Below are 57,671 nucleotides of genomic sequence, written 5' to 3'. Positions count from 1 at the left end.
AGACCCTCATCTAATGTAAATCGTTCACGATCATAGTCCAAAGAAAGTCCTAATTTCTTCCATTGTTTGTGAATAATATCTGCGTATTCATCTTTCCATTCCCAAACAGTTTCGATAAACTTCTCACGGCCTAAATCGTAACGAGAGATATCTTGTTCTGCTAGACGTGCTTCAACCTTGGCTTGCGTCGCAATACCTGCATGATCCATTCCAGGTAGCCACAAAGTGTCAAAACCTTGCATTCTTTTTTGACGTATAAGCATATCTTGCAAAGTAGTATCCCATGCATGTCCTAAATGTAATTTTCCAGTAACATTAGGTGGTGGAATTACAACAGAATATGGTTTTGCTTTTTTATCACCATTTGGCTTGAATACTCCCTGTTTAAGCCACTTTTCGTAGCGCCCTTTTTCAACTTGTTGTGGTTCATATTTTGTTGACATTGTTATTTCTTTTGTCATTATCCCAACTCCTTTTTTTATTTTTGTAACAAAAAAACCGTCCTAATAAATAATATAGGACGATTTTCACCGTGGTACCACCTAAGTTGGGCATTTAACCCCTCTTAATTCTATATTAACGAACCATCAGTCCGGTCAAACTTACGCATGAACAATAAAATTCACTTCAGTCCAACAGCTTACAAGCTACAATCCTGAAATAAGTTGAAGGTCTCTCAGCTAAAAACCTAGTTTCTGTGCAACTGTGTTTTCAAAATCCTCTTGTATTCGCTTATGGAGTATATCATAGCTTGGTTACATCAACTCGTCAAGCGCAATCATAAAAATTCTGCAAAACTATCACTTGTTTCTGTTAAAAATCTGTCATCACTTTTAATTTCCGTAATAGTAATTCCATCTAGCGCCCTTTTAATTAATCCTTCGATATCTAGTCGTGCCTCATATAACCGTGCCTTGTCTAGACGTGGCTTGGTTTTTGGAGCTGGCGGCGCAAAAATTGTGCAACAATCTTCAAACGGCATAATCGACAAGTTAAACGTATCAATTTTTTGCGCAATCTCAATAATTTCATTTTTATCCATTGACACAACAGGTCGTAATACAGGAAGTGTTGTCACATCATTTATCGCCACCATACTTTCAAGCGTTTGGGAAGCTACTTGTCCGAGGGCCTCTCCATTAAAAATCGCTAATCCTTCACGTTTTTTCGCAATCAATGTTGCCAATCTCAACATGAAACGTCTCTGTACAGTCATCAAATAACCTGATGGTACATCATGTTTTACAGTTTCTTGAATCTCAGTAAAGGGAACTTGAATAAATTTGATATTGCCAACAAAAGGTGCAAGTTTGGCAGTTAATTCTTTAGCTTTATTTAAGGCTTGCTCACTTGTATATGGAGGACTATAAAAATGTACCATTTCGATTGCAACTCCACGCTTCATTGCTAAGTACCCTGCAACAGGTGAATCAATTCCGCCTGACAACATTAGCATTCCTTTACCTGCAGTTCCAACTGGCAATCCTCCAGCACCTTCGATTGTTTTACTTGAAAGAAAAATTCCATTACTACGAATCTCAACACGTAAAATAACATCCGGATTCTTCATTTTTACTTTGATGTTTGGAATGTTATCGAGAATATATCCCCCAAGTAGGTCATTCATTTCATTAGTATCTAATTTAAAATCATGATCAGAACGTCTCGTGTTAATTTTAAAAGTCATTCCTTCAAAAAATTGCTCCCTCAGCAATTCAACTGCCCTTTGTTTGACAGAGTCAACATCTCGAGCAACTTTAATAGAAGGTGAAAAATTTTGAATTCCAAAGACTTGTTCTAATCTCTTCATAACGCTTGTGCTATCTTCACCATTTAATTGGATATGCATTCTATCTCTATTTGCTTTAATCACTAATTTCGAGAAAGAATGTAAACTCTCTCTAACATTAAAACCTAATCTATCAATAAAACTTTTTCGATTTTTACCTTTAGTAGATAATTCGCCATAGCGAACCATTATTTCAGTATATTGCACGTTTTATTTCCTTTCAATCTACGAATTTATTTTTTCAAACTGATGATACAATCTTTCAAAAACTGTTACAAATTTTCGTGCTTCTTCAAGGCTATTGTGTTCATCTAGGCTTACACGAATCGCTGAAGTGGCAATTTTTTCTGGAATATTCATTGCATTTAGCGTCCCTGATACAACGTGTTTTTTTGAAGAACATGCACTAGTTGTCGAAAGAAATATGTCTTGTTCCTCAAATGCATGTACGATTGTTTCACCCCGAACTCCATCAATAGTAAAGCATAAGATATGTGGTGCAAAACTAGCAGTCATTTTTGAAAACATTGTAACTTTGGGAAACTGAGTAACAAAATCAAAAATAAACTTCTTTATTTCTAACTGTTTTTTTACTTTCTCATCTTCATTGTTCAACAAAATTCTCAAAGATCTTGCCATTGCCGCTACTGCAGGAAGATTTTCTGTCCCACTTCGTAAATTTTTCTCCTGACCACCGCCACTCATTAGAGGGGCTAACTTACGTCCGCGTCTTTTATACATGAAACCAATCCCACGTGGAGCATGAAATTTATGACCTGAAAATGTTACAAAGTCCACACGATCATTCATTATACTCTGTTGAATTCCTTTGCCAATTCCTTGTACAGCATCAATATGAAAATGAATTTTAGGATACTCCTTTAAAACATCTGCAATCTCATCAATTGGTTGAATCGCTCCAATTTCATTATTCACAGCCATTATTGAAACTAAAATTGTGTCAGGTCTGATTGCTTCTTTTAGACTGCTAACAGACACCTGACCATTCTCATTGACTGGTAGATAAGTTACTTCAAATCCTAACTTTTCAAGTTGTGCCATTGAATTTAAAATTGCTGGATGTTCAACACTTGAAGTGATTAGATGTTTGCCATATATGTGTTTTTCAATAGCTGTTCCCTTAACTACCCAATTATCCCCTTCTGTACCGCCACTAGTAAAATAAATTTCATCTTGTTCCACGCCCATCAAATTTGCAATTTGCAAGCGTGATTGTTCAAGAAGTCCAAATGCCTTTTCACCCAACTCATGTAAAGAAGACGGGTTACCCCAAATCTGACTGCTAACCTTAGAATAGGTTTCTAATGATTCAGGCGCTATTTTTGTAGTTGCACTATTATCAAAATATATCATATTTACCCTTCTTATATCCAAATTATTTTTTACAGTCAAAAACTAAACTCGCAAACCATTTTATAATATACGTCGCTAAAAACAAAGTTGAATTTTAAAATTTTTTTGACGACTAAAAAAACTCAAGCTCTATTGCAAGTACCTAAAAGTATTAAAAAGGACCCGGTCATGGTGGAGTCGACCTGTCCTTTTTTATTATACACAACTTGTATCTTCTAGGTTATTTCTCAAGTTCAATATTCTTTGCAGCCTCAAAACTACTATGACTTAACTTAGTTATTTAACAGGAGTTTGTATTTTACTTGCGTAGTAGTCGTCTTCAATTTTTTTATATGCGCCAGCTTCTACATTATCTACTGCTGTCGCGATTTTTTCAAGACTAGCTGAATAATTATATTCGCGATTGAAAAGACTGTCTGCCTCTGTTGCTGCATCTGCTATTTCTGGATAACGTAAACGATAACGATTAGCATATTGTAACAAACGCTCCGTCAATGATGCACTATCAAGTATATCATTTGTTTTTTCACTAAGCACATCCAAATCAGATTGTGTATCAATTAAAAGCTTTGTTATTTCATCCATATCAATCTTTGTTTGCGCTAATTTATCTGCCAAATCATCAATTTCAGAATTAACCGCATAAAAATAATCCAAATATTCTTTAGACAGTCCCGGTAAATTTAACTTTTCAAGATTTCTTTTTAATGTATGAATATCAAGATCAAAGAGCTTTACAGCTTTATGTGCTTTTTGCTCATCTTCCCATAAGCCTTGTATTCCATCTGCAATTTTAGCTTGTTTTTCTTCAATAGTACCAAGTTCTTTAACCTGTTGTTGCTGTTTAATATCGATATCAGAATAAACGATTGGCAATCTGTTTTCACTTTTTTCTTTATATTCTACAAATTCCTTTTCAATTATTTCTAGGCTCTCATTAATTTCTTGTGCACTTTCCATTTCATTGTGATTGAACGTATAATTTTGATTTAGGCGGTTTAATTCGGCCAATAGTTCTTTTTGATTTTTCCGTGCATGTTTAATAAATTTTTCAAATTTAACCAATCTACTTTGAACACTTTTTTTGGACTTAATCTCCAATTCAAGCTCATCGTACGCTTCATTAATTTTTTGATCTATCTTCTCATCTGTTGTTTTTGCTTCATCAAAATTTAATTCACTCAAATCCACAATATCTGATGCAATTAAAGTTTGAATATCTGTTATCTTTTTCTCAAAATTGGTTTTAAACCCAAAATTATCCATAACTAACTTCTCATATCCGTCTTTAATTTCTGTCACTTGTTCAGGAAAAATATTTTTAACATTTCGATATAATGGTGGAACAACTTTAATTGCCGTTTCTAACAGAACGGTCTCTTTTTTCAATGTTTTTAATATTTCAGCCGATTTCACATAATCTCCAACCTTTGCCATCTCGCTATAGTTATCAAAGGTTTTTTCAATCTCAGATAAATTCTCTTCGAGTTTATCTATACTCGGCCCAAATGAGAAATTTTTTGCAAGTAAAGTTTTACGAATTTTTTGATATTTTTGTTCCAATTCCTTAGTTTTCTTTTGGTGCTCTAAGTTATCTTTTTTAAGTAACTCTAAGGTATTCTTTGTATCTTTTTCAACCTTAGTAGCATTTTGAAGTTTCATTTCAATCAATTTAAGTTCTCGCCTTACTTCAAAGAAACGATAATGTGTGTTAGCATCACTTAATTCTGTTAAATGTTCCGATAATTGTGGTAACTTATGATTTACCATGTATAAATAGTTTTGCTTAGTTTCTTCAAATTGTGCAAGTGAATCACCAGCTAATTTTATTTTTTCAGTACTATTAAACTCTTCATGTATAGTAGAATTAACAAAATTATTTATTTGTTCTTTTTTTTCTTCAATCTCTGAATTGTTTTTCCGCTGTATATAAAAAAAAGAAAAATAAGTTACCACTGCAACAATTACTATTGCACTTAATATTAACGTCATTAAACCCACACTCCTATGTAAAAAAACATTTTGTTTTCTAATTAACAAGCCCATATTATGAATAACTATACCCCAAAATTTAAAATAGGGTTGCTAAATATAGTTTTTCAATCTAAAATCTATTTAATTATATCATAGTATATATTGACATACACTAGATTAGTACACCTAACAGGAGTTTTATAATGGAAAATAAACTTTTAGTATCACAATTAGATGCATTATTGCAAAATGAAACTAATTATATTGCAAACTTAGCAAATGCTTCTGCCCTAATCTTTGAAAGCTTCAAGGAGATCAACTGGGCTGGTTTCTATCTTTATGATTCAACTAACAACGAATTAATTCTTGGACCTTTTCAAGGAAAAGTTGCTTGTATGCACATTGCACTGGGGAAAGGAGTTTGTGGCACATCATTTGAAAGTGGGCAACCTTTGATTGTAAAAAATGTTGCAGAATTCCCTGGACACATCGCTTGTGACGCTGCAAGTCGTTCTGAAATTGTTATCCCATTGATAAAAAATGGGGAAAAAATTGGTGTACTGGATATTGATTCAACAATTGTAAATCGCTTCACTAAAGATGATTGTTCCACACTAAATTCTTTAGTAAAAACATTACTTAATCATTGTAATTAACTTGACTATTAGTAATTAATTCGATACACTGTTTGATGTGTAAAATATGCAGCAGCTTGCGGTAAGCTCGTCAACAGTTAATTGCCTTTTTGGTTCAGTTAGTACCTCTTCGGCTGCAAGAGTGAACATTGCAAAATTAACTGCACGAATACTAAGCAAGCAAGCTTATTTTACTCCAAAACAATTTTATTGGAGGAACTTATTTATGTCTCGTTATACAGGTCCAAGTTGGAAAGTATCACGTCGTTTAGGAATTTCATTGACTGGTACAGGTAAAGAATTAGCTCGTCGTCCATATGCTCCAGGACAACATGGTCAAAATAATCGTCGTAAGTTATCTGAATATGGTTTACAATTACGTGAAAAGCAAAAGCTTCGTATGATTTATGGCCTTTCAGAACGCCAATTCTCAAACCTTTTCAAACGTGCTGGTAAGATTCGTCAAGGTCGTCATGGTGACAACTTCATGATTCTTCTAGAACAACGTTTAGATAATGTTGTTTACCGTTTAGGATTAGCTACAACTCGTCGTCAATCACGTCAGTTGGTTAATCATGGTCACATTACAGTTAATGGCAAGCGCGTTGATATTCCTTCATATGAAGTTTCTGTAGGTGATGTTATTTCATTACGTGAAAAGTCAAAGAATCTACAAATCGTTAAGGATGCTCTTGAGGCAATTGTAGGTCGTCCACAATTTGTAACATTCGATGAAAACAAGCTCGAAGGTTCACTTGTTCGTTTACCAGAACGTGAAGAACTTGAAGCTGAAGTTGATGAAGCTCTTATCGTTGAATACTACAACAAACTTTAATAATTGGCTTTTGTCAATATGGTCAGATTCTCCTTTTGAATCTGGCTTTTTTATTTCTCTCTTTACTCAACTTTTTTATTTTTTAAATGTTATACTTTTAATGGATTGAAAGGAGAATATCTATGTTAAAACCATTAGCCTTTCGCATGCGCCCTCAAAATATTAATGATGTAGTTGGCCAACAACATTTAGTTGGACCTGGAAAAATTATTAGGAGAATGGTGGATGCTAAGCTTTTATCCTCAATGATTCTGTATGGTCCTCCAGGAACTGGCAAAACCAGTATTGCAAGCGCAATAGCAGGTTCAACAAAATATGCATTCAGAATACTTAATGCTGCAACTGATTCAAAAAAAGAATTAGAAGTCGTGGTAGAAGAAGCAAAAATGAGTGGTACTGTCATCTTATTGTTAGATGAAATCCATCGACTGACTAAACCAAAACAAGACTTTTTATTACCCCATCTTGAAAGTGGACGTATCATTTTGATTGGGGCAACTACAGAAAATCCGTATATTGCAATTAATCCTGCTATCAGAAGTCGAACACAAATTTTTGAAGTCAAACCACTCAGTGAAAATGATATAAAAAAAGCGATAAATCGTGCACTCAATGATAAAGAAAATGGTTTTGGCAACATCAACGTGGTACTAGATGAAAATGCCCTTATACATTTAAGCCGCGCTACTCATGGTGACTTGCGCAGTTCACTAAATGCACTTGAACTAGCAGTGAAGTCCACCCCTAGTGAATCTGAGATTATTAAAATTACATTGCCAATTGTTGAAGAATGCTTACAACATAAAGCATTGGTCCAAGATAAAGATGGTGATGCTCATTATGACGTAATCTCAGCTTTTCAAAAATCAATTCGTGGTTCCGATGCAAATGCAGCTCTTCATTATCTTGCCCGTCTCCTTGCCTCGGGTGACTTAATTAGTGCAAATCGTCGGCTTTTAACGATTGCCTATGAGGATGTAGGACTGGCAAATCCTCAAGCTGCTGCAAGAACTGTCGAAGCAGTCACTGCAGCAGAGAAAATTGGTTTACCAGAAGCAAGAATCCCTTTAGCTGTAGCTGTGATTGATCTTTGCCTTTCGCCCAAATCAAATTCTGCATTAAATGCAATTGATAGTGCATTAACAGATATTGAAAGTGGTAATTACGGTGAAATTCCAGCACATTTACGAGATGCACATTATAAAGGTGCATCTAGTCTTGGACGTGGAAAAGATTACCTTTATCCTCATAACTTTGCACACGATTGGGTAGCACAGCAATATCTTCCCGATAAAATAAAGACTAAAGAATATTATCAACCTAAACAAAATGGTCGTTACGAAACTGCGCTTGAGGAACAATATAGACGGCTCAATAAAATGCAAAAGCACATATAGTAATCGCTTTCATTGAAATTCAAGAGTTTTGATGTTAAAATATAAGCATAATCTGAAATGTACGCGTTGTCTCATAATGTAAAGTTGACCGAACGCCTATATACCTTGGCTTTTGAAATATTCATTAGCTAACAAGCCCTTTTAGGGAAGTTAAAAAATGAATTATCATAAACCACTTACTTGAACTTGCGGGTTCAACTACAGAGACGATTAACGGCATTAGACGGATTCCAAAGTTTTCTTTGGATAAAAAGAGGATTCGGATCAGAATTATATTTTGATCTGATTCCTTATTTGTTTTGTGCAACAATACTCTATGGTTTACGATACTATTGGATATTGTCTTGAACATTTTTTCTAAAAACTAAATTTAGCTGAGGATTTATGATGATCGATTTATTAATAAATTTATTTCTTTTTATATTGGGTACACTCTTACTGTGTATCGGTTTGTATTTGCTCATGCATACCAAAAGAGCCTTCATGTATTTTCATCCTGAAAAACACAAGGATTTACAAATCATTCTTAGAGTAGTTGGAATTATTTTACTTATATTATCCTTCTTAACTTTTACGACTATCTTCTTTAAGAGTCCCATCTATCTCTCTTTGATTATCATTTTTGATGTGGTTATCATTCCTATTTTTCCAATTTTATCATTAAGTTATATTGAGAACTAATTCACAAAAATTGCTGTTTTCTTTAATATTATAAAAATATGGAGTAAAATTGAATTGAAAGAAGAAAGGGTGATTTGTATGTTACAACAATATAAAAACATTTTAGTTCCTGTTGATGGATCAAAGGAGGCTGAATTAGCTTTCAAGAAAGCAGTTGCCGTGACAAAAAGAAATGGCAAAGATGCTCATTTACACTTACTTCATGTTGTTGATACGCGTGCATTTCAAAATATCTCAAGTTATGATACTAGTATGGTTGATGAAGTAGTTGCAACAGCTAAGAAAAAGATTGAAATCTATGTTGATGAAGCTAAAGAAGCCGGCATCGAAAACATTGAATACTCAATTGAGTATGGTGCACCGAAAACAATTATTGCAAAAGAAAAACCCGCTGAATTGAAAACTGATTTAATTATGATTGGTGCAACTGGTTTGAATGCAGTTGAACGTTTACTACTTGGTTCAGTCACTGAATATGTTACAAGATCTGCAAATTGTGATGTACTTGTTGTTAGAACTGATTTAGATAATAAACAGCCTCAGAACTAATTTGTTTATCCCCATCCCCAAAATATAATAATTAAAAATAGATGCGTCTAACAAATCGTCATAGATAAAAAAGAAACTAAGTCAGAATTATTATCTGATTTAGTTCCTTTTTTTATTATGAGATACGCGTTTTTTTGGCAATACAGTCTATCAAATGATCATCAACCATACCTATTGATTGCATAAAAGAATAAATGATTGTTGGGCCAACAAATACAAACCCATTATTTTTCATATCTTTTGCTATTTTTTGAGAGATTGATGTTTGAGTTGGTACTTCTTCGCCAAATTTCCAAAAATTTTTGACTTGCTTATCTCCAACAAAATCCCAAAGATAACTTCCAAAATCAAATCCAGTCTCTTCTTTTAATCTACATAAGTTTTGTGCATTTTTTATGATAGCACGAATTTTTCGTTGGTTGCGGATAATCTCCTTATTTTCGAGCAATTGCTGAATATTATCTTCTGTCATTTTTGATATCTTTTGTACGTCAAAGTTATCAAAAGCTATTTTAAAGGCTGCTCTTTTTTTCAAAATTACTTCCCACTTTAAACCGGCTTGCATTATTTCAAGCGAAAGCAATTCAAATAAAACCTGTTCTTCTTTTTTCGGGATCCCCCACTCTTCATCATGATACTTCATTAATAAATCATTACCAACTGACCATGGACACCTCATCTAATCCCCCCTTTAATTATAAAAAATACGCAAAATATATCAATTTTAATTTTCTATAAATAAAAGGAGCCAGGTCAAAATTTAATTTTGAAACGACTCCCTCTCTAAAATATCAAATTAAATAAAATGTTAGTTCTTTTTTTCAGGTAACTTTTCTGCTCCCAAATCAACAAAATCATAATGAAGTTTTGCATTATCATTAAACTCTTCAATCGCTAGTTCAATTAGTTGATCAATCAAATCACTATATTCTATCCCCGAAACAGCCCATAATTGCGGATATAATGAAATATTAGTGAATCCAGGTAAAGTGTTAACTTCGCCAAAATAAGGAACATTATTGCTATCAACAAGAAAATCCATCCTTGCTAAACCACGGTTTCCAAGTACTCTGAAAGCATCTAAGGACATTTGTTTTATTTCAGCAGTCAAATCAGCTGGTAAGTCAACTGGCATTTGGAACTCCACCCCAGATGCATCTACAAATTTATTGTTATAATCGTAGAAAACATCATCGTCTGGAATTTTGATTGCACCTAACTTAGAAGCTTTTGTATTACGGTTTCCTAAAACTGAACACTCAACCTCACGTGGATGATCAATAGCTTCTTCAACAAGTAGTTTGAAATCGTAGTAAAAACCTTCTTTTACAGCATCATCAAATTCTTGCTTATTGTCAACTTTGTAAATTCCAACTGAAGACCCTTGACGAGCTGGTTTTACAAACAAAGTCTCACCAAGTTTCTCACTACATCTTTCATAAGTATAATAGTCCTTATTCTCTGGAGTAACTACAACATATTTGGTGTTACGAATTCCATGATAAGTTAACAATTGTTTCGTTAAATCTTTGTCAAACGAAACACCTGAAGAAGCAACTCCACTACCAATCCAAGGCTTGTTCAACAACCTGAATAATCCTTGAACAGTCCCATCTTCTCCCATGTTGCCATGAATTACTGGATAAAACACATCAATGTCTTTTACTTCAGAAATATTTTGGATATTTGCAAGTGGATTAGAAAAATCAACATTGGCAATTGCTTTTGCAACTACTTCATCTTCATCTTCTCCATTAAATATCTTCATTGAATCTTCATTGCCTAACAAGTAACCACTTTTAGTGAACATGAACACTGATACATCATATTTATCTTTATCCATTCCATCATAAATATTGTGTGCTGAACGTTTAGAGACAGCATGTTCTGAAGAGTTACCTCCAAAAAATAATGCGATGTGTAATTTCTTTTTTTCCATGAAAACTTCCCATTCCTATTAGTTATCTTATTATACGGTTTTTCTATTATACGATAATATAAAAATATTAGAATATCAAAAGTATCTCAATATCTTATAAAATATTACCATGATTAATTGATTTTGTCAGTTTATAAACACAAAAAAAGTTACCCGATTTTTGCAAACAAGTATATGAAAATGGCACATGCTAATTTTTCTGATTGCTTAGAAAATGTAAATTAAAACATCTTTCAATCTTTCTTTACACAATCTTTTCTTTAAAAAAAAGGTAAAAATTGTTAGTATTAATGTAGTAACAAAATATTGAGGTGAGTATTGTGGCAAAAAAACTTTATGGCATTATTTATATGACTCCAAGACAAATCAAGCTTTCTATTATTGACTTAAGTGATTTTTCCATTATTGAAAATGTTTCGTCTAATTTTTATAGTAACCACACCTACGAATACCAACAAAACATTCAAGCAATTGTTATTGCGCTTAACGGTTTTTTGCGTGTTTTAAAAGAATATGGCGTTAAAAGTTACCGTTTCTGGGGAAACCAACAATCATTAGATGAAATTAGTGCCCGGTACCTAAGCGAACAAATTTATGTTAGAACTACCTTACGGGTTCGGTGGCTCAATACAAGTCAGCTAACATATTATAAGGCCATCGCAATTGTCACACATTTAGATAACTTTAAAAAAATTAGTTCATCACTAACTTTTTTATTAAGTCTCGGCTCTGAACGAGTCTCATTATCTCAATTTAGTAATCAAAAATTTACATCAACTTGGAATATCGACCTAGGTTCAGCACAACTTTATGATGTTAACTCAGCTCTAAAACCGACTGCTAGTAACCCAACTGCCGTAATTGATGATTACATTGGAAGTAAACTAGAACACCTAAAGCATGTTTTTGCAAATCAAGCAAAGCCATCTAATCTCATATTGCAAGATGCAATAGTAATAAATAAAAAATTTATTCCTGAAGGCTCGACTTCGTATAGCATGAGTCTTGAAGAATTTGTTCAACTGTATCAAAAGGTTACAAATGCTTCTGATCAGTTTTTGATGGATTATTTTGAAATAGATGAAAATACGATAACAAATGTTGCCTCATATTTTTTGTTATTATATAAAATTGTTAAATTAACTAATACTAAAAATATAATTCTAACAAATATTACTGTGTCTGATGGTCTTGCTATTGAGCGAGCCCAGCGAACTGGTATAAAAAACCAGAACTTTGACGAATTAATATTAACCACTGCAGAAAATATGGCTACACGTTATCTCACCAGTAAATCCCACAGAGAAAATGTTATGGCAATTGCATTACATCTATTTGATCAATTAAGAAAATTACATCATCTGGGTAAACGTGAGCGCTTGCTTTTACAAGTTTCTTGTATCCTCGCTGATATTGGGAATTATATTAATCAGCAAGGGCACTATAATCATTCAGCATACATTTTAGAATCAACCAAACTTATCGGATTGTCTAATGCTGAAAATCAAATTATTGCTGAAATTGCACGATATCATAGTAGCGAATCTCCTTCGTCAACTGAAACTCATTTTCAAAATTTAGATCCTGACGTTCAAATGAAGGTTGCTAAGTTAGCAGCATTCTTGAGAATCGCAGATGCTTTAGATGATTCACGTGAAGAAAAAATCCATAAAATATCAGTATCATTGCGTGAAAAGGAATTAATCATTTTTGCATATTCAAATCAAAATATTTCATTAGAACAGTGGTCTTTTACTAATAAATCTGAACTCTTTGAAAAAGTTTTTGGGATAAAAGCAATTTTAAAACAGCGGAGGCAATTACAATGAGTAAATTTGATAAGCATAGTTACTTTAAAAACCGTGAATTAAGTTGGTTGGAATTCAATGAACGTGTTCTTGAAGAAGCTCGTGAACCGGAGAACCCTCTTCTTGAGCGAGTAAATTTTCTAGGAATCACTCAAAGTAATGTTGATGAATTCTTTATGGTTAGAGTTGCATCTTTAAATAAAATGTATTCTGTAAATATTAAATCCACTGATGCTTCTGGCCTAACCCCGAAAGAACAAATTGATAAAATCAATGAAAAAGAACAGGAAATGGTTACGAGACGTTATACGACATACAATCGTTCAATTATTCCTCAATTGGAAAAAAATAATATTAAGATATTCAAGCCTTTTGAAGTAACAGAAGAACAATATAAATTCATTAAGCGCTATTTTAATGATGAATTATATCCTGTATTAACACCTTTAGCTGATGATTCTTCACGCCCTTTTCCATTTATTAGTAATAACTCTTTAAATATTGCAGTTCGACTTCATGTAAAGGATAATAAAAAAAATCGTCGCTTTGCAACTGTAAGGATTCCAGATGTTTTTGCAAGAATTATTAAACTTCCCCATGCAGAGAATTCATTCATATTGCTTGAAGATATAATCAAAGAATTTATTGGCACACTCTTCATTGGATATAAAGTTAGTGATGCTTCTACTTATCGTGTTATTCGTGATATGGATTTAGATGTCGCTGAAGAAGATACCTCCGATTTATTAAGAGAGGTCCAAAAGCAGCTTAAAAAACGTGAACACGGTGGTGTGATGCGCCTTGAGATAGAAAGCACAATGCATAGTCACCTTAAGGCACGCTTGATTCAGACTTTGGATGTGGAAAAAAATGCAGTTTATGAGATTAATGGGCCTGTTGATTTAACTTTCCTAAAAAAATTTCCAAGTTTAATTGATGGTCATGAAGATTTAAGATATTCAAAATTCACACCTTTTGTTGATCCGGCTTTGAAAAACAGCAAAAATATTTTTTCTGCAATTAGAAAAAAAGATATTTTTATGCAACACCCGTATGATTCTTTTGGTTCCGTTGTAGATTTTATTGGTCAAGCAGCCGCTGATCCCAATGTTTTAGCAATAAAAATGACGTTATACCGAGTTTCTGGGAAATCACCAATTATTAACTATTTAGGTCAAGCAGCGCAACACGGAAAACAAGTAACAGTTTTAGTTGAAGTCAAAGCCAGATTTGATGAAGAAAATAATGTACGTTGGGCAAAACAACTTGAAAAAATGGGTTGCCATGTTATTTATGGTCTTGTTGGTTTAAAAACTCATTGTAAAATTGCACTTGTTATCCGCCATGATGAAGATGGAATTCGGCGATACATCCACCTTGGTACTGGTAATTACAATGATGTGACTGCAAATTTTTATACTGACATGGGAATTATTACTGCAAATGGAGATATCGGTATAGATGCCTCAAATTTATTTAATATGTTATCTGGCTATTCAGAACCTCCCTATTTTCATAAATTACATATTTCCCCTAATCGTATTCGAACTTTTATTGATAAAAAAATTGACGATGAAATACGTGCTGCCAAAGCTGGTCATAAAGCAGCAATAAAAATGAAAATGAACTCTTTGTCTGATCAAAAAATAATTGAAAAACTTTATGAGGCTTCAGTAGCGGGAGTTAAAATTGAATTGATTATTCGCGGAATATGTTGTTTAAAAACAGATATTCCTGGAATTAGCGATAATATTGAAGTTCATTCAATTGTTGGTCGTTTTCTTGAACATAGTCGTATTTATTATTTTTATAATGAAGGAAATGAAGATGTTTACCTTTCTAGTGCTGATATGATGACCCGCAATTTGAACAGACGTGTTGAATTGCTTTTCCCAGCATTAGATGAAACTATAAAACACAAAATAATTTCAATTTTTGCGACAATGTGGGATGATAATGTCAAGACACGCATTTTACGCGGTGAGCTATTCACACATGTAGATCGTCGTGGCCATGTAAGTCATAATTCACAAGAGTACTTTATTGAAGAAGCAAAGCAAAAAAATCAATTATTATTAGCGCAGCAACGTGCAGAAACAAAGAAACCATCAACTTTTATTCCAATGATGCACCATGATGATTCTCCGCAACTGCCTAGTAATGGTGAGGAGGAATAATTTATGATTAACTTTGCGGTGATTGACCTTGGTTCCAATTCAGTTCGAATGACCATAACCCAAATTACTAACGACGGGAACACGAAGGTTACTCACCAATTAAAAGAAATGGTAAGACTCTCAGAAAATATGGGTGACCAAAAGGTTCTTCAAGAAGGACCAATTAATCGTACACTTGGTGCCTTGGAAGATTTCGAAAAAGTCTACAAAGATCTTCCCAATCTTCATATTGAGGCCCTAGCAACCGCGGCTGTTCGCGTTGCAACTAATCAGAGCGAATTCTTACAATTGGTAAAAGAGAAAATCGGCATTGAGTTTAAAGTAATTACTGGAAAACAAGAAGCTTATTTAGACTTTCTAGGTGTAACTCGTACTCTAAATGTCGGTAGAGATTGTTTAATTATAGATACTGGCGGGGCAAGTACTGAACTCATCCTAGTAAAAAAAGGAGAAATAGCTCACCTAATAAGTTTACCCTTTGGCTCTGTTACAATCTCTCAGGACTTTAATCTAGATGATAAAATAAAACCCTCTGATCTTTTTCTGGCCATGACCGAAGTTGAAAAAAGCCTAACTGATATTGATTGGTTAATTGATGCACACAAAACTAATCTGGTGGTCCTAGGTGGTAGTAATCGTACATTAGCAAAAATAGCACGCCGAAAAGTTGATGCAGAGAATCCACCAGCTATCCATGGCTTCACATTAAGTAGTTCTAAAGCATTTGATATCTTTGCTGAACTAGTCGATTTAGACAAAAATGAACGTGAAAAGATTCCAGGTCTTGCAAAGGCACGAGCAGATGTGATTATTGGTGGCCTCACTCCCATCTCCTTAATTATGCGGGCATTACATATTACGCAGATACTTTTTTCAAATCACGGTTTACGTGAAGGTGCCCTTTTTGATTATATTGATAATAACAATCAATTCAATTAGTTACTTGATTTTGTAAAAAAGCTTTAAGAGGTTAGTATATTAAAAAGAGTAGTTAGTTCAAAAGTGAATTTTGAACTAACTACTCTTTTTATTCATGCTTGACTAGATACTATAGTTCTAACACTGCATCCCCTTTTTTTATTGTAGCAATCATATTACTAGCCATATCTCCAAATTTACCACCAGAATGTGAGACATTATAACGGCTAATATCTAATGCACATAAAAATAATAGACAGCGCTGTAATTCATTGCTTGGAACTTCAAATTGAAATATTTCTTCGTAACCTTTCAAAAATTGATTTCTCAGATTGATATCGCGAACTTCATTGTAAAAAAATTTGATGAAGTCTTGATAGCTTGTACCAATGTGTGAACGTTCAAAATCAATTAAAATATCTTGACCCTCACATTCCATAATGTTACGAACACTAAAGTCACCATGTAAAACAACTTTTGGAAGCTGATCATATTCCAAGTCACTTTTATCAAAATCAGATTTTAAAAGTTCAAGCACTTCTTTGGCATCATTATAGTACAAACTTTCTTTAAGTTGATTAACTCTATTCATTAGTTGATGAGATAAGGGCAACCTAGTATCTTCAACTGAGACATTACCTGTGACTTTTGCATGAAAATTGCCCAGTAGCCTCCCATATTTGTATGCTAACTCATCGGTCATTTCACGTGTATCAATATCACTTAATTCTCGATCTCTTAGTGTGACAACATAATTATCTTCAAAGATTACACTGTCCAAATAAACCTCAGGATAATAAAACTGGTTAACATGTTGTTCTGCATAAAACATCGCTTTTTCCTTGAAGATTTTAACAAAAAGTGGTCCATGAAAAACTTTACTATTTCCGACTAAATGCTGATTTCCAGCTACATCGTGGATTGTTTTTAAATCTGCTTGATAATAGTCATTCAAAAAATCAATAAGCATCTCTTCATCCCCTTAAATCAAAATCAGATGTACTGTTTTATATCGATATATTAAATATCACTAGTTTAATTATTTGTTAGCTTACCGATTTCAGTATATCATAGTATTAAGATTCCGATTACACTTGAATTACTAACTTACACTTTTTAGGAGGATTTATGCAAAAAACTAAATTATTAAGTGCTCTTTCTTATTTTTCCATCATTTTCGCTCCCTTTATCTTTCCAATTATTGTGTGGTTTGTCTGTGCTGATGAACCAATAATTCGGAAACATGCAAAAAGAGCTTTCTTACTTCACCTTTTACCAATCATTCTAACTTTTATAGGTATCATTTTAGTTGGAACAACCGGAATTATGACAGAACATGCACAATTAACCAGTTGGACAGCGATTTTAACAATTGGCGTGGTATTACTAATCGATTTTATCGTGTTTATCTATAATATCTATAAAGGAATTAAAATCATCATTCAAGATTAAGAAAAAAATAAAATATACACTTGACATCTTGTGCGATTATTACTAGAATACGATTAGAAACTTCATACGAATATTAAACGTTGATTAGGAAAGTAACTAACAGACGCCATTCAGAGAGTCATCGGTTGGTGCAAGATGATTAGGTATACGTTAATGAAAATCACCTATGAGTTGTAGATTGAATTTAAGTAGATTCTACTGGGTACTCCCATTACAGAGACAACAAATTGTTGTGTTAGTTTGTTTAAGGTACTTGTAATTAGTCAAGTATAAAAAAAGGTGGTACCACGTTTATAACGTCCTTTAGCAGGTAAATTCCTGTTGAAGGACTTTTTTTATTCGTAAATATTAAAATGAAAAGAGATGAGGATTCATGGATGATCCAAGTGGCATTATTAAAATTAACAAAAAAACTCAGATTAATTCAAAACTGGATTCTCATCCATATTGGTGAGAAATCCACAATAATAAAGGAGATTATCACAATGGAAAAACAACAAACAAAATTAGCATTAACAAAAACTGAAGACTTACTTGCCAAAACATTGTATAAAGCATATTCAACAAATAAATCACTTGATATAGCAGATTGGACTAATAAGGTCACTGATGAAGAAGGTGCATACCATGTACAAAGTCAACTAATGGAATTGAAAAATGAAGCGGTTGGTGGTTATAAAGTTTCACTAACAAGCGAAGAAACACAAAAAATGTTTGATTCTCATTCACCATTATATGGTGCTCAGGTAGAAAGTCGTTTTTTACGTTCACCTGCTACTTTTTCTCTCAATAAGATGCTAGAACCACTTGTCGAAGTGGAATTGGTTTTTCGTGTTGAAAAAGAATTGACTAATGCTGACTCATTGGAAGAACTCATGCAAAAAACTAGTGTAGCAGGTGCGCTCGAAGTACCTGATTGTCGGTTCAAAGACTGGTTTCCTAGTCTTGAAAAAAATCTTGTTGTTTCAGATGCTGCTGTGGGTGGACTTGTTGTTGTAGGTGATTTATTTCCCACAACAGTTGTCTTTGAAAATGTGAAATCAGTTGCAAATGTTCATTGCACACTAAGATTTGAATCTGAAACACTTAAAAAAGGACATTCTTCAGAAGTTTTAGGAAATCCTTTAAATTCTCTGCAGTGGCTTGTTACTAAATTGCAACAACATGGAAAAAAGTTATCAGTTGGCCAATATGTTTCAACAGGAACATTTATATTACCTCCAAAATTAAAAGAAGGCACCTGGGTCACCCGCTTCGATAATGGTTTAGGTGAAGTTAAATTAACTGTCACAAAATAACAAAGCAAAATAAAGCTAAGATGGCTATGGTGCTCTAGTCCAAATTATGGAAGATTTTGATTATCTAATAGTGTAACTAGCGTAGCTTAGTAAAGATATATTTTTAATAAAACGAGTCTAGGTTTTTTTACCCCAGACTCGTTTATTATGCCTATACCTATGATATATCTTAAAATTCTGCTATGCTATTTGCTAATCTACTGAATTATCTGACTCTTTTTTATTATGTTCTTTCTTTCTAGTAGTAGCTAAATTTTGAAGTTTTTGAATCATTTGCTTTTGTGCTGGTTTTTTTGACTTGAAAGTTATTGCGATTTTGCCAGCAACTTCATATTTACCTGCAAAATAGCTAGCAAAATACGCATCAAATTTATTTAGAACATACTTGCGGTTCTTCTTTCTGCCATTTTTATTGAGTAGCGTGAATTGCATATATGCATTCTTAGCATCCTCATAACGATTAAGTTCAAGTAATGATAAGATACGATAAGGAGTAGCATAAGAGCTAATTATTTTCTTAAAAACCGTTTTTTCAAAAATCTGGATACATTGTTCATATTCACCAACATGATATAACGCAAACACTAGGTGTTCTTCGAAAATTTGGGATGTGATTGTCCGATCATAAGGAAGACTATAGATCTCCTTGATAAATAAAATAACTTCTGCATAATCTCCATTTAAGAGTTTTTCCTTAATACGCAAAACTTCTTTTATTCTTGACTTCATAAAAGAAATAATACTTGCTACTTCCCAAATTAAAATAAGATAACTTAACCAGAATAGATTTTGCCATACAATAATTATCAAAAAAGCAACCAATAAAATTATATTGATGTTTGCAAAGATAAAGAAATGACTTTTATAACGATTTTGAACATATGTCTGAAAAAGCTGAATACTATTTTTTCGACTATTTTCAAATTTTGACATTTCTAACCCATTGACTACGACACTAAAGTCAGCTTGATGCTTATTTCGTTTACGTTTTAAAAAATTAAATATGTTAATCAACACCAATAAAAGAAAAGGAACTAAAAAAATAAGTAATAAATTAACGGGTAAATATCTTGAAAAATAAAGTGTTCCACCAAAACAAGCAATACAGATAGATAATTCTGTGAGAAAAGTTTTTTTGTATGTCATCTCCCAAAATTTTCTAGTACTCTCAGAAAACTTTTTTTCTTTGGCAAACAAGTTGGCAAAAATTAAAAAGAATAATTGACCGACACATAGCGCACAAACCAACGCTAGTATACCTTGGTTGATGCTTTGGTATTCAAACAATAGTACTAATGCATTATATAAATAAAAACTTGAAAATACAGCTACAAAACATCCAATTATGATTCTCGCAGTTTTAATCATGAATTATCACCTCTTTTATTTTTCTGCTTGTTGGCTTTCATAATCAAACGAACCTAAATCTAGACTCTTTACCATGACAGCTTCCATCAATTGATTATTTTGAGCATAATCTCCGTTTTCACTTTGACTCATTATTAGATAGATTCTGCCTTGTTTTGTATACATTGCAGAAGGCACCGTAAAAGGATTGCCACCTGACATATTTTCAATACTACTTGGAAAGTCAAGAGTGACCGTTCGCATATTTTCCCCTCCATCGTCAGAAAAATTAAAACCACCTAGCTTACTAGCATAATAAACCAAATTATCATTGTCCCAGTAGACCAAAGTAACATTAGACTGATCGAGTGACTTGGGAAAATCAGCCTCAGACCAAGTTTTCATATTACTAGAAAAAAATGTTGCATAATAATCCGTACCTAATGATTCATCCGTAGCATAGGTTACATAAACTCGGTCATTGGTTATTGAAATAAATGCCTTACCTCGAAAACCATTATATTTTAGCTTTGAATAAGACCAGTGCTTGCCTTTATCTATGCTATATAAAATTCCCGTTGAGTTTTTGCGATACCCAACAAAAGCTGTAAATTCAGGTGTAATAATATAGCTACCAGCATTAAGTGTCTCATTATATGAATTATTAGGCATTATAAATACCTGACTATAACCATTCGGAACAAGAACCTTATTTTTTTTATTATCATAGGTTACATAGAGCTTTTGATTTTCAGTAAAATATTGCATTGCACTTGTTCTTGTAGTAGTGGTTGGTAATTTCACTGCAGCATTAGAATTACTATTTATTTTTTTGGTAGTTTGCTCTTTTTTAGATGATTTAATGACTGCTCTTTTTTGAATTTTATGATTATTCTTGACTGATCTTGAATTTACAAGATTTTCAGATTTCCCTTTGTTTCCTATAAACCAACGATTTCCATGATGGTTTACATAAAAGTTTTGATTGATGTATAATGTATTATCAAAGTATGTACCAGCAAAAGTTCGTGCTACCTTTTTTATGTGCATCGCATTATTAAAAATATAGCTAACTCTGTACTTATTGTTACCTTGCCAAATTATTTGAAACTCATAGTCATACCCTAATCTATAATTGTAAGGAACTTGCCAACCTTGATAGCAATTAACGTTCTTTTTGGCAGCCATTTTCAATGCCTTATCTTTGGAATTAGCAATTACAATCTGTTCTGTTGGAATAGTAAAGCTTCGCCAAACATATTCTTGGACAACAACCACCACTGCAAAAATAACCAAATATACTGCAACTACGATTCCCCATTTTTTTAAATTCATACTCTATCCCGCCTACTTACTTCTAAATAAATTAATTTTCATTTTCTTAATTATACTATATGTAAAAAAGTAATGTACCATAAATAAGTAGTGGTTTTTGATTACCATTATGTTAAACATTGCAATTATTTCAAATTACATCTATTAACTTATTTTTTTAAATTCACTTTTTTAGAACAAAAAAGGCTTGAGCCACAACTTAACTTTGACTCAAACCTGACGCTAAACTTTTTTATTTTAATATATACATTACTCGTTAAAGAATTATCTCTTCTTCCCGATTTTCTCTAAAAAAAAGAGAAACTTTGACTGCTAAAGGCTTAACAATCGTACCTCTAACAATGTAGGCCAATATATATGAACGAATCCAAACAACTAAAACGCCGAGAATTGAAATATGTGCAAATGCACCACCAATTAACATTCCCCAAGTACTCATAGTTAGACACATAATTGTTAACATCGACCATCCACGAATTCGACCTCCACGTGCTAGCACTGCTTCGGGATTACTCAATTTTTCTGTGGCCTTATCTATAATCGCATCTGTTATTTTTGAAGCCACTAATAAATTATACGTAAATGCAATCAATATAGTTGGCATCCACCACATTAGAAAGTCCTTTACTGTTGTGACAGAAAATCCTGTAGAAAACAAATTTCCTAAAAAGCTCATAATTGATCCCATACCAAAACACATTACACCAATAAATATTATTCTTTGATTTTTAGACATTTAAACTTTCTCCCTCCAATATAGTTTACAAGTAAACTATATTAGTGATTATAAATTGATTTAGTTTATTTGTCAACCAAATTAATTTATACTATACTTTATTTTATATTTACGAAGGAGATGTCCTAATGAATACTCGTGAAATTAATCAAATTGGGCGGTATATCAGCATTATCCAAAGAAATTCTCAAAAAGCACTAAATCATCGACTAAATATTGAAGATTTAACTGCAAGCAAATCGCATCTCTTATTGTTTATAAATGACTATGAAAAAGTCACAGCACAACAAGTATCTGATCAATTGGCGATAAATAAGGGATTAGTAAGTCGTGATTTCAATGAGCTCTTACAATCTGGATACATAGCTAAATCGTTAGATTCTGTAGATCATCGTTCTTACAGAGTAACTCTAACTGAAAAAGGGAAACAGGCGTGTATACAAATAAATAAGATGATGTCAGATTGGTGGCTTGAACAATTTGAAAAGAGCAATAGTGAAAACCTTGCAATAACTTACCAAGAACTATATAAATTAGCAGTATCAATTAGTGGTAGTTCCTTGAAATATTCAAATAATTAATTACTATTTCCAAATATACGTTGAATATTGATAAAAAAAGAGGTTTAAACCGAAAGCTAACTTTCGATTTAAACCTCTAATTAATATAATTTTACTTATCTTCACTACCTAAAATACGACCCACAAATGCTGCAATCGCAGCTCCTAAAGTGGGAGCAATCAAATACACCCAATAGTGTGCTAAACCACTTCCACCAGCAAATAATGCAGGCCCTAAACTACGGGCTGCGTTCAAGGATGCACCTGTAAGATTCAGGAGAACCATAATCATCAATGATAATGTTATTCCAATTGCGACTGGAGCGAATGCAGCATTACCGTACTTGGTGCTTGTAACCATTAAAATAACTAAAACAAAAATAAAAGTAGCCAATGTCTCGATTCCAAAAGCTTGTATTGCCGATAGTTTAGTGAAATCAGTTTGCCCAAAACCATCTTTGACAAGTCCTAATGCATGAATATAAATCGATAAAACTGCTGATGCAACAATTGAACCAAGAGCTTGCGCAACAATGTAAAAAATGCCATCCTTTACATCTAAACGCTTATTAAGCATCATCGCAACGGTAACACCAGGATTAAAATGACCACCTGAAATTCCGCCAACAGCAAAGGCCATCACTGTAACTGAAAGTCCAAAGGCAAGTGCAATCGCAAGAAGGTCACCCTTCCCAATCACGACAGTTCCCGTTCCCACAAAAACTAATACAAATGTTCCAATAAATTCTGCAAGGTATTTTCTCATCAATTCTCTCTCCTCTTTCTAAAAAATAACCAAAGAATAGTATATAAAAATATATATTTTGTGTAAAGTAATATGTCTTAAGAGAAAATTAATTACTGATGGAAGTTGTTATATCAAGAAATCTGCGATATTGCACTGATTTATCTAAAATTAAATTCATTGAAACAATTGGTTTTTTAGTACTGTCATCTATTTTTAATTCCTCTTGTACTATTGTTCTACCATCAATCAAACATTCACCCAGAAAATAAAAACCTAGTCCCTCAGCATCATCTTTTTTTACAAACAAATAAATTTTTCGTTTTTGATGAAGATTTGAAACGCCCTCAATCAATTTTTGAATTTCTTTTGATTGAATCTGTCTGTTACTTCTGCTATACCACTTCATTGTTTTGCTGTCTAAAAATTTATCTTGATACTTAATGCTATCGCCAATTTCCTCAGATTTTTTATATGTCACAAAAATTGGGCAACAGTCATTCGCTACTTTATAACCATAAATTGTAGACGTACAATCAGTTTCAAAGTTCAATAATCTACTTACATCTTTACGTGTATATCTTTTATATCTTGTAAAAACTTCATGAAAGTCATAATCCTTAGCATTTAACAAGCCTGTCTGTACAATATCCAAAACAAATTTTTTGAATACTTCATCTTTCAAAAAGTCGTTAAATATGTTGTCTAACAAAAATGAATTTTCTTTATATGTCACTATTGATGTTTCTCCGTAATTTTTTTGTCCTGTTTTTGTAAAGTACTCTAAACTCAAAACCCTTTTTGTAGATTCTATAACACTCTGATTAATTTGTGCCCCGTATGATTTAACTTCATTAGAAAATCTATCTACCGTTACCTTTTTATCTTTCAATAATAAGTTCAACAAGATTAATTCATGTGGCCTTTTCCCATTTAATAATTCTTTAGTTAACATTGTTAATTTTGAATTCAATTCACTTTTAAGTGGCCTATATTTTTCAACAATCTTCAAAAACTCATAATAATTTTTTAAATTTTTACTATCGGCAAAAACATTAGGATCGACTGACCCATACTTTTTAAAATCGCTAAGCATTGGTACCCTGCCCAACATTCTTTTAAGTTCAAAATATGCCTCTTTTAAATCCCCTAATGAGTCCAATTTAATATTGTTCAAAGATTCAAATATTCTTTCTTTAGCTACTTTCGTAAAACTAATCGTAGATAATCCAATTGTTGGTTGAAAATTTACATTCTCTCTTGCTATGTCCTTATTTCTACTCTTATCACCTGTAAGTGCTATTGGAATTAAATAGTTATTTTTATAATTCCCAATAAAATCAATAACTGTGACAAAGTCCTTTCCATTATATTTACGCAACCCTCTTCCTAATTGTTGTATAAAAACTATACTTGATTGCGTACTTCTCAAAAGAATTATTTGATTTACACAAGGAATATCAATACCTTCGTTAAATATATCTACAGACGTTATATATTCTATTTCACCTGTTTCTAATTTTTTTACTACTACTTCTCTTTCTTGAATTTTATTCTGACCACTCAAAGACTGCGTAGGATGTCCCATTCTTGTTAATTGCTCAGCAAGCAATTGTGCTTCTTCATTTCTACTGCAAAAAATTAGACCTTTTGCTGTGGCACCGGAAAATCCGTAATAATTGACTTGGTCCAGCACATATTTAACTCTATCTTCTGAAGCTAAATATTTCAAAGAACTATTGTCATCCACTCTTTTACCATCTACTTCAAAATCTTTCACACCAATATATTGAAAAGGCACAAGCATTTCTTCTTTTAATGCATCCTGCAAGCGAATCTCATATGCAATATTATAGTCAAATAGTTCAAAAATATTAAAATCATCAGTCCTTTCAGGAGTCGCAGTCATACCTAAAATAAACTTTGGCTTAAAATAATTTAGTATTCTTAAATATGATTTTGCACCAGTTCGATGTGCCTCATCTATTAAAATATAATCAAATTCTTCTACCCTGAACTGTTTCAAATTAGATTCCCTAGCAAGTGATTGTTCCGTTGCAAAAAGATATTTTGCGTATGTCTCATTTTTTGTTCCCGACAATATACCAAAATTTGAAGATGGTCCACCAATAACTTCCATAAAACTTTTCATAGATTTCTTTAATATTTGTTCCCTATGTACAATAAATAAAAACTTCTTGGGATTAAACTGTCTTACATCAAATGCACCTAAATATGTTTTTCCTGTACCTGTTGCAGAAATAACCAAACTTTTTTTCTCGCCTGATTTCCTTATATTATTTAATTCTACCAGTGCGTCTTTTTGCATTTTGTTTGGTTTTATTGTCGTATATCCATCAAAACTTTCTTCCTTTGTAGATGTGCTTTTGTCAATTTCGCGTTTTTGTGTTTGCTGTAATAAATCAAAAGTCTTTTGATAATCATTAATCCACTTCTCAGACAAAACTACTGACTTACACCATGTTTCATTAATATTTTCAAAAATCTGTGTAGTCAATTCAGAATTATCGTAAGAGCTAAACTTTAAATTCCATTCATAATTTTTTAATAAAGCAGAACCAGTAAAATTAGAACTTCCTAAAATGACCGTTTTATAGGACTCTTTTGAATGATTAAATATGTACCCCTTTGCATGAAACCCCTTTTTGGATGAAATTCTAACCTCAACATTTGCTATTTTCATTAATTCTCTAAAAACTTTAGGTTTATTAAAATATAAATAATCTGAAGTTAATATTCTTCCGTGGATACCAGATTCATTTAAATCAGCCATTACTGCTTTAAAGGGCACTAAAATATCCTCACTAAAGAATGCAACTGCAAACACAAATTCATTACATGTCTCTAATTCATATCGCAATTTTTCCCATACATTCTCCTCATTTGAATTACTAAGTAATGTAGGTTTAAGATTCTCATCTTCAGTATCAATTGAAAAAAAAGACTTTACATCATCTCTAGAAACACCATTCCTATCAACATAACCCTTGTATGTTGATACAGCAATACTACTTTTCTTATCCATTTTCATTGAAAAATACCTTCTGAAGATCAATTTTTAGTAACGCATCTACCACAGGTTTATCTGCTTGAGCCCAGTTAAATTTGATTAAATCTTCTTTGATGCTCCATTTAACCTTACTATGCACAGTTAAATCCAAGTTATTAGATTTAAGTCTAGCAAAAAAAACAGTCAAATTTACAGTTCCAAACTGATAAGTAAAATTAACAGCCTCTCCTATTTGATTCCCTATAATAACTTCATCATGAAATTCTTCCCTTATTTCACGTTTAAGTGCCATTTGGGGAGTTTCGCCTATCTCTACTTTCCCACCTGGGAACTCCCATAAATTACCTAATATTTTGTCCTCTTTCCTTTTCGAAACAAGAATTTTATTATCTTTTAAAATTGCTGCTCCAACAACATTTATAATCTTCATTTTTTCCCCACATTTTTTAATAACAACATCTAATTGTCCTATTTTATACTAATTCAAGCAATAACATCTTACATACCTCAATAAACCAAGAACTACTAATAATTATATTATCATATAGTGCAATTGAAATAAATTATTTACCTTTACTCAATTATCTTCTTTACATTACCTTGAAATTCAGCTATAGTCTTAGGCAAAAAGGAAGATTTTTATGACCAAGGTAAAAAATATTTTTATACTCTTCATATTTGCCATTTTGGCAACAATATTTTTTTTCTTTTATTCTGGCTCGTATATTCCACTGTCACTAGATAGTCAACTAGACAACATTATTAAAACACATGATGTAAAATTCATGCAAAAAATCGTACTTAATAAAAAAACACTAACTTTTCTCAAACATGTAAGCTCAAAGGAAAGAGTAAGAAATATCTCTGATTTTGAAGGTGGAGACAAAAATATATACCATTATGCAACAGGCATTAAAAACAAAACTATTGGGGTCGATATGAAAAAAGTTGGTTTATTGAATTGGCACATTAAAACTGTTTCAGAGGAATAAAATTCTTTAACTTCAAATCGTAATCTAAATTAAACAATTATCAGATACTTTATTGTATAATCAAATTAATAAAGGAGGAATATTATGTTAAAAATTTATTATACTGCTGATGGCGATCATCATACAATGGAGTTCAAGAATTCTGACGCCTTTGTTGCTAATTTACAACTGGAAGTACCTGCTCTTCAAGATCACTATACTGTACAAAAAGTAACTATTGATGACAAGGAAGATACAGGTTTTACAGGTAAAACAGTTGTTGATTTATATAATTATTATGCTTAATAAAAAGCGGTCAATTATAATTGTTTGAAGCTTGTTGTGCTCCAAAAATTACATAATGACCGTTTTTTTACCGATTTTCTCTAAAGTTAATAATTATTTTGTACAATTTTTTTGACTTTTTCATTTAAATAATCAATTAGCTTCGGAGAATTATTTTTGAATTCATCTATAAAAGAACCATCTTGGGGAACAATAATTCCCACCTCTTCGCCAAGAATATCTAAGACTGAAATTTGTTTATCATCAACTTTCCATTCAGCTCCCCAATAAGGACCTTCAAGTTCATCAACAATCATTGACCTTATATTTTCAAGAATTGACTCAAGAATCACTTCTCTTTCGGTAACAATTCGATTATTAGAAAGGTACCATGCCAATTTTATCTCGATTTCCTTCATATTGATTGGAACTAACTTGCTTGTTTCATCCATTCTAACCACTCCTAGCATATTAATGAATTACTAGCTTACTACATAGCAATTATATGATGTTCTTTTAAATTACGCTTGATTGGTGCTTGAGTTAAACAAACCAATGATTTTAAAATTCCTCTTAGATTACTCTTAGATTAATAAGTGTTGGTGCTAACGCTACACATATAATTCTAAAATCTGTACTCACACACGCTGTTATATTTAAACTCTCTCCCAATAATACTTAAACAAATCAAGGATTGTCTTTCCTTCAAAATCAATTACTTCCTCATCATTTATTGTTACCTTAAACACCTCATACTCATCTTGCAACTCTGGATCATCAACAAGTAAACTTCCTACAAAATCACTTGGTTTTTCAAATTCAATTTCTTTATTGTCATAATCTGCCTTGTAATAAATTTTCATCATTTTCTATCAACTTCCTTTCATCCCTACCAATTATACACTATTCGCCAATTAGATTACCCCTCAAAAAATTCATTCTTTTCATATTTTTTTTAATAAAAAACCAAATTTCCTCCTCACAAAAAAATATTTCTTACGTTACTATCATAACTATATAAAATATAAGGAGGAATTCAAAATGGCAGCAACAGATCGTGGAACCAAAAAAATTCTACTAATTGGAACAATTGTGTTACTAATAGCTGGTACAAGTGGTGGAATTGGATATTACTTTGGAGCACATAATTCACAACCTAGTTTTCAAATGGGCAAAAATATGAAAAGTATGCCTAACGGTAAGAAGCCCTCTTCAAAGAATTTTAAAAACTAATTATCGTTTAACTAAAAAAGAGAATTCCATAAATTCAATTTTAAAAAATGATTTTATGGGGTTCTCTTACTTTTTTAACTTTCAAATCTGATAGTTATTGCATTACCGTTGATATTTACTTTTCGCTAGCTTAATCATAATGATTCACTACTCTACCACAATTTTTTCAACTTCATTATTTTCTTTGATACTTTTTTTACTATCATGATTTCTCCAATTTACAGCCAAAACTGAACCAGAAATATTATGCCAGATGCTGAACACCGTCGATGGAATTGCAGCGGCTGGTACAAAATACTTTAGGGCAAGTGTTGCACCAAGGCTTGAATCTTGCATCCCAACTTCGAAAGTAATTGCTTTTCTTTGTGGCGTTTTTAACTGAATTAATTTTGAAAATAAGTACCCAAGCCCATATCCTGATAGGTTATGCAATATTACAACGGGAATTACTAAGAATGTCTGTGCCGTCAACAATTCTGCATGATTAGCTGAAATAACCGCACCGATAATTAATAAAATAGCTAACTGCGAAACTAAAGGCAACAATTTGGTTATCCATTCAATTTTATTTTTAAATAAACTGTGCACTAATACTCCTAATAAAATTGGAACCAAAACAATTTTGACTGTACTTAAAAATAATGAAAAGGCAGGGATATCAACATATTTTCCAGCAAATAATAATAGCAAACTTGGTATTGCCACAGGAGCTAATAAAGTCGAAAAAGTTTCGATTGAAACGTCTAAAGCAACATCTCCACCTGCTAAATATGCCATAACACTTGAAGAGGTTCCGCTAGGACATGACCCTACTAAAATAACTCCTGCAGCAGTCGCTCCTTTTAATTGAAAAATCAGGCATAAAACCCAAGCAATTGTTGGCATAATTAGATAATGTGCGACGGTTCCTGCAATTACTGGAAATGGCTTTTTTGCAATTCTTTCAAAATCTTTAAATCTTAGAGTAAGACCCATGCCAAATAAAATCACACCCAAAAGATAAGAAATATTAGGAATAATCCATGTACTGGTTTTGGGCAAAAAATAATTAAAAATTACCCAAAATACTATTGCCACTGTAAAATATTTCCCTACAAATTTACCAAATTTTTCTACTTTTGCCATGCAAATCATTCCCCCTATATTTTAAAACAATTCACTTACATCTTTCATTACACCGCCAGTGTTTGCAGATGTTACTAGATATTGATATCTAGCAAGGTACCCACTCTTAACTTTTGGCACGAATGGTTTAAGTTCTTTTCTTCTTTTTTCAAGTTCTTCATTTGTTAAATCAACATCTAATGTACGTTTTACTAAATCAATTGTAATATTATCATCGTCTTTTATAAGCGCTATCTCTCCACCAGCTGCTGCTTCTGGTGAAACATGACCCACACATATTCCGTGCGTTGCCCCAGAAAAGCGGCCATCAGTAATCAAGGCAACATCTTTTCCTAAGCCACGGCCAATTAAATGCGAAGTTGGATTTAACATTTCGGGCATCCCTGGTCCCCCTTTTGGCCCCTCATATCTAATTACAACAACATGTCCAGCCTTTACAAGTCCCGAATCTATTCCATCCACAGCTTCATCATGTGAACTAAAACAAATTGCTTTACCTGTGAACTTAGAAATATCCGGATCTACTCCTGCAACTTTTATTACTGAACCATCCTTAGCAATATTCCCGTATAAGATTGAAAGTCCCCCCACCTCTGAATATGGGTTCGAAAGTGGTCTAATTACTTCTGAATTTAACACTTTAGCCCCTTCATTATTTTCTCGTAGCGTCCTACCAGTAACTGTGACTCTTTCTGGATGAAGAATCCCACCTTTTTCTATTAGTTCGTTAACTATAGCTGGTATTCCTCCAGCATTTTGTACATCCTCCATTGTCCAAGCAGATGAGGGCGCAATTTTTGCCAAATGTGGTGTTTTTGCAGCAATATTATTTACATCTTTTTGAGAATATTTCACTCCTGCTTCATGTGCAATCGCAAGTGTATGTAAAACCGTGTTAGTAGAACCACCCATTGCCATATCTAACGCAAAACAATCATCAAAGGCTTCTTTTGTCATCACATCACGCGGTTTCAGACTTTTCTTTACATTTTCGATTACTTGTCGAGCTGCTACTCTTACCAACTCTCTTCGCTCTTTTGAAACCGCCAGCAAAGTCCCATTATATGGAAGTGCCATCCCTAATACTTCCATTAATGAATTCATCGAATTTGCAGTAAACATCCCGGCACAAGAACCACATGTTGGACAAGCAGTTCGTTCAAGTTCTAAAAAATCTTCTTTAGTCATTTTCCCATCTTTAAAAGCACCCACAGCCTCAAAAACGGTTGATAATGTCGTAGCTCTCCCTTTTTTATCTAGCCCTGCTTTCATCGGTCCGCCCGAAACAAAAACTGAAGGTAAATTCGTTCTTGCAGCAGCCATCAACATTCCTGGTGTTATCTTGTCACAATTTGGAATAAATAATGCACCATCAAACCAATGCGCATTTAAAACTGTTTCAGCTGAATCAGCAATAATTTCGCGACTTGGCAAGGAATATCGCATTCCAATGTGACCCATAGCAATCCCATCATCAACTCCAATTGTGTTAAATTCAAAAGGAATTCCTCCAGCTTTTCTAATCTCCTCTTTTGCAATATCTGCTAGTTCACGTAAATGAACATGTCCTGGAATAATTTCAACATATGAATTAACAATTGCAATAAATGGTTTATTCATATCTTCTGGAGACTTAACTTGTCCGGTTGCATATAATAAACTGCGTCCAGGTGCTCGATCAGCTCCTCTGGTAATCGTGTCACTTCTTTTTTTTATATCACTACTGTCAATCGAAAAATTCAATGTATTCTCTTTCAAAATCATCCCTCCTAGATAAACAAAAAACCACCGTGCAATAATTGCGCGGTGGTTTTTACTGATCCTTTAATCTTAGCCAAGCCAAAATTTTCCAGTCATAAAATCACGCGCACACATGATAATAACTAGAATAATGACTGCAATGTTCACAAATTGGCTGTTAAGAATTAGCATCAGTTTTTCCTCTTTTCTAAACTAAAGATTAGCAATAAATTAAAATTAAAAGTATTTTTGATATCAAAAATTAATTATCGATGAAATTATAATAAATCTATCATTTAGAATAGTCAACAACTATTTAAAAAAATTACAAACTAATAAAATCTGTTAAAAAAACTATCTATGCTAGCGTAGCGATAACTAACAATATTTTTACTCTATAATTGATAAAAAAAGAGAGCTAGGATAAATAAATATCTATCCTAATTCTCTTTTAACTTGTTTCCTAGTATAAAGAATTAAATCTATTTCAAACAAATGGTCGACCACCTGCTAAAACAAACCCAATAATGCCCACGATAATTATCAACAAAATCAACAAAAATTTCAGCGAGCCCTTCATCTTTTTTTCATTACTAAAATATATTTCACAAAAAGCAATCAGTCCAACTGCAAGTAAAACCTTGATTATTGCTAAAAATGGACTTGTCATCCATGCATATTTGAAAAGAAATATACCGCTTATAATTGCAACTATATAACAACAACGTGCAATCATTTTTACTACTTTATTTGTTTTTTCTTTAACACAAATCACATAAATCACTATTGATAACAATAGGATCCAAGAAAATAGGTGCATAAATAACCAAAACATCTCATCACTTCCTACTTCGAATTAATATAACAACTCTATTGTAGTTTATAATTTTTCAAAATGCATTAAGAAAAGCACCTATTTCAGTGATTATTAATTGTTATATCTATTTCCAGTATGCTCTTGTGTAATCAGCAAAACCGGCTGTATGATAAATTACGCCACTCAAGCCACTTTGAACCAAGTGATCTTCTTTAACATAGTAAAGTGGAATAATTCCTGTATCCTTTTGCAATTGCTTTTGTGCATCACGCAGATTTTCCCAATAGGCTTTTTGAGTCTTAGCAACCTGTGCATTAGCAATATATTCATCAAATTTAGAACTTGAATATTTACCAGGATTCATTGAATTATTTGTTGTCAAAATTCCAAGATAATTAATCGGATCAGCATAATCAGCCAACCAATACCAAAGGCTTAAATCAAAATCGCCCGCTGTCTTTTTATTGGACAGTGATTTTGCCGGTAAATCTTGAACTTTCACGTTCACTCCAGTTAATTTACTCTGGACTGCACTTTGAATATATTCAGCGACCTTCTTTTGTGTCTCAGTATCTTCAGCAATCAGATTAAGCGTTACAGAAGACTTCCCAATTTCAGATAGTCCCTCTTTCCACAATTTTTGAGCCTCTTTGACATTTGCTTTAGTCGAAGTAGCTGTCTCAGTACTAAAGTCTTTACCCGTAATTGGATCCTTGGCTGTCTTGGGACTTACAAAACTTCCAGCAGCACTTGACCCATCTCCTAAAACTTTTTGCGTTAATTCCTCACGATTTATCACCAACGAAATAGCTTTACGTAATTTTTCATTTGCTAAAACCGAACCGGAACGTTGATTAACCTGTAAGTAATAGGTCCAAGCTCGACTAACTTTCTTAAGGTTTTTATTATTTTGCAATCCTTGTGCAACAACCCCTGAAACAGTTGCATCGTCTAATTTATTAGTCTTGAAAAGATTATAAGCAGTATTGTCATCTTTTACAGTTGCATAATTAATTTTAGTTAACTTAACTTTATTTTTTGCATAATAATAGTTGTTTTTAACCAAGGTGTATGAATCATTTACCCCGGTCCATTTTGTAATTTTAAATGCACCATTTGAAACTGTATTTTTTGCATTTGTAGCATATTTTTTTGTCCCTACTTTTTGAACAAAAGACTTATCCTGTGGTAAAAAAACCGGCATTGTCACTAGTTTATTAAAAGACTGCATTGGATGTTCCAAATTAATCTCTAATTTATACTTGCCTAAAGCCTTAATTCCCAAATTATCTGGTGACATTTTACCGGCGACAATCGCATCAGCATTCTTAATTCCACTAAACACATAAGTATAAACAGGATTATTTGCAGGATCAACCGAACGTCTCCATGAATAAACAAAATCAACTGCAGTAACTTTGTCTCCATTAGACCACCTTGCATCTTTTCGTAATTGTATCGTATACGTTTTACCATCATTTGTTGGCTTAACAACTGTCTTCGCAATTGCTGGTACTACTTCATTTTTCGTATTTAACTTATAAAGTCCCTCATCTAAATTGGTCAAAGTCGAAAATTCAGACATTGTGGCTTGGTTAGTGTTATCTAAAGTTGTCAATTCAGACGTCTGCATCAAGTTTAATACTGTCTTTTGTTTCGAATCGCTCTTTTTTGAAGAACAGGCACTTAAAAATAATAATCCTATTACTATAGGAATAGCTAACTTCCCAATTTTTCTTACCATCATATTCTCCATTCTTTATTATTCTTGCTCGAAATTAAAAGTAAACTTGACACCCGCCTCCAAAGTTTTATGAACTGTACATTGCGCTAAAGTTTCTTCTATAAAATCTTCCTTGTCTTTGCCTTCAATATCAGCTCTAAAAGTTATGTTGACTGCAATTTCATCTACTTCTGAAGTCCCATCATCGTGTTTTGCAACATTTCCAATCGACTTTATGTCAAATTTTTCAAGCTTTATTCTATGCTTTTTAGCAACTGACTGTGCCGTAATTGTCAAACAACCATTGACGGCTCCTATCAGATATTGGACAGGATTGGGGCCTGCGTCTGTTCCACGTACAGTCGTTGGCTCATCCATTAAATAACGATGTACACCTGCTTGTGCTCCAACTTGATAGCCAATATTTCTGATACTTGAATTAACAATATATTTTCCCATAGTTTATTTCTCCTTTTTTAATTTGTAATTATGATAAGTATACACTGCGATTAAAAAATAATCTCACTGATTTTTAGCCAATCTTTCCAAAAAAATCATTTACAAAATGTAAGTATTATCATGATATAGTATCCACAAAAAAATAACAATCCTTAGTTATAACTCTAAAAAATTATATACTGATATTAAATTATTTATTGTAAAAATGCACGTGATATTAATATTCCGAATTTATACACCCTATGCTTGAATTTAGTCATTTTAGACTAAACCACTTTTCTATGATAACGTTTTCTAAAGTGATAGAATAAATGTGTAAATTCTTAACTTTTGAAAGGAATGTTGTAGCAATGGAAAATATCATTTTTACACTCGAATTCGATAGTGACCAAAGTAATGAAACAACTAATGAATATCTTGCAAAAGGATGGCAGCTTCTACACGTAGGTCAAAAGTCATACATAGATTCTTCTGGTAATCTTCTATGCAATACCTCCTATGTAATAGGCGCAACACAACAAGTTTATGATGCATGGAAAAAAGAGCAACTACAATTACGACAAACTGCACTTCGTGTGAAAGACTTTGTAATCTCAAATGACAATGGTAACTTTTAACAGATAAATCACCAAGAATTTAAAAAAAGTAAGGTTAGTTTCCATTTTAACCTTACTTTTTTTAGCCCTTGCTCCCCTTCGTTAACTTATGGCTATTTACATCAAATACGTCTTTAGAACAGGCATTGACCAACAACTTTTTTAATAGACTTAATTAAATTAATATGTTTACTCTCAATTTGCATCCTTTCGAACATCGCAAACTATATCAATATAATTAGCTTACTATTTTCTCATTTTTCATTTCTTTTTACGCAACTAATACTAAAATATGTTGCGCAAACTACATTAGCCGTATTAAAATAATAATTAAAGATTCAGATAAAATTCTTAGGATAAATATTATTAATTAAAAGCACATACTAAATTGACAACGTCCTATCTTTCAGAAAAGGTAACTTGCACCCGACTATAGTAACACTAGAGAATTTTCTAACGTGAAGTTAGGCAATTCAATTTTGCTAATATTTTCTCAGTTTCTGCTGATTATCTTCTGCGGAATTGTTTTTATGAATCTCAGGACAAGAATCTGCTAAAAAAGTTTTTCGACAAAAATCTTGAAAAATGACTCATGACATTGCGAAACCAATCAGTAAATATCAAGAAAAACTAAAACATATTTTACATGTAATCATAGGATTAGCACTTTGTTTTACACAATAGAATTAAAAATTATTATTTGATTAGTAGAATTACAAAAAGAAAAAATAGAAACCAAAGCAAATAGTTTAGCAATTGCTTTGTTAGAAAAGTTAATGTTCGATGGATTTGACGTGTCGTATGAATTCTTTTTATAACTTAACTAGTCCAAAACTGATGACTTAAAAAGCTGAAAATTTAGGGGGAATTGTTTATGAATAATGCATATTTGTTGAGTCAACTCACAAATGAAGAACGTTTACTCGTTAATTCAGAGATAGAGAAAAGAAAGAAGAATACAGTCGTAGCATACTTATTGTGGTTCTTTTTAGGAACAGTTGGTGGCCATAGATATTATTTTGGAAAAATTGGTAGTGCTATTGCTATGACCTTGATTACAGTATTAACTCTCGGATTTGGTGTAATCATTACGGGTATTTGGGCTATTATTGATGTTTTTTTTATTAATGGTTGGCTTCGTGAAGACCAAGACCGAATTGAGAATGGGCTTTCTCAAGAATTACTTTCACGTAGAAGTAATACATCTACAAATAATGAATCTGTTGTAGATAGCAACTCAGTTAAAGATAAATAGCACTTAAAAATTAAATATGTCAAAAAAGGTAACGATATATATAAATTATAAAAAACCATTCTATAAAAGAATTTGGATTGTTATAGTTATTGTTCTTATAAGTTTGTAAATGTAAAATCAGATACTTCTATGTAACCTATTGCCCTTTCAGGGGGCTTTTTTTTACACATAAAAATTTTAAAAAACCACAAACGTTAATATAACAACGCTTGTGGCTAGTCTTACTCGTTTAACCAACAGACCCTTCCATTTGGTATTCAATCAATCGATTAAGTTCAACTGCATATTCCATTGGGAGTTCTTTCGTAAATGGTTCTACAAAGCCCATGATAATCATCTCTGTGGCCTTTTCTTCGGTAATACCACGACTCATTAGATAATAAAGCTGTTCTTCTGAAATCTTCGAAACTTTCGCCTCGTGCTCCATTGAAACATTCCCATTCTTAATCTCATTAAATGGAATTGTATCACTTGCACTCTTTTCATCAAGAATAATTGTGTCACATTCTACATGTGAAAATGAACCATCACTTGTGCGACCAAAGCGAACCTTACCACGATAATCAACACGACCGCCGTCTTTGCATAATGACTTGGAAACAATCGAGCTCGAAGTATTCTTCGCATTATGAATCATACGCGCTCCGGTATCAGAAACAATATCCTTTCCAGCGAATGCAATTGATAACATTGTTCCTCTTGCACCTTCACCATTCATATAGACACTTGGATATTTCATTGTCACTTTTGATCCAAGATTCCCATCTACCCATTCCATCGTTGCATTTTCTAGTGCTTGTGCACGTTTAGTTTCCAAACTATATACATTGTCAGACCAGTTTTGAATTGTTGTGTATCGACAGTAAGCATCTTTTAATACATTAACTTCTACAACCGCTGCGTGTAAACTATCTTCGGAATAATTTGGTGCCGTACATCCCTCGACATAATTCACACTTGCACCCTCATCAACAATAATTAATGTCCGCTCAAATTGGCCACTGTTTCCTGCATTAATTCTGAAATAACTTTGAATTGGAACTTCTGTTCTTACACCTTTAGGCACATAGATAAAAGTTCCCCCAGACCAAACTGCTGAATTAAGCGCTGCAAATTTATTGTCTGCTGGAGGAATTAATTTACCAAAGTATTGCTTAACTAATTCAGGATATTGTTGTACGGCTGAGTCAGTATCCATAAAAACAATTCCTAATTTTTCAAAATCTTCTCGCATATTATGATATACAACTTCTGATTCATACTGCGCAGAAGATCCTGCTAAATACTTACGTTCAGCTTCTGGTACTCCCAAACGATCAAAAGTCTTTTTGATATCCTCAGGTACATCTTCCCAATTCCGAGCAATCCCATTACTATCACGTCTAAAATAATTAATACGATCTAGATTAAGCGGTGATAAATCAGGACCAAAATCGGGCATCTCCATTTGTTCATAACGTCTAAATGACTTTAGTCGAAAATCCAACATCCAGTCGGGCTCATTTTTTGCAGCAGAAATTTGACGAACAATCTCTTCATTCAAGCCTTCTCCAGTTGTTAAAATTGGCTGGATATCATCCTTAAAACCATATTTATATTCGCCACCTAAACCAAGTGTAGTCGCATCTGCCATATTGTTCCCTCCTATAATGTATAATCAGTCATGTCTCATAAAACCAATTGTTGACTCTTTATTACCATTTTCGATTGCTTGATAAATTGCTTTCCAAGCTAATGTTGCACATTTTATTCTAGCTGGAAATTGAGCTACACCTTCAAGAATCGTAGCATCTCCAAGAATTTCCTCAACATTTTTAGTACTTTCACCAGTTACCATCTTCGAAAAGGTCATTACCATCTGTTCTACTTGAATTGGTGTTTTTCCAATTACTTCATCAGTCATCATACTCGCCGAAGCTTGACTAATTGTACACCCAGATCCCGAAAAAGCCACATCGGAAACTTTGCCAGCTTGCATGACCACCTGGACAGTAAGAACATCCCCACATGTTGGATTCCTTAATTCTAATTGATGATCAGCGTTTTCAAGTGTCCCATGATGATGTGGATGAGAGGCATGTTCCAAAATCATTTGTCTGTATAAATTATCTAGTCTAGACAATCCCATTATTAAAGAACTCCTTTGTCGCTTTGATTGCTTCTATCAACTTTTTCCCATCTGCAACTGTATTATAAACATAAAAACTTGCACGTGCTGTTGCTGCAACATTTAAATATTCCATTAAAGGCTGTGCACAATGGTGGCCTGCCCTAATTGCAACACCTTCCATATCAAGAGCAGTTGCTACATCATGTGGATGCAATCCTTTCAAGTTAAAAGAAATAATACCTGTTCGTTTTTCCGGATCTAATGGTCCATAAATTTCTATTCCTTGAATATTTAGCATTTCAGGCAATACATTAGCAATCAAAGTCTTTTCATAACTTGCAATATTTTCCATACCAATACTTTCAAGATAATCAATTGCTGCTCCTAATCCAATAACACCAGCAATATTTTGAGTACCACCCTCAAATTTCCAAGGCGCCTTCTTATAAGTTGTCTTTTGAAGCTGCACCCAATCAATCATCTCACCGCCAAATTCAAGGGGCGGCATTTTATCTAACAATTCACTTTTTCCCCAAAGAATTCCAATTCCAGTTGGTGCCATCAATTTGTGTCCAGAAAATGCAAAAAAATCAATTCCCAGTGCTTGAACATCAATTTTCATGTGTGGTGTAGATTGTGCTCCATCAACCACCATAATTGCACCATGCAGATGTGCAATTTTAGTAACTTCCGCAATTGGGTTAACAGCTCCTAAAACATTCGATGCATGTGCAAGCGAAACAATTACAGTCTTATCTGTAATTTGCTTATATGCACTATCCATATCCAACTGACCATCAGGGAGCAAATCAATATATTTTAAAACGGCACCCTTTTTTTTTGCGAGATTTTGCCAGGGAACAAGATTACTATGATGTTCCATATAGGAAATAACAATCTCATCTCCCGGCTTTAAAAAAGTCTCACCATAACTAGCTGCAATCCAATTCAATCCCTCAGTTGTACCTTTTGTATAAATAATTTCCTCTTCACTAGATGCATTAATAAAATGAGCAACTTTCTTCCTAACAGCTTCAAATTGAGCAGTTGCTCGTTCAGCAAGTGTATGAACACCACGATGGACATTAGCATTATCATGATAATAATAATTTGTAATTGCCTCAACAACTGCGCGCGGCTTTTGTGTAGTTGCTGCATTATCAAGATAAACCAACTGCTCGTCATTTACCTTTTGTTGTAAAATTGGAAAATCCTCACTAAGATTATTCATCTTTTTGGCCATCGACAAGCTTCCTTTCGATTGTAACCTTTAATTGTTCTTCAATTACTTTAGAGGGAATTGCTGCCAATACAGGCCCCAAAAAGCCTCTAATTACTAATCTTTCAGCAACTTTCTTTGGTAATCCTCTGCTCATCAAATAATAAAGTTGTTCCTGATTGACACGCCCAACACTAGCTGCATGACCGGCCGTAACATCATTATCGTCAATTAACAATATTGGATTAGCATCACCTTTAGCCTTGGTTGAGAGCATCAAAACACGACTTTCTTGTTGCGCATCAGCACCTTTTGCTCCTTTAATGATATGACCAATTCCATTAAATGTAAGCGTTGACCGTGATAAAATTACCCCATGTTGCAGAATGTGCCCAATCGTATGTCGCCCAATATTTGTAACACGTGTATCAATTCCTTGGACCTGTTTACCAGTTGAAATTGCAACGACTTTGACCTCCGAATGAGCTCCATCACCAACTAAATCAGAATCAAAATCTCCAACAATATTACCATCATTCATCATACCCATTGACCAATCAATCTTGGAATTTCTTTCGAGGTATCCTCTACGATTAAGATAAGTTGTGGTGTTTGCGCCCAAGCGATCCACACTTGCAAATTTAATATGACTATCTGCCTGCGCGATAACTTCAACGATAATATTGGCTGTTGTTTTTTCAGAGCCAACCGTCATCAAATTTTCAAGATAGGAAAATTCACTATTACTATCAACCACCAAAATAACATGATGTACATAATCGTTTTTTTGTGTTGAATCTTGAACAAAATAAGTAGTTAGTGGTTCCTTAACAACCGTGTTTTTAGGTACATAAATAAACAATCCACTTGTCAAATTAGCAACATGTTGTGCAGTTAATAAATCTTCATCAAATTTTATAGCTTTTTGCATGAAATATTTTTGAACTAAGCCACTATGTTTCTCAAGTGCTTCTTGCCAGTCACAAATAACTACACCTTGTTCTTCAAAAGTTGTGAGCCCACTTTTCTGAAGCGTATCTTGCCCCAATTGGACAACAAGATGTTTAGCATCTTCAATTGGTAAATCATCTAAAAGTTCAGCATTTGAAGAAACTTTCTTCAACTTTTCTTTTAACTGAATCGGCCATCTATGATACCTAATTTTCTCAAAATTTGGTAATTCAAGTTTTGGTTGTGACTCTAATGCTTTAACTCTTATATCAGTAAACCACTTTGGTTCAGTTACACTCTTTGCATAACTTTTAATTTCAGGATAATTCTCAAATTCAACCGTCATAATTCACCCCATCTCTATGCATCTTCATCAACAAGCTTGATATCTAATCCAAGCTCATCTCTCAAACCTGCATAGCCCTCATCTTCAAGTCTCTTCGCAAGTTCAGGCCCGCCTTGTTTAACAATTCGGCCACCCATCATTACATGAACCACATCTGGAACAATATAATTCAATAAACGTTGATAATGAGTAATAATTAAAGAACCAAATTCTGGTCCTCTCATCTTATTAACTCCACGCGAAACAACCTTTAGTGCATCAATATCTAATCCTGAATCAATTTCATCAAGAATAGCAAACTTCGGTTTAATCATCATTAATTGCAAAATTTCATTTCGCTTTTTTTCACCGCCGGAAAATCCTTCGTTAAGATATCGATCTGCCATTTCTTCAGTCATATCTAAGACAGACATGGTTTCATCCAATTGTTTCAAAAAACTTCTAATAGAAAGCGCATCATCTTCTGGTCTACGAGCATTAATTGCTCCTCTAATAAATTCTGCATTTGTTACTCCAGGAATTTCAGCTGGATATTGCATTGCCAAAAATAATCCTGCACGCGCACGTTCATCTACTGGCAACCCAAGAATATTCTCGCCATTCAATAAAACTTCACCTTGAGTAACCTTATATGCCGGGTGACCCATGATAGCTTCTGAAAGAGTCGATTTTCCCGTTCCATTTGGCCCCATGATGGCATGAATCTCGCCGGTCTTCATCGTCAAATTGACACCTTTTAAAATGTTTTTCCCTTCAATTGATACATGTAAATCTTTTATCTCAAGTGTTGACATCATCAATTCCTCCAATTTAGAACACACTCTAATTTTATCTTAATTGCGAATCGTTTTCAATTAGAAAATACATCAGTTTTTAATTTTTATTAATAACTAAAAAAACAAATAATCAGCTTTTACTACTACAACCATTCTTTTTCATAGACATCAACTTTAAATCCGCAAGTAAAATGATTGTCTTCAATCATTAAAGGTCTTTTAATTAATTTGCCATCATTAGCAAGTAACTCGCTAGCCTCTTCAGCACTCATTGATGAAACTTTATCCTTTAACCCCAACTCACGGTAATGAATTCCACTTGTATTAAAAAAATATCTGAGTGGGTAATTTCCTTCCTTAATTAACTTCAATAGTTCTTCCTTTGTTGGTGGTGTACCTACAATGTCGATTTCCTCAAAAGTAACATTATTTTGGTTAAGCCAATTTCTTGCTTTTGCACAAGTACTACAGCGATTGTAACAATACATTTTTTTCAATTTAGCCAACCCCTTCTTTGTTCTAAAAATTATTATAGTACAAGACCTAATTTGAAAAAAGTCTAGTAATCTAATATATACATTTAAAAATTGTTAAAATTACTTCTACTTTGCTTTTGTTTGTCACAAAAATATTTTAGCTAAGAGAAAAAGACTGGACTAGAATTTTCATCCTAACTCAGCCTCTTAGCAAGAGAACATTAACTTACTCAGTTCATCAATTTTTTAATTATCTCACGTCATATTTTTAACGTGGTCAATGAAAATCCTTACTGTTGCTAAACATATAACTCTTATTGTGATATCTCATAGACATTATTATTCCAACACCTATCATATTACCAATTAGCGATGAACCACCTTGGCTTATAAATGGTAGTGGAATCCCCGTCAAAGGTAATAGACCAATACTCATACCAATGTTCTCAAAAACGTGGAATAAAACCATCATAATAACACCAGTTGAAAGATACGCATAAAATTCATTCTTTGTATCAAAAGTAACCTGAATCATTTGAAAAATTAATAACAAGTATAAAAATATTAAAACACACCCACCAATAAAGCCAAAGTTTTCTCCGATTACTGAAAAAATCATATCTGACTCTCGGACCGGAACATATACATTAGATACATCAAAGCCCTTTCCAAGTAACTTTCCCGAACCAACTGCTTTCATACTTTGCCACAATTGATAACTCGTAGAAGATGTATTAGCAGATGGATTTAACCATGCTTCAATACGATCAAATTGATACGTCTTGAATCCAATTTGTTCAAGAACATCTCTTCCATATATCACTAAAACAATCGCGGTCGTTCCTAAAAAACCACCTGCTATTGCTATTGGTGCAATAATCTTCCATGTTATTCCTGAAACAATTACAACACCACCAAAAATCGCAAAAAAAACAAGCATTGTTCCAAAATCATTTTGCAACTTCAATAAAACTGCAATTGGCAATGTCCAAGCTACCATTTTAAATAATAACTTCCAATCACTATTTGATGTATGTTCAATATATTCGTTATTGTGCTTAGAAACCACACGTGCCAACATCATTATATATGCAGGTTTCATAAGTTCAGATGGTTGAAATGTCAAACTACCAATTGCAAACCAACTTTTAGCCCCTGTACTATTAAAATATGCACGACTATATAAAAATAACACAGACACTAAGAGAAATATCCCAACTCCATATGCGATTGGAGCTAACTTCCAAAGTTGTTCGGCATCAAATTGCATAATGATTATAACTGCAACAATTCCAATTGCATACCAAACTACCTGCGTCAATATCATTTTTGTAACACTTGATGTGCTTGTATCGTGACTTGCAGCAACATATATCGAAGCAATTCCGATTACAGCTAATACTAAAACTGAAAAAATAATTCCATAATCAATTCTAGCATCTTTATTATCTGCTCTTGTTAACTGTCTTTCAGTCAATTCTTCACCTTCCTTACCATTACATCAAAAAATTCTAATTTGCCCGATGAAGATGGTAATCACGAATCAATAAATTAACAGCCTCGTCATGTGAACTAGTCTTAAATGTCTCTCCATTTGGGAGCAAGGCGACAAAACCCCGTTCAGAAATTTTTATTTTTCCAAGGCTGTGTGACCCTACAGTTAATACAATTTCTGTTTTCCCATCTACAATTTGTTCATTTTCCTTTATCTCAATACTTTTTTCTTTACGTGACACTAGCTTCCTCCCATTTTTTAAATATCCAAATATTATTTGTTATTCTTAAACTAACTACATAACTTCATAAATCATCTTGTATCATTATTACGCCTCAAACTAAACTTCTTTGGAACTGGATCATATCCTCCTTTAACAAAAGGATGACATCTTAATATTCTAAAAATCCCCATCAACGAACCCTTAATTGCTCCATGAATTTGGATTGCTTGAATCATATAATTTGAACAAGTAGGATAATAGCGACAGCTTGGCGGAAAAAAAGGGGAAATTCCTTTTTGATATCCGCGTACAATTAAAATTATCAGCCGCTTCATCAAGAAATTATCCCCCTTAAATCATAATTATTTCTTATTTTTTTCTATATGTTCTAATAAGAAACCTGTCCCCATTGCGACATCATCTAACGGTGAATCTGCAACCATCACTGGAACTTTTAAATGCTCAGAAAATAGTTGATCTATCCCATCAAGTAATGCACCACCGCCAGTCAAAACTATCCCACGGTCAATAATATCAGCAGATAATTCTGGTGGTGTTTGCTCAAGAACATCCTTTGCTGCATCAATTACAGACATCATTGTGTCATGAAGTGCACTTTCAATTTGATTAGAAGACAAAGTAATAGTACGCGGTAACCCGTTTACCACATCGCGTCCTCGTACCTCCATTTCTTCATTCCGATGATCTGCCAAAACAGTTCCAATTTCAATTTTAATTTTTTCAGCTGTACGTTCACCAATTTGAAGACCTTGACTCTTACGAGTATATGTCATAATATCAAAATTCAACCTATCTCCAGCCACCCTCAAAGAACGGCTTACCACAATGTCACCTAGCGAAAGAACTGCTATATCACTAGTTCCACCACCAATATCAATTACCATACTACCATGTGGTTGGAAAATATCTAGTCCTGCACCGATAGCCGCTACTTTGGGCTCTTCTTCCAAATAAACATTCCCACCACCAGATTTTTCTGCGGCTTGCCTAATAGCCTTGCGCTCAATCGAAGTTGTGTTCGTTGGGCAGCAAATCAAAATACTTGGTTTAGACATAAATCCTTTTACATTAAGTTTTTTTATAAAATATGAAAGCATCTGCTCGGTCATATCAAAATCAGCAATTACACCATCCTTCAATGGTCGAATTGCACGAATGTTATTAGGAGTTCTTCCGACCATCTTGTAGGCTTCTGATCCAACAGCCAATACCCTTCCTGTTCGAGTATCGATTGCAACTACTGATGGTTCATTCAAGACAATCCCTTTGCCCTTTAAATTAATTAAAACATTAGCAGTTCCCAAGTCAATACCAATATCTTTAGCCATAGCTATTCTCCTTTAAAAATTATATGTAGTGTTTTACAAGCAAGGCTAGACTTAATTTGCTCTACAAAAAACCTATCATATTATACCACAAACGTTCTTCTATCTGAATATCGAATTACATCAAATTAAAAATAAAAAACAGTAAAGACAAGCACTTAAATATGATACTCAGAAAGTTGTTCTTTATTTACCACAACTACGTCAGACTCATCAACTCTTTTGATTTCAGCACCTAAAGAAGCAAGTTTTTGATGAAAATGGTAGTATCCCCGATCTAAATATTTAAGATGCGTTACCTGTGTATATCCAGTTGCTGCTAACCCTGCAAGAATTAATGCAGCAGCAGCTCTCAAATCAGTCGCAGCAACTTCAGCTCCATGCATCTTAGCTGGACCATGTATAAGTGCAGAGTTTCCTTCAATTCTGACATTTGCATTCATTCTTTTTAATTCTTCAAAATGCATAAAACGATTTTCAAAAACTGTTTCAGTTACACTACTTTCCCCATTCGCCAATAATTGAAGAATAGATATCTGTGGCTGCATATCTGTAGGAAAACCTGGGTGTGGAAGCGTTTTGACAGAAACTGGTTTCAAATTTTCTGTTCCTATTACTCTAATGCCTTCCTCTTCTTCGCTCACAGAAACACCCATTTCCTCTAGTTTAGAAATCAAAGGGCGATTATGCTCTGCAATTGCATGTTTTATCAAAATATTTCCATTTGTAGCTGCAGCAGCCACCATAAAAGTTCCAGCTTCAATCCGATCTTGTACAATTGTATGCTCGGTACCATGGAGTTCTTTAACACCAACAATTTTTAATCTTTCAGTTCCTGCACCACTAATGTTTGCTCCCATTTTGTTTAAAACATTTGCTAAATCTACAATTTCAGGCTCACGTGCAACATTTTCAAGAATAGTTATTCCTTTAGCCAAAGTTGCTGCCATCATAATATTTTCAGTTGCTCCAACACTTGGAAAATCTAGGTAGATATCTGCACCAACAAGTCCATCTGTTGTCGCTTCAATATACCCGTCATGTTGCTCAACATGTGCACCCATCGCTTCTAGACCTTTGAGGTGCAAATCAATTGGGCGTGATCCAATTGCACACCCACCAGGCATTGCAACTTTAGCATGTCCTAGTCGAGCTAGCAAAGGTCCGAAAACAACAATTGAGGCACGCATTTTTGAAACATATTTGAAAGGAGCCTCATATGACAAATCTGATGTAGCATCTAGTGAAACTGTTTTATTTTTTTCGTCCATCTCTACTTTAACATTTAGAAATTTTAAAACATTATTCATCATATAAACATCTGATAAAACAGGCACACTTTCTAAATTTAGCACACCTTTTTTTGCCAGTAAACTTGCTGCTAAAATTGGCAAAACTGCATTCTTTGCCCCTTCAATTTCAATACTACCAACAAGTTTCTGCCCGCCATGAACGATTATTTTCTCCAAAATGATTCCTCCAAATTATCAAGATAATATTTTATTATTTTTGAAATAGATAAGATAAATTGCGTACATTATTTATAAAGTCTAAGAAAAAAGAACTACACATATATCCAATTGCAATTGACGCCATTACAATCAGTAATTTAAATGTACCTTGTTTTTGTGAGGATATGTAACGATCTAGTCGCAATGTTTGTATACAATAAAAAGCTAAGAAAACAAAACCAAAGTTACATACAATGTTAAGTAATGCAGTTAATCCATAATAATTCATCAATAATACACTCCTCTAAAAGATACAGCTTAATACTATCATAAAAAAAAAAACAAGTCTTTAAATATGTAATAAATTTGTAATATTTTAATTGTTTTTTACCTTTTTGTACTATAAATTTGCCCAATTACAAAAAAGCCATCTGATTCTCCAAAGAATCAAACGACTTAAAATTATTTTTTTAACATTAACTGGGTAATACTTAGAAATTAATGTCCTGAAATATTAATACGATTTACGGCTTTCCTCAATGAAATTTCAGCACGTTTTGTTGTATCTACATCGTTGCTTTGTTTAGCTATTTCCAAACGCTTTTCCGCACGCTCACGTGCCTTATTAGCACGAGTAGTATCAATATCTTCTTTTTTCTCCGCACTATTTGCTACAACAGTCGCAACATTACCGGAAAATTCAACAAAACCTCCACTGACAGCAATTTCATCAAACTTATCATCGGTCTCTTGAACTTTCACCCTAACTTCATCAATCTCCAAGGAAGCAATCAATGGTATATGATTTGGCAAAATTCCAATCTCACCGACAGTAGTCTTAAAAACGGCTAATCTTGTCTGCTTTTCGTAAACACTTCCATCAGGGGTAACTACACTAACTGTTAACAAATCTTGTTCAGCCATCAAAGTTACCTCCTTTACTTACTTGTCATTTTCTTAGCTTTTTCAACTACCTCTTCAATCCGTCCAACAGAACGAAAAGCATCTTCAGGTAAATCATCATATTTACCATCTAAGATATCCTTAAATCCGGAGACAGTCTCCTTTACTGGTACATAAGACCCAGGCACACCAGTAAACTGTTCAGCAACATGGAAATTTTGTGACAAGAAGAACTGGATACGACGTGCACGCGAAACAATTACTTTTTCATCATCAGAAAGTTCATCCATACCCAAAATAGAAATAATATCCTGTAATTCACGATAACGTTGTAAAACGTGCTGTACTTCAGTAGCAACTGCATAATGTTCTTGCCCAACAATTTCAGGTGCCAAAGCACTTGATGTTGACGCTAAAGGATCAACAGCGGGATAAATTCCTTGTTGAGTAAGGCTACGTTCAAGGTTAGTTGTAGCATCCAAATGAGCAAATGTTGTTGCTGGAGCAGGATCTGTATAATCATCAGCTGGTACATAGACTGCTTGAATTGATGTTACAGAACCTTTTTTAGTAGAAGTAATACGCTCTTGCAATTGACCCATTTCAGTCGCCAATGTTGGCTGATACCCAACAGCGGAGGGAATTCGGCCTAATAAAGCAGAAACCTCTGAACCAGCTTGGGTAAAACGAAAAATGTTATCAATAAATAACAACACATCCTGACCTTCAGTATCACGGAAATACTCAGCAATTGTTAATCCAGTCAATGCAACACGCATACGTGCACCAGGTGGCTCATTCATCTGCCCAAACACCATAGCGGTCTTCTCCAAAACACCTGATTCTTTCATTTCAAAGTATAAATCATTTCCTTCACGCGTACGTTCACCAACACCAGTAAACACTGAAATCCCATTATGTTCTTGAGCAATATTATGAATAAGTTCTTGAATTAAAACGGTCTTCCCAACACCGGCACCACCAAACAAACCAATCTTACCACCTTTAATATAAGGTGCAAGCAAATCAATAACTTTAATACCTGTTTCTAAAATTTCAATTTTTGTATTCAACTGATCATAAGGTGGAACATCGCGATGGATTGGATGACGCTCAGCATCATCTGCAAATTTTTCACCGCCATCAATTGCTTCACCAAGAACGTTGAAAACACGTCCTAACGTTTCTTTACCTACTGGCACACTTATCGAGGCACCAACATCTTCAACTTTTGCACTTCTTTGAACACCATCTGTTGAATCCATTGCAATGGTCCTCATTACCCCGTCTCCAAGTTCAAGAGCAACTTCGACAACAAGATTTGAGCCATCAGCTCTTTCAACATTCAATGCATTGTTGATTTCAGGTAACTTTTCGCTAAGAGGAAATTGAACATCAACAACAGGTCCGATAACTTGAACTACTTTACCAGAACTCATTTAAACATTCCTCCAATCATCTTATTTCCTTTAATCTAAAGCCGCTTGCGCACCTGTAATTTCAGTAATTTCAGTAGTAATTGCACTCTGACGCGCTCGATTATATTGTAATTCCAATGAAGAAATAATATCCTTTGCATTATCTGTAGCAGATTTCATTGCCATTGAACTTGAGGCATGTTCAGAAGTTTTCGCATCCAAAATTGCCCCATAAATCAAGCTTTCTGCATATTGTGGCAAAACAACTTCCAAAATTGCATCCTCGGAAGGTTCCATCTCATATTCAGCAGAAAAACCTGATTCATTCTCCGCAAGCAAATCATCACTTCCTACATTCATCGAAGAGATTGGCAACATTTGCTCAGCTCGAAATTCCGAAGTTAAGGAATTAACAAAATGGTTATAGCAAACAAATAATTCGTCGAAAGTTTCATCATCATACATATCAATAATTTTTTTAACTAGTTGATGTGTCTCTCTAAACTTCGGTATATCTTTGACACCACGAAATTCAAAAGGTACACTAAAACCTCTCTTCTTAAAGAAGTCAGCCCCTGTTCCACCAATTGCAATAATCACTATATCCTTTGCTGAATGATTTCCTTCACTAATTAATTCCATTGTTTGCTTAATCACATTACTATTATAGCTACCAACCAATCCTCGATCAGAGGTAATCACCACTATTCCAGTATGCTTAACCTGCCTCTTTACAAGCATACTCAATCCATCAATCTGATCATCATTTTCATGTGATTCCTTAGAACGTGGTGTAATCGTTGCACCTCCATCAAGTAGATGAGACTTAGCGAGATGTGTAATAACACTTCGAATTTTTCTTGCATATACTTGATAACTAGTCGTATGACGCTGGATTTGGCTCAGCTTGGCAGTCGAAACCATCTGCATCGCGCCTGTGATTTGTTCTGTCTTCTTCGTTGAAGAAATTCTTCGTTTAATTTCTTGTAGAGAAGCCCCCATTAGCCTTCACCAACCTTTCTATTTCGTGGAAACTGGTTGAAAACTTTCAGCAAAATCACTGATAGCTTTATCTAGTTTTGCTGTATCAGGAAGAACACCCGTTTCCTTGATAGAATCTAACAACTCTTTATGATTGTTATCAAAGAATGCAAACAATTCACCTTGGTAACGCATAATATCATCAACCGGGACAGTATCTAGGAATCCATGTGTTAACGCATATAAAATCAAAACCTGCTTTTCAACAACTAATGGTTCATGCAATGGCTGTTTCAAGACCTCAACCGTTCTACGACCACGATTCAATTTTGCTTGTGTTGCAGCATCCAAATCAGAACCAAACTGTGCAAAAGATTCAAGTTCACGATATGATGCCAAATCCAGACGAAGGGTTCCTGATACTTTCTTCATTGCCTTAATCTGAGCAGCTCCACCAACACGAGAAACTGACGTACCAGCATCAATTGCAGGACGAATTCCTGAATAAAAGTTGTTACTATCCAAGAATATTTGACCATCAGTAATTGAAATAACATTCGTTGGAATATATGCAGAAACATCACCCGCTTTAGTCTCGATAAATGGTAAGGCAGTCATAGAACCACCGCCTAATTCATCACTCAACTTAGCCGCACGTTCAAGCAAACGAGAATGTAAATAGAAAACATCACCTGGGTATGCTTCACGACCAGGTGGACGTCTCAAAATCAAGGAAAGTTCACGATAAGCATCAGCTTGTTTTGTTAAATCATCATAAATTATCAAAACATGTTTGCCATTATACATGAACTCCTCTCCCATAGCAGCACCTGAATATGGAGCTAGCCATAATAGTGGGGCAGGAGACGAAGGGCCTGCAGAAACAACGATGGTATAGTCCATTGCTCCATAACTACGGAGTGTTTCAACTTGACTTCTTACAGTTGACTCTTTTTGACCAATAGCAACATAAATACAAATCATATTTTGATCTTTTTGATTAATGATTGTATCAATTGCAACTGAAGTCTTACCTGTTTTACGATCACCGATAACTAATTCACGCTGACCACGACCAATAGGCACCAAAGCATCGATAGCTTTTATACCAGTCTGTAAAGGTTCACTAACTGATTTACGTTGCATAACCCCTGGAGCTTTTTTTTCGACTGGTCGAGTTTTGTCTACCTTAATTTCTCCTAGGCCATCAATAGCTTGACCCAAAGGATTGACTACCCGTCCAATTAACTGATCACCAACTGGAACTTCCATAATTCTACCAGTTCGTTTGACACTGTCACCTTCACGAATTTCTTGATATGAACCCAAGATAACAATACCAACATCATTTGATTCCAGGTTTTGAGCCATCCCCAATGTACCGTCATCAAATTCAAGCAATTCACCTGCTAAAGCATTATCTAGTCCAGTTGCACGGGCAATCCCGTCACCAACATATGTAACTGTTCCGACTTCATCAACTTTGAGTTCATCGTGATAATTTGCTAATTGCTGTTTAATAAGAGCACTTATTTCCTCAGCCTTAATGCTCATAGAAGTTTCACCTCTTTATATAATCATTTCAAAAGCATTCTTTTGATTCGTGCAAATTTTAATTTTAAAGAACCATCATATATATAATTATTTGACTTTAAAATCACACCGCCAATGATATCCGGATCAATTTTCTCTTCTAAAACAACTTTGCTTGCTCCTACAACTCGTGCGAAAGAGCTTTCCAAATTCGCCTTTTGTTTTTCATCCAGTGCAACAGCAGTTGTAACTGTAGCTCGAACAGTTTTTTCATATTCATCGTTCAATCTAAAGTACTCAGCTATAATGACATCTAAATCAGCAATACGATCATAATCAAATAACATTTCTAATAAGTTCTTAACAACTTCAGATGCCGAATCACTCAAAACCTTGATAAAGCTTTGTTTATCTTTTTTTGCAATTTGTTTACTTGTTAAGAGCAACATCATCTTAGGTTCCTCAACAAGAACTTGTTGCAACTCTGTCAATTCATCTTTGATTGATTGACGTTCATCCTTTTCGATTGCTAATTCAAATAATGCACTCCCATAACGATGGGCTATCATTGTCTTATTTAACTTCATTTTGCTTTCCCAACCCTTCGATATAAGAATCAATTAAGGCCTTTTGATTATCAAGTTGTAAATTCTTTGAGATAACTTTGGAAGCAATTTCTAGTGACAATTCTGCAACATCATTCTTAACTCCTTCTAAGGCGTCTTGACGCTCTCGAGTAATATCTTGCTTAGCTGTCTCTTTGATTGATTGGGCCTCACTATGTGCATTATCAACAATCACATTTTTTTGTTGCTCACCATTTTTCTTAGCGCGCTCAATGATTTGTGAAGCTTCAACATGAGATTCCTTTAAAGCCTCTTGCCGTTGTTTTGCTAAATCTTCAGCCTTTTGACGTGCATCTTCAGCTGAATCAATATCATTTGCAATTTTAGCAGCACGTTTTTCCATCATTTCATTGACTGGACCCCATGCATAATGCTTCAAAAGTGCAAGTAATACTATGAATAGGATTAGATAAAACAACATATCTCCCCATTTAACCGTTGTAGCAGCACCAAGTATAAAATCTGGACTCATTTAATTGACACCTCCTCTGTTTTGACAATTAAACAATTATTTTGTTTAACCTTTTGCCAACAAAAGAAATGAAATAACGATTGCTATAATTGGAACAGCTTCGACCAACCCAACACCAATAAACATATTAGTACGTAATTTACCTTCTAATTCAGGTTGGCGTGCCATACCTTCAATCATTTTAGAAATTACAAGACCGTTACCAATCGCAGCACCAATCGCAGCACCTGCAGCTGCTAACCCTGCACCTATTAAAGCTAATGAACTCATAATTAAATCCTCCTTGTTTACTCTTTTTCAATTTTTTGAGATATATAAACCATCGTCAAAGTTACAAACACATAGGCTTGAATACTCCCAATAAATACAGAAAAACCTTGCCAGACAAGTTCTAGTGGAATTGCTGGTATAAAAGAAGCTATTCCAAATGACCTACCAAATTCGTAAATCAATTTCAAAAGAACTTCACCAGAATAGATATTACCGTACAATCGAAGAGCCAGTGTCAAAAAGTTTGTAAATTCTTCAAGGACACTCAAAGGTAGTAAAAACGGTATTGGGCTCAAATAAGTATTTTTAAAATACCCCTTAAATCCAAACTTCTTAACACCCAAGAAATGTGCCAAAAGCAAAACCATAAAAGCAAGAACCATTGTAGTCATAGCATCCGCTGTCGGACTTCTAATGTAATCAATATTGTTTACATTAACTTGCAGCATCAACCCTAACTGGTTAGACACAAATATGAAAGAGAACAATGTAAAAATCAACAGTCCGAACTGACTTCCCTCTTTGTTGGGCATTGTACTCTTAATAATACCGTTGGTAAAATCGATAATCCATTCAAGAACGTTTTGCCTTCCTGTAGGTTTCAGTTGTATTCTTCTCGACAACCAAAACATAGTAAAAAACACGATTATTGCTGTAAGCAATCCCGGTAGATCATTGCTAATGTTGAAAGGAATTCCAAAGATTTCTTGAACATATGCTCCCTCATTCACCAAGTCTCACCTCTTTTCTTCTTGATGGCATGACTCATCAAATTTAGAAAAATATGTGCAAAAGCCTAACAAGAAGCGCCTTTGAATACACAAAAAATGATACCACCATTTGAGAAAAAACACAAAATGTTTTTAAAAAACAGGTAAGCGTTTTCCTATATGATATAATAACTTTTTATAGCTGTTTACATATCAAATTTATTCTTTTAATATCCAAAAATCGCAAATGATTGTGTAATTATTATCAAGGATTGCAAGTGTTTTTTTAATTCAGAAAAGGTAACAATATATTTTAGCCACCTGATTTTCAAAAATTGGTTGCACTCAATATAAATATATTTTTTTTTGCACTAAAAATTTTGTTTTTAAAATTACTGATTTTAATATAAAAAAGCATAATATTGCTTCTAAAAAAAGTCACAATATCATGCCCTTTATACAAAAAACCAACTTCTCATTTTTTGAAATTATTTTGTTCCAAACAAACGATCACCTGCATCACCAAGCCCTGGGACAATATATCCATTCTCGTCCAAATGATCATCTAAAGCCGCAGCAAAAATGTCAATATCTGGATGTGCTTCTCGCAATGCCTTGACTCCTTCTGGTGCAGCCACTAGGCAGACAAACTTAATCGTCACAGCTCCACGTTTTTTTAATGCATCAACAGCCATTATTGCAGACCCACCAGTTGCCAACATTGGATCGACTACAAAGATTTCTCGACTTTCCATATTTTCAGGCATCTTAACAAAATACTCGACTGGTTTCAAAGTCTCCTCATCACGATACATTCCAACATGTCCAACCTTAGCAGCTGGTATTAATTCAAGAATCCCATCAACCATTCCTAAGCCTGCACGCAAAATAGGTACAATCACAACTTTTTTCCCTGCCAAACTTTTTTTGGTGGTGACTGTAATTGGTGTTTCAACCTCAACATCTTCTAGCGGCATATCTCTAGAAACTTCATAAGCCATCAATTCTGCAATCTCATTAACAACTTCACGGAATTCACGTGTTCCGCAATTTTTGTCACGGATAATTGTTAATTTATGTTGAATCAGCGGATGATCAAGTACTTCAAATTTTCCCAATATAGACACTCCTTCTTTATTCTTAATTATTTTAGCGGAAAAAAAACAATTTGGCTAGCTTATTTCATCTGAAATTAATCTGTAAAAAATTGATCCCCTGCCGCTTTCTTTAATCGATTCATATAAGCTTTACCTAATCCAATTTCAGGAAATGCCGCAGCTAAAATCCACTTCACATCAGCCTGATCATCAAAATAACGCAATCCCGCAAAAAGATTGTGACTGGCACTTTTAACATCTGTACCCAAATTAAAAAATTTACAATTCTCAGGTAAAAGGGATTCTTCTTCTTTTGAAGCCAATACCCCGATAACAGTCGATTGTTTCTTTGCCCAAATCAATGCTTTTTCCCATTTATTTTTTTCCACTATTAAAACTTGAGCACTCGGAGCATAATGCTTATATTTCATTCCAGGTGCCTTTGGAACTTCATTTGCCCCCACTTTATGTTGATCTGTAATTATTTTTTTTTGCAAAACATTTTCTATTTCTTCAAAAGTCACAGCACCAGGTCTTAAAATAGCTGGAATGTCAGTTGACATATCAATAATAGTTGATTCTACTCCTACTTTTGTCGGACCATCGTTAACTATTCCTGCAATTTTCCCTTCTAAATCGTGATAAACATGTTCAGCGGTAGTAGGGCTTGGTTTTCCAGATGAATTTGCAGAGGGGCCCACAATTGGTACATCAGCCAGCTCAATTAACTTCCGAGTTACATCATTTTTAGGCATTCTAAATGCAGCAGTTTCAAGTCCTCCAGTAACCACTTTTGACAGTGAACCCGGATTAATTTTTAATATAATAGTTAGCGAACCCGGCCAAAAACTTTCAATTAACTTTTTGGCATCCAAACTAATATCTGTCACAAATCGTTGAACCATTTCAAAAGACGAAACTGTTACTATTAAGGGATTGTCAGATGGCCGTCCTTTCGCCAAATATACCCTTTTTACTGCCAATTCATTGGTAGCGTCCGCACCTAATCCATAAACAGTCTCGGTAGGAAACGCAATTAACTCACCTTTAGTAAGCTCATCTGCCGCTTTAGCAAGATCCTTTGGCTCATAAATTTTCGTGATTAACATTTTTTTCTCCTTTTTTTAAGACAACTTTTACCATGCGATCATTTTCATAAAAATCTTTTTTTAATTCCACCTGTCCAATCCCCTTAAACAAATCAACAACTTGCTTACCTTGCTTAAATCCAATTTCGAGGTACAAAGAACCATCTTCACGCAAATATTTGGGAAGCTCTTGCGCAATTTTACGATAAAAGTAAAGGCCATCTTCTTCGGCAAATAATGCCTTTTTTGGTTCATGTTCAATAACTGATTTGTCCATCAAACTTATCTCTGAATAAGCAATGTAGGGCGGATTAGAAACAATTACATCGTATTTATCCTTCAGTTTAGCAAATAAATCACTTTGAACTATATCAACATTTGCAAGAAGGGCTTCAGAATTTTTTTGAGCAACTAAAAGTGCTTTTTGAGAAATATCTGAAATAGTTACATCCCAATTTGGTTGTTCCAACTTGAGTGATATTCCAATTGCTCCAGTACCAGTACCAATATCAACAACTTTTTTTTGTCTAATTCCATTAGCTTCATCTTTCAAAATCCACTCTACTAATTCCTCTGTTTCAGGCCGAGGAATTAGCGTATCTTCGGTAACTTCAAATCTATGTCCAAAAAAAATCGTATGCCCAATAATGTATTGCGGTGGCCAATCTTCAAGGTACATTTCAAGTGAACTTTTAAACCTCGAAAATTCGCTATCTGTTAACTTCATACGTTGGTTTTGCAGTAATTGTAACTCATTCCAATTTCTAAGGTTTAGCAAAAACATCTGTATTACATTTTTTGTTTCATAATCGTTTTTTCCAATAAAAGAAAAAGCCCATTTCTGGGCCTCAAAAAAGCTAATCTCAGTCATTTTGTAGATTCTCCAAAGCCTTAGTCTGATCAAATAAAATCAAAGCGTCAATTACATCCTCCAACTCACCGTTCATAATTCTATCTAACTTATTCAACGTTAAGCCAATTCGATGATCTGTTACTCTATTTTGTGGATAATTATATGTTCTAATTCTTTCTGAACGATCGCCAGTCCCGACTGCAGACTTACGTGTTTGATCATATTCATTTTGTTCTTTTGATGAATAATAATCATAAACACGTGCTTTTAAAATTTTCATTGCTTTTTCACGGTTTTGCTGTTGTGAACGTTGATCTTGCATTGCAACAACAATTCCGGTTGGCAAGTGAGTCATTCGAACCGCAGATGAAGTCTTATTGATATGCTGTCCACCAGCACCGGATGAGCGATAGACATCAACTCTGATATCTTTTGGATCCAAATCAATTTCAACATCTTCTTCTTCTGGCATTACAACCACAGTAGCAGTAGATGTATGCACCCGCCCAGCTGATTCAGTGACCGGTACTCGTTGCACACGAT

Annotated in this window: 59 protein-coding genes and 1 other annotated feature (2 of these 60 running past the window's edge); of the genes, 15 read left to right on the top strand and 44 right to left on the bottom strand. The window is 33.8% G+C overall.

All coding sequences use genetic code 11. The annotated features are described in order from the left end of the window. From FC80_RS05280 to FC80_RS05265, 4 genes are all read right to left on the bottom strand, one after another. Window positions 1-461 carry the start of a valine--tRNA ligase gene (locus FC80_RS05280; protein WP_057829089.1) on the bottom strand. The gene continues 2,197 nt to the left of window position 1, outside the view, so only the first 461 of its 2,658 coding nucleotides appear in the window; its start codon is at window positions 459-461; its stop codon lies beyond the left edge, outside the window. 317 nt (window positions 462-778) lie between these two features. Further along, the gene (gene thiI / locus FC80_RS05275; protein WP_057829088.1) at window positions 779-1,996 is read right to left on the bottom strand and encodes a tRNA uracil 4-sulfurtransferase ThiI; all 1,218 of its coding nucleotides are present in this window, start codon (window positions 1,994-1,996) and stop codon (window positions 779-781) included. Window positions 1,997-2,014: 18 nt separating this feature from the next. Next, window positions 2,015-3,163, bottom strand: a complete 1,149-nt coding sequence (locus FC80_RS05270) for a cysteine desulfurase family protein (protein WP_057829087.1) — start codon at window positions 3,161-3,163, stop codon at window positions 2,015-2,017. 276 nt (window positions 3,164-3,439) lie between these two features. Then, window positions 3,440-5,155, bottom strand: a complete 1,716-nt coding sequence (locus tag FC80_RS05265; protein ID WP_057829086.1) for a septation ring formation regulator EzrA — start codon at window positions 5,153-5,155, stop codon at window positions 3,440-3,442. A 185-nt stretch (window positions 5,156-5,340) separates the two neighbouring features. Between FC80_RS05265 and FC80_RS05260 the strand changes: the two genes are divergently transcribed. The 4 genes from FC80_RS05260 (at window position 5,341) to FC80_RS05245 (ending at window position 9,234) form a co-directional block, all read left to right on the top strand. Beyond that, the gene (locus tag FC80_RS05260) at window positions 5,341-5,793 is read left to right on the top strand and encodes a GAF domain-containing protein (RefSeq protein WP_057829085.1); all 453 of its coding nucleotides are present in this window, start codon (window positions 5,341-5,343) and stop codon (window positions 5,791-5,793) included. A 205-nt stretch (window positions 5,794-5,998) separates the two neighbouring features. Then, window positions 5,999-6,607, top strand: coding sequence for a 30S ribosomal protein S4 (gene rpsD, locus FC80_RS05255; RefSeq protein ID WP_057829084.1), 609 nt, complete (start codon window positions 5,999-6,001; stop codon window positions 6,605-6,607). 122 nt (window positions 6,608-6,729) lie between these two features. After that, window positions 6,730-8,004: a replication-associated recombination protein A gene (locus tag FC80_RS05250; protein WP_057829083.1), complete on the top strand. Its 1,275-nt coding sequence runs from the start codon at window positions 6,730-6,732 to the stop codon at window positions 8,002-8,004. 759 nt (window positions 8,005-8,763) lie between these two features. Further along, window positions 8,764-9,234 (top strand): universal stress protein, encoded by a 471-nt coding sequence (locus tag FC80_RS05245; RefSeq protein WP_057829348.1) that lies wholly within the window; start codon window positions 8,764-8,766, stop codon window positions 9,232-9,234. 115 nt (window positions 9,235-9,349) lie between these two features. Here the strand turns inward: FC80_RS05245 and FC80_RS05240 are convergent, their stop codons facing one another. Together FC80_RS05240 and FC80_RS05235 are read right to left on the bottom strand one after the other, a co-directional pair. Then, entirely contained in the window at window positions 9,350-9,913 is a 564-nt protein-coding gene (locus FC80_RS05240; protein ID WP_057829082.1) for a DNA-3-methyladenine glycosylase I, read from the bottom strand. A 129-nt stretch (window positions 9,914-10,042) separates the two neighbouring features. Then, on the bottom strand, window positions 10,043-11,173 hold the full coding sequence (locus FC80_RS05235) for a D-alanine--D-alanine ligase family protein (RefSeq protein ID WP_057829081.1): 1,131 nt from the start codon (window positions 11,171-11,173) through the stop codon (window positions 10,043-10,045). 320 nt (window positions 11,174-11,493) lie between these two features. Between FC80_RS05235 and FC80_RS05230 the strand changes: the two genes are divergently transcribed. The 3 genes from FC80_RS05230 to FC80_RS05220 are packed head-to-tail and all read left to right on the top strand — an operon-like array spanning window position 11,494 to window position 16,097. Then, window positions 11,494-13,002 carry a hypothetical protein gene (locus FC80_RS05230; protein ID WP_057829080.1) on the top strand — a complete coding sequence of 503 codons (1,509 nt, stop codon included), beginning with the start codon at window positions 11,494-11,496 and terminating at the stop codon, window positions 13,000-13,002. Next, window positions 12,999-15,158 carry an RNA degradosome polyphosphate kinase gene (locus tag FC80_RS05225; protein WP_057829079.1) on the top strand — a complete coding sequence of 720 codons (2,160 nt, stop codon included), beginning with the start codon at window positions 12,999-13,001 and terminating at the stop codon, window positions 15,156-15,158. Before FC80_RS05230 ends, FC80_RS05225 begins: the two co-directional genes overlap by 4 nt. 3 nt (window positions 15,159-15,161) lie before the next feature. Beyond that, the gene (locus FC80_RS05220; protein ID WP_057829078.1) at window positions 15,162-16,097 is read left to right on the top strand and encodes a Ppx/GppA family phosphatase; all 936 of its coding nucleotides are present in this window, start codon (window positions 15,162-15,164) and stop codon (window positions 16,095-16,097) included. A 109-nt stretch (window positions 16,098-16,206) separates the two neighbouring features. On the opposite strand, the gene FC80_RS05215 is transcribed toward FC80_RS05220, so the two are convergent. Beyond that, window positions 16,207-17,046, bottom strand: a complete 840-nt coding sequence (locus FC80_RS05215) for an aminoglycoside phosphotransferase family protein (RefSeq protein ID WP_057829077.1) — start codon at window positions 17,044-17,046, stop codon at window positions 16,207-16,209. A 158-nt stretch (window positions 17,047-17,204) separates the two neighbouring features. Here FC80_RS05215 and FC80_RS05210 point away from each other — a divergent pair, with 158 nt between their 5' ends. Beyond that, complete coding sequence (locus FC80_RS05210) at window positions 17,205-17,528, top strand: magnetosome magnetite crystal formation protein family (protein ID WP_057829076.1); 324 nt, start codon at window positions 17,205-17,207, stop codon at window positions 17,526-17,528. Window positions 17,529-17,599: 71 nt separating this feature from the next. Beyond that, window positions 17,600-17,835, top strand: a binding site (T-box leader). A 178-nt stretch (window positions 17,836-18,013) separates the two neighbouring features. Continuing rightward, a complete protein-coding gene (locus FC80_RS05205; protein WP_057829075.1) occupies window positions 18,014-18,826 on the top strand; it encodes a 2-keto-4-pentenoate hydratase in 813 nt (270 codons plus the stop codon). Window positions 18,827-19,018: 192 nt separating this feature from the next. On the opposite strand, the gene FC80_RS05200 is transcribed toward FC80_RS05205, so the two are convergent. The 3 genes from FC80_RS05200 to FC80_RS05190 all read right to left on the bottom strand — a co-directional run bounded on the left by FC80_RS05200 (window position 19,019) and on the right by FC80_RS05190 (window position 22,244). Continuing rightward, a complete protein-coding gene (locus FC80_RS05200; RefSeq protein WP_057829074.1) occupies window positions 19,019-20,194 on the bottom strand; it encodes a hypothetical protein in 1,176 nt (391 codons plus the stop codon). A 15-nt stretch (window positions 20,195-20,209) separates the two neighbouring features. Next, entirely contained in the window at window positions 20,210-21,508 is a 1,299-nt protein-coding gene (locus FC80_RS05195) for a beta propeller repeat protein (RefSeq protein WP_057829073.1), read from the bottom strand. A gap of 256 nt (window positions 21,509-21,764) precedes the next feature. Continuing rightward, on the bottom strand, window positions 21,765-22,244 hold the full coding sequence (locus FC80_RS05190) for a DUF2798 domain-containing protein (RefSeq protein WP_057829072.1): 480 nt from the start codon (window positions 22,242-22,244) through the stop codon (window positions 21,765-21,767). A gap of 128 nt (window positions 22,245-22,372) precedes the next feature. Here FC80_RS05190 and FC80_RS05185 point away from each other — a divergent pair, with 128 nt between their 5' ends. Continuing rightward, the gene (locus tag FC80_RS05185; RefSeq protein WP_057829071.1) at window positions 22,373-22,825 is read left to right on the top strand and encodes a MarR family winged helix-turn-helix transcriptional regulator; all 453 of its coding nucleotides are present in this window, start codon (window positions 22,373-22,375) and stop codon (window positions 22,823-22,825) included. Window positions 22,826-22,916: 91 nt separating this feature from the next. On the opposite strand, the gene FC80_RS05180 is transcribed toward FC80_RS05185, so the two are convergent. From FC80_RS05180 to FC80_RS05170, 3 genes are all read right to left on the bottom strand, one after another. After that, window positions 22,917-23,570: an MIP/aquaporin family protein gene (locus FC80_RS05180; protein WP_057829070.1), complete on the bottom strand. Its 654-nt coding sequence runs from the start codon at window positions 23,568-23,570 to the stop codon at window positions 22,917-22,919. Between the two features lie 88 nt (window positions 23,571-23,658). Then, on the bottom strand, window positions 23,659-26,601 hold the full coding sequence (locus FC80_RS05175; protein ID WP_057829069.1) for a DEAD/DEAH box helicase: 2,943 nt from the start codon (window positions 26,599-26,601) through the stop codon (window positions 23,659-23,661). Beyond that, window positions 26,588-27,010 (bottom strand): (deoxy)nucleoside triphosphate pyrophosphohydrolase, encoded by a 423-nt coding sequence (locus FC80_RS05170; protein WP_057829068.1) that lies wholly within the window; start codon window positions 27,008-27,010, stop codon window positions 26,588-26,590. The genes FC80_RS05175 and FC80_RS05170 overlap by 14 nt, the downstream gene beginning before the upstream one ends. A 211-nt stretch (window positions 27,011-27,221) precedes the next feature. Between FC80_RS05170 and FC80_RS05165 the strand changes: the two genes are divergently transcribed. Together FC80_RS05165 and FC80_RS05160 are read left to right on the top strand one after the other, a co-directional pair. Continuing rightward, window positions 27,222-27,572, top strand: coding sequence for a hypothetical protein (locus FC80_RS05165; protein WP_057829067.1), 351 nt, complete (start codon window positions 27,222-27,224; stop codon window positions 27,570-27,572). A gap of 84 nt (window positions 27,573-27,656) precedes the next feature. Further along, window positions 27,657-27,857 (top strand): hypothetical protein, encoded by a 201-nt coding sequence (locus FC80_RS05160; RefSeq protein WP_057829066.1) that lies wholly within the window; start codon window positions 27,657-27,659, stop codon window positions 27,855-27,857. 86 nt (window positions 27,858-27,943) lie between these two features. Here the strand turns inward: FC80_RS05160 and FC80_RS05155 are convergent, their stop codons facing one another. Together FC80_RS05155 and FC80_RS05150 are read right to left on the bottom strand one after the other, a co-directional pair. Continuing rightward, window positions 27,944-28,288 carry a hypothetical protein gene (locus FC80_RS05155; RefSeq protein WP_057829065.1) on the bottom strand — a complete coding sequence of 115 codons (345 nt, stop codon included), beginning with the start codon at window positions 28,286-28,288 and terminating at the stop codon, window positions 27,944-27,946. A gap of 204 nt (window positions 28,289-28,492) precedes the next feature. Beyond that, the gene (locus tag FC80_RS05150) at window positions 28,493-28,702 is read right to left on the bottom strand and encodes a hypothetical protein (RefSeq protein WP_057829064.1); all 210 of its coding nucleotides are present in this window, start codon (window positions 28,700-28,702) and stop codon (window positions 28,493-28,495) included. Window positions 28,703-28,877: 175 nt separating this feature from the next. Between FC80_RS05150 and FC80_RS05145 the strand changes: the two genes are divergently transcribed. Further along, window positions 28,878-29,069, top strand: a complete 192-nt coding sequence (locus FC80_RS05145) for a flagellar basal body-associated FliL family protein (RefSeq protein ID WP_057829063.1) — start codon at window positions 28,878-28,880, stop codon at window positions 29,067-29,069. 147 nt (window positions 29,070-29,216) lie between these two features. Here the strand turns inward: FC80_RS05145 and FC80_RS05140 are convergent, their stop codons facing one another. The 5 genes from FC80_RS05140 to FC80_RS05120 form a co-directional block, all read right to left on the bottom strand. Beyond that, a complete protein-coding gene (locus tag FC80_RS05140) occupies window positions 29,217-30,194 on the bottom strand; it encodes a bile acid:sodium symporter family protein (RefSeq protein ID WP_057829062.1) in 978 nt (325 codons plus the stop codon). Between the two features lie 21 nt (window positions 30,195-30,215). Then, window positions 30,216-31,952, bottom strand: coding sequence for a dihydroxy-acid dehydratase (ilvD, locus tag FC80_RS05135; protein WP_235807238.1), 1,737 nt, complete (start codon window positions 31,950-31,952; stop codon window positions 30,216-30,218). Between the two features lie 469 nt (window positions 31,953-32,421). Beyond that, window positions 32,422-32,769 carry a DUF1516 family protein gene (locus tag FC80_RS05130; protein WP_057829060.1) on the bottom strand — a complete coding sequence of 116 codons (348 nt, stop codon included), beginning with the start codon at window positions 32,767-32,769 and terminating at the stop codon, window positions 32,422-32,424. Between the two features lie 106 nt (window positions 32,770-32,875). Continuing rightward, window positions 32,876-34,495 (bottom strand): peptide ABC transporter substrate-binding protein, encoded by a 1,620-nt coding sequence (locus FC80_RS05125; protein ID WP_187327431.1) that lies wholly within the window; start codon window positions 34,493-34,495, stop codon window positions 32,876-32,878. An 18-nt stretch (window positions 34,496-34,513) separates the two neighbouring features. Continuing rightward, on the bottom strand, window positions 34,514-34,933 hold the full coding sequence (locus tag FC80_RS05120; protein WP_057829058.1) for an OsmC family protein: 420 nt from the start codon (window positions 34,931-34,933) through the stop codon (window positions 34,514-34,516). A 350-nt stretch (window positions 34,934-35,283) separates the two neighbouring features. On the opposite strand from FC80_RS05120, the gene FC80_RS05115 reads away from it, so the two are divergent. Then, window positions 35,284-35,550 carry a hypothetical protein gene (locus FC80_RS05115; protein ID WP_057829347.1) on the top strand — a complete coding sequence of 89 codons (267 nt, stop codon included), beginning with the start codon at window positions 35,284-35,286 and terminating at the stop codon, window positions 35,548-35,550. A gap of 853 nt (window positions 35,551-36,403) precedes the next feature. Continuing rightward, window positions 36,404-36,784 (top strand): TM2 domain-containing protein, encoded by a 381-nt coding sequence (locus tag FC80_RS05110; protein WP_057829057.1) that lies wholly within the window; start codon window positions 36,404-36,406, stop codon window positions 36,782-36,784. Between the two features lie 229 nt (window positions 36,785-37,013). Here FC80_RS05110 and sufB read toward each other — a convergent pair whose 3' ends face one another. The 24 genes from sufB to prfA form a co-directional block, all read right to left on the bottom strand. Then, window positions 37,014-38,417 carry a Fe-S cluster assembly protein SufB gene (gene sufB, locus FC80_RS05105; RefSeq protein ID WP_057829056.1) on the bottom strand — a complete coding sequence of 468 codons (1,404 nt, stop codon included), beginning with the start codon at window positions 38,415-38,417 and terminating at the stop codon, window positions 37,014-37,016. Between the two features lie 24 nt (window positions 38,418-38,441). Beyond that, window positions 38,442-38,912: a Fe-S cluster assembly sulfur transfer protein SufU gene (gene sufU / locus FC80_RS05100; protein WP_057829055.1), complete on the bottom strand. Its 471-nt coding sequence runs from the start codon at window positions 38,910-38,912 to the stop codon at window positions 38,442-38,444. Then, a complete protein-coding gene (locus tag FC80_RS05095; RefSeq protein WP_057829054.1) occupies window positions 38,899-40,137 on the bottom strand; it encodes a cysteine desulfurase in 1,239 nt (412 codons plus the stop codon). The genes sufU and FC80_RS05095 overlap by 14 nt, the downstream gene beginning before the upstream one ends. Beyond that, on the bottom strand, window positions 40,118-41,410 hold the full coding sequence (sufD, locus tag FC80_RS05090) for a Fe-S cluster assembly protein SufD (protein ID WP_057829053.1): 1,293 nt from the start codon (window positions 41,408-41,410) through the stop codon (window positions 40,118-40,120). Before sufD ends, FC80_RS05095 begins: the two co-directional genes overlap by 20 nt. Window positions 41,411-41,424: 14 nt before the next feature. After that, window positions 41,425-42,204 carry a Fe-S cluster assembly ATPase SufC gene (sufC, locus tag FC80_RS05085; RefSeq protein WP_057829052.1) on the bottom strand — a complete coding sequence of 260 codons (780 nt, stop codon included), beginning with the start codon at window positions 42,202-42,204 and terminating at the stop codon, window positions 41,425-41,427. Between the two features lie 125 nt (window positions 42,205-42,329). Next, a complete protein-coding gene (locus tag FC80_RS05080; protein WP_057829051.1) occupies window positions 42,330-42,683 on the bottom strand; it encodes an arsenate reductase family protein in 354 nt (117 codons plus the stop codon). Window positions 42,684-42,939: 256 nt separating this feature from the next. After that, a complete protein-coding gene (locus FC80_RS05075) occupies window positions 42,940-44,139 on the bottom strand; it encodes an FtsW/RodA/SpoVE family cell cycle protein (RefSeq protein WP_057829050.1) in 1,200 nt (399 codons plus the stop codon). A 34-nt stretch (window positions 44,140-44,173) separates the two neighbouring features. After that, window positions 44,174-44,398 carry a DUF2969 domain-containing protein gene (locus FC80_RS05070; protein ID WP_057829049.1) on the bottom strand — a complete coding sequence of 75 codons (225 nt, stop codon included), beginning with the start codon at window positions 44,396-44,398 and terminating at the stop codon, window positions 44,174-44,176. 71 nt (window positions 44,399-44,469) lie between these two features. Next, complete coding sequence (yidD, locus tag FC80_RS05065; RefSeq protein WP_057829048.1) at window positions 44,470-44,715, bottom strand: membrane protein insertion efficiency factor YidD; 246 nt, start codon at window positions 44,713-44,715, stop codon at window positions 44,470-44,472. 27 nt (window positions 44,716-44,742) lie between these two features. Further along, entirely contained in the window at window positions 44,743-45,729 is a 987-nt protein-coding gene (gene mreB, locus FC80_RS05060) for a rod shape-determining protein (protein WP_057829047.1), read from the bottom strand. Between the two features lie 155 nt (window positions 45,730-45,884). Beyond that, a complete protein-coding gene (gene murA, locus FC80_RS05055) occupies window positions 45,885-47,195 on the bottom strand; it encodes a UDP-N-acetylglucosamine 1-carboxyvinyltransferase (RefSeq protein ID WP_057829046.1) in 1,311 nt (436 codons plus the stop codon). A 34-nt stretch (window positions 47,196-47,229) separates the two neighbouring features. Beyond that, on the bottom strand, window positions 47,230-47,466 hold the full coding sequence (locus FC80_RS05050; protein ID WP_057829045.1) for a DUF1146 family protein: 237 nt from the start codon (window positions 47,464-47,466) through the stop codon (window positions 47,230-47,232). Between the two features lie 209 nt (window positions 47,467-47,675). Then, a complete protein-coding gene (locus FC80_RS05045) occupies window positions 47,676-48,101 on the bottom strand; it encodes a F0F1 ATP synthase subunit epsilon (protein ID WP_057829044.1) in 426 nt (141 codons plus the stop codon). Between the two features lie 14 nt (window positions 48,102-48,115). Beyond that, window positions 48,116-49,519: a F0F1 ATP synthase subunit beta gene (atpD, locus tag FC80_RS05040; protein WP_057829043.1), complete on the bottom strand. Its 1,404-nt coding sequence runs from the start codon at window positions 49,517-49,519 to the stop codon at window positions 48,116-48,118. Between the two features lie 30 nt (window positions 49,520-49,549). Next, window positions 49,550-50,500 carry a F0F1 ATP synthase subunit gamma gene (locus FC80_RS05035; protein WP_057829042.1) on the bottom strand — a complete coding sequence of 317 codons (951 nt, stop codon included), beginning with the start codon at window positions 50,498-50,500 and terminating at the stop codon, window positions 49,550-49,552. An 18-nt stretch (window positions 50,501-50,518) separates the two neighbouring features. Beyond that, complete coding sequence (gene atpA, locus FC80_RS05030) at window positions 50,519-52,033, bottom strand: F0F1 ATP synthase subunit alpha (RefSeq protein WP_057829041.1); 1,515 nt, start codon at window positions 52,031-52,033, stop codon at window positions 50,519-50,521. A 23-nt stretch (window positions 52,034-52,056) separates the two neighbouring features. Continuing rightward, the gene (gene atpH, locus FC80_RS05025) at window positions 52,057-52,599 is read right to left on the bottom strand and encodes an ATP synthase F1 subunit delta (RefSeq protein WP_057829040.1); all 543 of its coding nucleotides are present in this window, start codon (window positions 52,597-52,599) and stop codon (window positions 52,057-52,059) included. Next, entirely contained in the window at window positions 52,586-53,110 is a 525-nt protein-coding gene (gene atpF / locus FC80_RS05020; RefSeq protein ID WP_057829039.1) for a F0F1 ATP synthase subunit B, read from the bottom strand. The genes atpH and atpF overlap by 14 nt, the downstream gene beginning before the upstream one ends. Before the next feature lie 45 nt (window positions 53,111-53,155). Beyond that, window positions 53,156-53,380, bottom strand: a complete 225-nt coding sequence (gene atpE, locus FC80_RS05015; protein WP_057829038.1) for a F0F1 ATP synthase subunit C — start codon at window positions 53,378-53,380, stop codon at window positions 53,156-53,158. A 17-nt stretch (window positions 53,381-53,397) separates the two neighbouring features. Further along, a complete protein-coding gene (gene atpB, locus FC80_RS05010) occupies window positions 53,398-54,111 on the bottom strand; it encodes a F0F1 ATP synthase subunit A (protein ID WP_057829037.1) in 714 nt (237 codons plus the stop codon). Window positions 54,112-54,578: 467 nt separating this feature from the next. Next, the gene (upp, locus tag FC80_RS05005; protein ID WP_057829036.1) at window positions 54,579-55,208 is read right to left on the bottom strand and encodes a uracil phosphoribosyltransferase; all 630 of its coding nucleotides are present in this window, start codon (window positions 55,206-55,208) and stop codon (window positions 54,579-54,581) included. Window positions 55,209-55,282: 74 nt separating this feature from the next. Further along, entirely contained in the window at window positions 55,283-56,296 is a 1,014-nt protein-coding gene (locus FC80_RS05000; protein ID WP_057829035.1) for an L-threonylcarbamoyladenylate synthase, read from the bottom strand. Beyond that, the gene (prmC, locus tag FC80_RS04995) at window positions 56,274-57,146 is read right to left on the bottom strand and encodes a peptide chain release factor N(5)-glutamine methyltransferase (protein WP_057829034.1); all 873 of its coding nucleotides are present in this window, start codon (window positions 57,144-57,146) and stop codon (window positions 56,274-56,276) included. Before prmC ends, FC80_RS05000 begins: the two co-directional genes overlap by 23 nt. After that, window positions 57,139-57,671, bottom strand: the 3' portion of a protein-coding gene (prfA, locus tag FC80_RS04990) for a peptide chain release factor 1 (protein WP_057829033.1). Its footprint extends 550 nt past the window's final position; the window shows 533 of its 1,083 coding nt (coding positions 551-1,083); the start codon falls outside the window, past its right edge; its stop codon occupies window positions 57,139-57,141. The genes prmC and prfA overlap by 8 nt, the downstream gene beginning before the upstream one ends.

The organism is Liquorilactobacillus cacaonum DSM 21116 (assembly GCF_001436735.1).
GTDB lineage: Bacteria > Bacillota > Bacilli > Lactobacillales > Lactobacillaceae > Liquorilactobacillus > Liquorilactobacillus cacaonum.
Note: the sequence above shows the minus strand (reverse complement) of the source record. Positions and strands in the feature narration are given on the sequence as shown.

What these genes read in the sequence shown, in the direction of transcription:
- FC80_RS05270 (WP_057829087.1), bottom strand. Translation starts at nt 3,163, where the DNA reads ATGATATATTTTGATAATAGTGCAACTACAAAAATAGCGCCTGAATCA.
- FC80_RS05265 (WP_057829086.1), bottom strand. Translation starts at nt 5,155, where the DNA reads ATGACGTTAATATTAAGTGCAATAGTAATTGTTGCAGTGGTAACTTAT.
- FC80_RS05260 (WP_057829085.1), top strand. Translation starts at nt 5,341, where the DNA reads ATGGAAAATAAACTTTTAGTATCACAATTAGATGCATTATTGCAAAAT.
- rpsD (WP_057829084.1), top strand. Translation starts at nt 5,999, where the DNA reads ATGTCTCGTTATACAGGTCCAAGTTGGAAAGTATCACGTCGTTTAGGA.
- FC80_RS05250 (WP_057829083.1), top strand. Translation starts at nt 6,730, where the DNA reads ATGTTAAAACCATTAGCCTTTCGCATGCGCCCTCAAAATATTAATGAT.
- FC80_RS05245 (WP_057829348.1), top strand. Translation starts at nt 8,764, where the DNA reads ATGTTACAACAATATAAAAACATTTTAGTTCCTGTTGATGGATCAAAG.
- FC80_RS05240 (WP_057829082.1), bottom strand. Translation starts at nt 9,913, where the DNA reads ATGAGGTGTCCATGGTCAGTTGGTAATGATTTATTAATGAAGTATCAT.
- FC80_RS05235 (WP_057829081.1), bottom strand. Translation starts at nt 11,173, where the DNA reads ATGGAAAAAAAGAAATTACACATCGCATTATTTTTTGGAGGTAACTCT.
- FC80_RS05225 (WP_057829079.1), top strand. Translation starts at nt 12,999, where the DNA reads ATGAGTAAATTTGATAAGCATAGTTACTTTAAAAACCGTGAATTAAGT.
- FC80_RS05220 (WP_057829078.1), top strand. Translation starts at nt 15,162, where the DNA reads ATGATTAACTTTGCGGTGATTGACCTTGGTTCCAATTCAGTTCGAATG.
- FC80_RS05215 (WP_057829077.1), bottom strand. Translation starts at nt 17,046, where the DNA reads ATGCTTATTGATTTTTTGAATGACTATTATCAAGCAGATTTAAAAACA.
- FC80_RS05210 (WP_057829076.1), top strand. Translation starts at nt 17,205, where the DNA reads ATGCAAAAAACTAAATTATTAAGTGCTCTTTCTTATTTTTCCATCATT.
- FC80_RS05205 (WP_057829075.1), top strand. Translation starts at nt 18,014, where the DNA reads ATGGAAAAACAACAAACAAAATTAGCATTAACAAAAACTGAAGACTTA.
- FC80_RS05200 (WP_057829074.1), bottom strand. Translation starts at nt 20,194, where the DNA reads ATGATTAAAACTGCGAGAATCATAATTGGATGTTTTGTAGCTGTATTT.
- FC80_RS05195 (WP_057829073.1), bottom strand. Translation starts at nt 21,508, where the DNA reads ATGAATTTAAAAAAATGGGGAATCGTAGTTGCAGTATATTTGGTTATT.
- FC80_RS05190 (WP_057829072.1), bottom strand. Translation starts at nt 22,244, where the DNA reads ATGTCTAAAAATCAAAGAATAATATTTATTGGTGTAATGTGTTTTGGT.
- FC80_RS05185 (WP_057829071.1), top strand. Translation starts at nt 22,373, where the DNA reads ATGAATACTCGTGAAATTAATCAAATTGGGCGGTATATCAGCATTATC.
- FC80_RS05180 (WP_057829070.1), bottom strand. Translation starts at nt 23,570, where the DNA reads ATGAGAAAATACCTTGCAGAATTTATTGGAACATTTGTATTAGTTTTT.
- FC80_RS05175 (WP_057829069.1), bottom strand. Translation starts at nt 26,601, where the DNA reads ATGAAAATGGATAAGAAAAGTAGTATTGCTGTATCAACATACAAGGGT.
- FC80_RS05170 (WP_057829068.1), bottom strand. Translation starts at nt 27,010, where the DNA reads ATGAAGATTATAAATGTTGTTGGAGCAGCAATTTTAAAAGATAATAAA.
- FC80_RS05165 (WP_057829067.1), top strand. Translation starts at nt 27,222, where the DNA reads ATGACCAAGGTAAAAAATATTTTTATACTCTTCATATTTGCCATTTTG.
- FC80_RS05160 (WP_057829066.1), top strand. Translation starts at nt 27,657, where the DNA reads ATGTTAAAAATTTATTATACTGCTGATGGCGATCATCATACAATGGAG.
- FC80_RS05155 (WP_057829065.1), bottom strand. Translation starts at nt 28,288, where the DNA reads ATGGATGAAACAAGCAAGTTAGTTCCAATCAATATGAAGGAAATCGAG.
- FC80_RS05150 (WP_057829064.1), bottom strand. Translation starts at nt 28,702, where the DNA reads ATGATGAAAATTTATTACAAGGCAGATTATGACAATAAAGAAATTGAA.
- FC80_RS05145 (WP_057829063.1), top strand. Translation starts at nt 28,878, where the DNA reads ATGGCAGCAACAGATCGTGGAACCAAAAAAATTCTACTAATTGGAACA.
- FC80_RS05140 (WP_057829062.1), bottom strand. Translation starts at nt 30,194, where the DNA reads ATGGCAAAAGTAGAAAAATTTGGTAAATTTGTAGGGAAATATTTTACA.
- FC80_RS05130 (WP_057829060.1), bottom strand. Translation starts at nt 32,769, where the DNA reads ATGTTTTGGTTATTTATGCACCTATTTTCTTGGATCCTATTGTTATCA.
- FC80_RS05125 (WP_187327431.1), bottom strand. Translation starts at nt 34,495, where the DNA reads ATGGTAAGAAAAATTGGGAAGTTAGCTATTCCTATAGTAATAGGATTA.
- FC80_RS05120 (WP_057829058.1), bottom strand. Translation starts at nt 34,933, where the DNA reads ATGGGAAAATATATTGTTAATTCAAGTATCAGAAATATTGGCTATCAA.
- FC80_RS05115 (WP_057829347.1), top strand. Translation starts at nt 35,284, where the DNA reads ATGGAAAATATCATTTTTACACTCGAATTCGATAGTGACCAAAGTAAT.
- FC80_RS05110 (WP_057829057.1), top strand. Translation starts at nt 36,404, where the DNA reads ATGAATAATGCATATTTGTTGAGTCAACTCACAAATGAAGAACGTTTA.
- sufB (WP_057829056.1), bottom strand. Translation starts at nt 38,417, where the DNA reads ATGGCAGATGCGACTACACTTGGTTTAGGTGGCGAATATAAATATGGT.
- sufU (WP_057829055.1), bottom strand. Translation starts at nt 38,912, where the DNA reads ATGGGATTGTCTAGACTAGATAATTTATACAGACAAATGATTTTGGAA.
- FC80_RS05095 (WP_057829054.1), bottom strand. Translation starts at nt 40,137, where the DNA reads ATGGCCAAAAAGATGAATAATCTTAGTGAGGATTTTCCAATTTTACAA.
- sufD (WP_057829053.1), bottom strand. Translation starts at nt 41,410, where the DNA reads ATGACGGTTGAATTTGAGAATTATCCTGAAATTAAAAGTTATGCAAAG.
- sufC (WP_057829052.1), bottom strand. Translation starts at nt 42,204, where the DNA reads ATGTCAACACTTGAGATAAAAGATTTACATGTATCAATTGAAGGGAAA.
- yidD (WP_057829048.1), bottom strand. Translation starts at nt 44,715, where the DNA reads ATGAAGCGGCTGATAATTTTAATTGTACGCGGATATCAAAAAGGAATT.
- mreB (WP_057829047.1), bottom strand. Translation starts at nt 45,729, where the DNA reads ATGGCTAAAGATATTGGTATTGACTTGGGAACTGCTAATGTTTTAATT.
- FC80_RS05050 (WP_057829045.1), bottom strand. Translation starts at nt 47,466, where the DNA reads ATGAATTATTATGGATTAACTGCATTACTTAACATTGTATGTAACTTT.
- FC80_RS05045 (WP_057829044.1), bottom strand. Translation starts at nt 48,101, where the DNA reads ATGGCTGAACAAGATTTGTTAACAGTTAGTGTAGTTACCCCTGATGGA.
- atpD (WP_057829043.1), bottom strand. Translation starts at nt 49,519, where the DNA reads ATGAGTTCTGGTAAAGTAGTTCAAGTTATCGGACCTGTTGTTGATGTT.
- FC80_RS05035 (WP_057829042.1), bottom strand. Translation starts at nt 50,500, where the DNA reads ATGGGGGCTTCTCTACAAGAAATTAAACGAAGAATTTCTTCAACGAAG.
- atpA (WP_057829041.1), bottom strand. Translation starts at nt 52,033, where the DNA reads ATGAGCATTAAGGCTGAGGAAATAAGTGCTCTTATTAAACAGCAATTA.
- atpH (WP_057829040.1), bottom strand. Translation starts at nt 52,599, where the DNA reads ATGAAGTTAAATAAGACAATGATAGCCCATCGTTATGGGAGTGCATTA.
- atpF (WP_057829039.1), bottom strand. Translation starts at nt 53,110, where the DNA reads ATGAGTCCAGATTTTATACTTGGTGCTGCTACAACGGTTAAATGGGGA.
- atpE (WP_057829038.1), bottom strand. Translation starts at nt 53,380, where the DNA reads ATGAGTTCATTAGCTTTAATAGGTGCAGGGTTAGCAGCTGCAGGTGCT.
- FC80_RS05000 (WP_057829035.1), bottom strand. Translation starts at nt 56,296, where the DNA reads ATGTTAATCACGAAAATTTATGAGCCAAAGGATCTTGCTAAAGCGGCA.
- prmC (WP_057829034.1), bottom strand. Translation starts at nt 57,146, where the DNA reads ATGACTGAGATTAGCTTTTTTGAGGCCCAGAAATGGGCTTTTTCTTTT.